The sequence below is a fragment of the Mesorhizobium sp. B2-8-9 genome (genome assembly GCF_006439475.1).
Classification (GTDB): domain Bacteria; phylum Pseudomonadota; class Alphaproteobacteria; order Rhizobiales; family Rhizobiaceae; genus Mesorhizobium.
Genome location: NZ_VFTQ01000023.1, coordinates 1 through 57,465 on the forward strand (window position 1 = coordinate 1; position 57,465 = coordinate 57,465).

Genomic DNA, 57,465 nt, shown 5'->3' on the forward strand with positions numbered 1-57,465 from the left:
GATTTCAGCGTCGTCACCAATGACGGCAAGGAGCTCGACGCCAAGCTGATCGGCACCGATCCGCGCACCGATCTCGCCGTGCTCAAGGTCGATGGCGGCGGCAACAAGTTCACCTATGTCGACTTCGCCGACGATTCCAAGGTCCGCATCGGCGACTGGGTGGTCGCCGTCGGCAATCCGTTCGGCCTGGGCGGCACTGTCACCGCGGGCATCGTCTCGGCCCGCGGCCGCGACATCGGCGCCGGCCCTTATGACGACTTCATCCAGATCGACGCTTCGGTCAACCGCGGCAATTCGGGCGGTCCGACCTTCAACCTCAACGGCCAGGTGATCGGCATCAACACCGCCATCTTCTCGCCGTCGGGCGGCAGCGTCGGCATTGCCTTCGATATCCCGGCCTCGACCGCCAAGCAGGTGGTCCAGGACCTGATGAAGAGCGGCTCGGTCCAGCGCGGCTGGCTCGGCGTCGAGATCCAGCCGGTCACCAAGGACATCGCCGAGTCGCTCGGCCTGAAGTCGGACAAGGGCGCGCTGGTGTCGAGCGCCCAGGATGGCGGGCCGGGCAAGAAGGCGGGCATCGTCGCCGGTGACGTCATCACCCAGGTCGACGGCAAGGATGTCGCCTCGCCGAAGGAGCTCGCCCGCATGATCGGTGCGTTCGCGCCGGGCAAATCGGTCGACGTCACCGTCTGGCGCAACGGCAAGGACGAGACGGTCAAGGTCGATCTCGGCACGCTGCCCGCCAGCGACAAGCAGGCCTCGAACGACGACAGCAACAAGCAGTCGGCGCCCGCCGCCAAGCCCGACAAGCTCGCCGATCTCGGCCTGACCGTCACGAAGTCCGACAACGGCAAGGGCCTCGTGGTCACCGACGTCGATCCCGACAGCGAGGCGGCCGACCGCGGCATCCAGCCCGGCGACGTCATCACCTCGATCAATTCGAACGAGGTGAACACCACCGACGACGTGTCCAAGGCGATGACCGATGCCGCCAAGGCCGGCCGCAAGGCCGTGCTGATGCAGATCACCCGCGACGACTCGAACCGCTTCGTGGCGCTGCCGGTCGGCAAGGGCTGAGGCATCAACGTTCAGATTTTCCCTGCGGCGGTATCAACACCCCCGAACCGCCGCCGGGAAAACGTAAGCCAGATGTGCTCTGTGCTCCCCCAAGTCGCCAGGGGCCTGCAAGATCTCTCAGGATTGCGGACAGATCTCTCGATTTGGTCAAAGCGGGAGCTAATTGGTAGCCTATCGGCTGCTGACAGTGCAAATACCTCATGCCGATGAGAACCGCCGGCATGACGACGCCGGCCAGCAGCTCTCCGCAGCGAGCCGCCCCGGTCCTGTCGAGGCTCATTCAGTGGAGCCTGGAAGGAACCGTCCCTCTGATGGAACTTTGCCACAGCGACCCAGTTTGGCTCTGCATGGCCCCTTCCCCCAAAACTTCGCAGCAGTCCACACGTTCGGCCCAACAGGTGTTTGAGGATCATCTCCGGCTGAGGCTGCAAGGTCGTCTCGAGGAGGATCTGGCGCGCAACTACGCCGCTGACGTTGTTCTCCTTACAGTCAACTCGAATGACTGTGGCCATGACGCGCTCCGGAACTCGGCAAGAAGGTTGAGAGATCAACTGCCCGGGGCGAAATTCGAGTTGATCAAGAAGCAAGTGCGTGAGCGCTTCGCGCTGCTTATCTGGCGTGCGAGTTCCGAGCGCTTCGACGCTGCGGACGGGGCCGATACCTTCTTCATTCAGGACGGTTTGATCCGTCTTCAAACGATCCACTATAGGCTCCTGTTGAGCGCGGACTATTAAGGCGTTGGAGGCGCGCGGAACTTCTTCTGAGTGGATTGGTTGCACGTTGGTAACGACGAAAGCAGTGGCAATGGCAGGTCCGAAGACGCGCGAAGCTCATCATGCCGGAGAGGTGGTCGATATAAATTCGGCGACCATTGACGAACTCATGGCGGCCGGAGGGCTCAACCTCGCGCAGGCAAGTGCAGTTATCGAGGCCAGGCCGCTCGCGAGTTGGCGGGAAGTTGCGCGGCTCCCCGGATTTGACCCAGAAACGATCAGTCGCCTGAGAGCAGGCAGACTAGAGATTCGAACGCTGTAGTTCCCGCTCGTCGAGGTGCCCGACAGCGCCGGTGAAGTCGGGTGGTGATCCTGAGCAGCAAGACCGTTACGCGCGCGGACGACCGCCCCCGACAGGCACTGCCGGTGAGGATCTGAGCGCGGAGCCGCGCCTTTTGGGGTACCTGTGTCGATTACGCGCTCATTCGCTGGGCAGCGCGTAGGCGATCACGGCGTCGCCGTTGCGCGTCCCCAACCCGCCATGACCACCAGCGGCAATCGCTATATATTCGCGACCGTCGCGGCCTTGATAGACCGCCGGCGTTGCCTGCCCGCCCGCCGGCAGCCGCGCCCGCCACACGACCTTGCCACTCCGCTCGTCGATCGCGCGGATGTAATCATCGGCATAGGCTCCCACGAAGATCAGCCCGCCTGCGGTAATGGACGAGCCGCCGATGTTGAAGATGCCGGTCGGCAACGGCAGGTCGTAGTGGGTCTTGAACAGCCCCATGTCGCGTGTGGTCCCGACGGGCCTCTCCCAAACAATCTGGCGGGTGGAGAGATCGATCGCGACCATTTTGCCCCAGGGCGGCCGCATGCACGGGGCGTCCAGCGCATTGAGCCAAGGCTTCACCGTGACTTCGTAAGGTGTTCCGTATTGCGGACCGTTGGCAAACTCGGGCGGTTGCGGATAAGGCTGTCCGCTCTCCCACCCGGCCCAAGGATAAATCAGTCCCTTCTTCACCGCCTCATCGTGCGGCGTAGCCCTGGAGGTGAAGGGGATATAGCTTGTGTTGGCGATGAACAGGTGGCGCGCGGGATCGATCGCTCCACCTTGCCAGTCGATCACGCCGTCGAAAGCCGGGTAGAGGATGGAGCCTTGCGTGGTCGGCGGGGTAAAGAGCCCATCGTTTCGGCTGCCGGCGAGCTTGATACGGCAGAGCATCTGGTCGATCGGGGTCACACCCCAAGTGTCTACACCGGTCAATCTGGCGGGCGTCAAGCTTGGCATTCCCACGGAATAGGGCTGGGTCGGGGAGAGCTTATCGCCGGGCAGACCGTTCTGCGGGACCGGCTTCTCATCAACGGCGGCGAGTGGGTGCCCGTCGCGCCGATCGAGCAGGAATAGCTGGCCATGCTTCGTGGTCTGCACCATCGCAGGCGTGCCGTCGGGCAGGTCGACGAGGCTGCCGGCGATCGGCAGGTCGAAATCCCACACGTCGTGATGGACAGTCTGGAAGTGCCAACGCTCACGCCCGCTGTCGATCTCGAGCGCCACAATGGCGGAGCTGTACTTCTCGTCGAACGGCCGTCGTTTGGCACCCCAGTAGTCAGGCGTGGCATTGCCCATAGGCACGAAGACCAACCCAAGCTTGTCGTCCGCCGTGTATGCGCCCCAGCCGTTCGGGGTACCGCGAGTGTAGATTTCCCCGGGCCTCAAGGGCGAAGTCGGATCGGCGCGACCCATGTCCCAGGCCCAGGCGAGCTTGCCGCTGCGGGCATCGAAGGCGCGGATCACGCCCGACGGCTCGCCCTCCGTCTGATTGTCATATACCCAGCCGGAAAGGATGATCTTGCCGCGGGCAATCATCGGCTGCGAGGTGATGAAGTGGAAACCGGGCGGCACCACACCCATGCCCTGTCTCAGGTCCACATAGCCGTTCTCGCCAAAATCCGGGCAGAGTTGGCCCGTTCGCGCATCCAACGCGAACAAGCGCGCGTCGGCTGTCGTCGAGATGATCCGCTCGTAGCAAGTGTCCCCTGTCGCGCCAACCGTCGCGTGCGCGACGCCTCTGCAGGCGAGATAGATATTGGACCTGGTGTCGTTCTGCGGGTGGAAACGCCAGCGCTGATCACCGGTAACGGGGTCGAGCGCCACGACGTCGCGGTGCGGCGTGCACAGATACATGGTGTCGCCGACCTTGATCGGGGTCGCTTCGAAATTGAACTCGTGGCCATGAGCGTTCTCCCCGGGGCGGGGCATGTCGCCTGTGTGGAAAGTCCATGCGACCTTAAGCTGGTTGACATTGACGGGGGTGATCTGCGTGAGAGGCGAGTATCGATGCCCTTCCGCAGTGCGGCCGTAATACACCCAGTCGCCAGGCGCGACCGCGAAGTCGGGATTGCTCACGGCGGAAGCCGATGCGATCTGACCGTTCTGCCGCCACCGTTGGGCGGTTGTCATCCAACCGGCGGCGAACACGAGCGCGATCAGCGCAACGCACGCGCCGGCGCCGATCCAACGGTATGCCGCGCGAAGGCCCAGCCGTCCGGCGACCCAGGGCATCGCTATCCACAGACCCAGGACTGCTGGCGCTACCAGCCGCGGCAGCAGCGCCCAACCGTCGAGCCGCACTTCGTAAAGGGACCAGACCAAGGTGAAAGCAAGGACGACGCCATAGAGCCAAAACCCAAGCGGTCGCTGCAGAAGGATCAAGGTGCCCGAGGCGATCAGGAGGAGTCCGGTCACAACGTAGTAGACGGTGCCGCCGAGCCACACAAGATCAGCACCGCCCACCGCAAGCACGGCGCCAATCAGAGCGACGAGGAGACCTGTGACCCCGGTAAGGCTCAGGATTCGAGCGCGCATCGTAACCTCCATCGTTTCGGGTTGGCGCGATTGCCTCCCCATGAACAGAACGCAGGGGTTGCGGGACCGCCAACCGTGGTGTCCCTGCTTTGCGGCTTTGCGGTTATCCCTGGCCCCCGCCGACCGCAGATGTTTCCAGTGCGAAGCAGCCACTGGACATAGGAAGGCCGACTCCGAAGGCTCGCCCGGGCTCGCGCGGTGGCAGCTATCGGGTTTACGTCCCTTCCGAGCTGCCTCCATGTGCTGGGGCACGTCAGATCGGGCCAGCCATGCCGTCGGAGCGAATGCCGCTGGATCCGAGTTGCTTCTTTTCGCAGCAGTGCCCCAAAACCGCGCCGACATCATTAGGTTCCTTGCTCTTGCCGGTGGCGAGCGAAACGCACCTCGCCAGATTCGCCAAAGACTCGAAAGAGAATGCCGGCCTCGGGCCGCCGCGAGCTCAAGCGCACGGGCGCCTTCCCGTGGGCGTGCACCCCGCACTCGCCCCGGATCGAGGCCGGCCAACCAAGGGAGCTTGTTGAAATTATTGGGGCGCACCCAGTAGCCGCTTTTACGCGCCGACATACTCAAGAGTGACAGCGCTGCGGCCAGTTCTGCCTGCCTTGTCACCAATCCGTGAACGCAGGGCAATTCTTTGGAACACCTGGGCGATTGCGAAGTTCCGGCAGCCGGAGAGCAATTCAGGTTCCGGAGGGATGCCGCAGGTTTTTGCCAAAAGCGCCGACGGCGTCGCGCGCCTCGTTCTATGGGGCACACTCCTGGCGTCCATGTCTTTGGCGTTTCTCGGGACGGCAATGCTGAGATCGCACTTTGTCACGGGAGTGGGGGAAGCGATGGCGCAGCCTGTGCCTTTCAGCCACAAGCATCACGTGGGGCAGCTGGGCATCGATTGCCGCTATTGCCACAACGGGGTCGAGACATCCGCCTCGGCTGGCCTTCCAGCCACGGAGGTTTGCATGACCTGCCACTCTCAGCTTTATACCAACGCCGCCATGCTTGCGCCGGTCCGGGCAAGCTTGGCCAGCGGCCAGCCTTTGCGCTGGCGGCGCGTCAACTCAGTGCCGGACTACGTCTACTTCAATCACTCGATCCACATCGCCAAAGGCGTTGCGTGCGAAACATGCCACGGCGAGGTCGATGAGATGCCGCTGATGGCGACGGCGCAGCCACTGTCCATGGAATGGTGTCTTGGCTGCCATAGAAATCCCGGCCCGAACCTTCGTCCCCCTCGCGATGTCTTTCTACTGCACTGGAGAGCGCCCGAGGACATCGATGCCATTCGCAAGCAGCTGATCAGCGCTCTTGGCATTCACCCCGACACCATGACGGATTGCTATGTCTGCCACCGGTAGCCAACTCATCGCCCGGCAAAACGAGCAGCTGTGGCGCAGCCTGGAGCAGCGGGCCGGAACGGCTGAGCTGGACAGCTATCTGCAGGCGGAATTCCCGTCGCTCGCCCGCCGGCTCCCGGTAGACGTCGACCGACGCACCCTGCTGCAGCTGATGGGTGCATCGCTGTCGATGGCGGGGCTGGCCGCCTGCAGTCCGGCACGGGAAATCGTGCCCTATGTCCGCCAGCCGGAAGTCGTGATCCCCGGCAAGCCGCTGTACTATGCGACCGCCCTGTCGAGCCAGGGCTACGGCATCGGTGCAGTGGTCGAGAGCCATGAGGGTCGCCCAACCAAGGTTGAAGGCAATCCCGATCATCCGAGCTCGCGCGGTGCTACCGACGCCGTCATGCAAGCCGCCGTCCTGGAACTGTTCGATCCTGAGCGATCGCGAACGCCGCTCAAAAATGGGGATCCGGCGTCGTACGGCGACTTCCTCCGCGACATGGCCGCTTTGGGCACGCACTTGGCAACAAGGCAGGGAGAAGGCTGCGCGATCCTGATCGGGGCGACAACCTCTCCCACGCTCAAAGCCCAGATCGAGCGGCTCCGCTCGCGTTACCCATCTTTGCGAATCTATGGTCACGATGCCTTGGCCACGCCCGGGGCCGAACAAGCGGGGCAGTCCCTGCTCGGCCGCGCCTGCGTTCCTGTCTATCATTTCGACAAGGCTGACGTGGTCCTCTCGCTGGACTCCGACTTCCTCGCGCAGGGTCCCGGTCGTCTCGCCTACGCATCGGATTTCGTCTCCCGGCGGCACCTACGCGCCCCCGGCGACTCGATGAGCCGGTTTTTCGCCCTCGCCACGACGCCGAGCATCACGGCTGCGGCTGCTGATCACCATTACGCCGTCCGGCCAAGCCGGGTGGAAGCGCTTTCACAAGCGCTTGCCGCCGCCATGGGCGTCGAACCGTCCAGCAACACGCCCGATGTGGAACGTCCACCATGGTTTGCCGATGCGACCGCCGAACTCCGGTCCGCCGGAGCGCGAGCACTCGTTGTCGCCGGCGAGCAGCAAAGCGGCTATGTCCACAGCGTCGCCCTGGCGATCAATGCTCGTCTTGGCGCGCTGGGTAACACCGTCCACCTGATCGATGCCCCCCATGCAATGCCGGTGACCGGTGACCTGGACGCGCTCTATCGGGACATCGAAGCCAGCTCGGTGAGCGCGCTTTTCGTGCTTGGCACCAATCCCATGGCAACGGCTCCGGCCGACATGGATATTGCGAAGGCCTTCAAACGCCTGACCCTGCTCGTCCACTGCGGTCTTTATCGCGACGCCACGGCCATGCTGTCCCACTGGCACATTCCGGCCGCTCACGACCTGGAGGCATGGAGCGACGCGCGAGCTCATGACGGCACCGCCTCGATCATGCAGCCGCTGATAGCCCCTCTGTTCGGTGGCAGGACGTTGCACGAAATGCTTGCCGCCCTGGAAGGCGATTTCAATCCCGACCCGCTGTCACTGGTCCGCGCGACGTGGGCGACATCGCTGGATGATGAAGCCTGGCGCAGGACGCTCCGCGACGGGGTGGTCGCGGGGACGGCGGCAGCGCCGATAGCCGCCGCAACTTTAGGCGCCCTTCCCCCGCTCGGCGGCAAGTCCCGCGATAACGGCCTGGAGGTCCGCATAGTCGCCGATCCGTATCTGGGCGACGGACGGCACGCCAACTGCGCCATGCTGCAGGAGTTGCCCCATCCGCTGACGAAGGTCGTCTGGAGCAACGTCGTCATGATCGCCCCGGCGAACGCCGATGAGCTTGGGGTTCGCAACGGGCAGACGATCAGGCTGGAACGCAACAGGCAATCGATCGAAGGGCCGGCATGGATCATGCCGGGTCACCCCAGCGATACGGTGACCCTTACGCTCGGCCGCGGGCAGCTCCCGTTGGGCGGCGTAGCGGCGATGGCGGGGGGCTATGACGCTTTTCGGTTCCGGACGGCCGGCGAACCCTGGTTTGCACAGGACGTTGCGATGACCGTGGGCCGACGGGTTGCTCCCATCGTGACGACGCAGGAGCATCAGACGATGGAGGGGCGCGCAATCGTGCGCTTTGCCTCGCTCGATCATTTCAAACAGGCACCGGATTTCGTGCGCGACGGCGTCCCGCCTCCACCGACGGAATCCGTCTACCCCGATTGGGGCTATCCTGAAGAGGCGTGGGCGATGTCGATCGATCTGTCGGCCTGCATCGGCTGCATGGCCTGTGTCGCAGCTTGCCAGACGGAGAACAACATCCCAACCGTCGGGCCCGAGCAATGTGCACTGGGCCACGAGATGCACTGGCTGCGCGTCGACCGTTACTATCACGGACCGCCGGAGGGACCGGAAACACTATTCCAGCCTGTACCCTGCATGCAGTGCGAGAAGGCGCCGTGCGAGGTCGTCTGCCCGGTCAACGCCACGGTCCATACCCATGACGGGCTGAATGCCCAAGTCTATAACCGCTGCATCGGCACCCGCTACTGCTCCCAGAACTGTCCCTACAAGGTGAGGCGCTTCAATTTCCTTGAGTTCCAGAACTTCGACAAGGAGACGGCCGGCCCGCGTCAGGCGGCATACAATCCCAACGTCACGGTGCGCTCGCGCGGCGTCATGGAAAAATGTACCTATTGCGTCCAGCGCATCAGCGCCAAGCGCATCGAGGCGCAGAAAGACAACCGGCCTGTCCAGGACGGAGAGGTGGTCACCGCCTGCCAGCAGGCCTGCCCGACGCGCGCCATCACCTTCGGCGACAAGAACCGCAAGCAGTCCCAGGTAAGCCGCGAGCGAACCGCACCTCATTCCTATGCTTTGCTGGAAGAACTGAATACCCGTCCTCGAACCACCTACCTTGGGCGCATCCGCAACAATGGCAGCAGGGACGATACGGTTTCGGGTCGTCAGGGGAAAGCAGATGGCTGAGGCTGCAGCGGACACCAACAAAACGCCGCCTCGCCCGCCCAATCTGTTGGGCCGGCACGACTTCCCCGAGATCAGCGGGCGTATCGCTTCGGTCGTGCTTCAGGGGCGGCTGCCGCGCTTCTTCTGGACAGCCTTCTTCCTGTTCTTCCTCCTTGTCCTGCTCTTCCTCTATTCGATCACCTATCTGATTGCGGTCGGCGTCGGCGCCTACGGCGTCAATATTCCCGTCGCGTGGGGCACCATGATCTCTTCCTTCGTCTGGTGGATCGGCATCGGGCACGCCGGCACGTTGATCTCGGCGGTGCTTTTGCTTCTGCGCCAGCCATGGCGCGCCTCCATAAACCGGTTCGCCGAAGCCATGACGCTCTTCGCCGTTGCCATGGCCGGTCTTTATCCAATCCTGCATCTTGGCCGGCCCTGGTTCTTCTATTGGCTGCTGCCGCTGCCCGACACGCATATGCGCTGGCCGCAATGGCGCAGTCCCTTGGTCTGGGATTTCGCCGCGATCGCCACCTATGCGACTGTCTCGCTGCTGTTCTGGTACATGGGCCTGCTGCCTGACCTCGCGATCCTGCGCGACCGGGCGCGCTGGCGCGCCGCTCAGGTCTTTTACGGCCTGCTTGCAATGGGATGGCGCGGCTCGGCCGATCACTGGGCACGCTTTGAAAGCGTCTATTACCTGATGGCGGCGCTTGCGACGCCGTTGGTTGTTTCGGTCCATTCCATCGTCTCGCTCGACTTCACCTTCGCGATCGTGCCCGGCTACCATTCGACGATCTTCCCGCCCTATTTCGTCGCCGGCGCGCTGCTCTCGGGCTTCGCCATGGTGCTGACCATCGCCATCCCGTTGCGGTGGGCCTTCTCGGTCGAAGACCTGATCACGCTCAAGCACATGGACAATGCCGCCAAGCTGATGATCGCGTCAGGCATGGTCGTCGCCTACGGCTACGTCTCCGAGGCCTTCTTCGCCTGGTACTCCGGCGAAGCCTACGAGCGCACCATGATGGTCGAGCGGGCCATCGGGCCCTATGCGTGGATGTTCTGGGTGATGCTGGTCTGCAATTGCGGCGTTCTTCAACTGCTGTGGTTTCGCGCGGTGCGGCGCAACATGCCGCTCCTGTTCATGGTCGCCGTGATCATCAATATCGGCATGTGGCTGGAGCGTTATGTGATCGTCGTCAGCGGTCCCAGCCGCGACTTCCTGCCTTCTGCGTGGGACGAGCAATCGCTGACCTGGCTCGACTACGGCATCTTGTTCGGCTCCCTGGGCACCTTCTTTGCCCTGGTGTTCCTGTTCATCCGCATCCTGCCGGCGATCACGATCTTCGAGGTTGAGGAACTGGCTGAAGAGGGCAAGGGCTCATGACGCTCTACGGCATCATCGCATCATTCCCAGATGCCGATCGCCTTGCCGATGCAGCCAAGGCCATGCGCAAACGCGGCTATTGCCGTATGGACGGCTTCTCCCTATATCCCGTCCCGGATCTCGCTGAGATCCTGGGCATGCCCAAGACCAGAATGCCGCTTGTGGTGCTTGCCGGCGCAGTGGTCGGGGCGGCCTTTGCTTACGGGCTGATCCTCTACTCAGTAGAGGTAGACTATCCGATCAATGTCGGCGGCAGACCGCTGCATTCGTGGCCGGCTTATATCGTCATCGCCTTCGAGGCCGCCATCCTTGGCGCCGCCGTTGCCGGATTCATCGGCATGTTTGTCGCCAACGGCCTGCCGCGCTACTACCATCCCGTCTTCAACGCGCCGATCTTCAGTTTTGCCGAAGGGGGCAACTTCTATCTTCTGGTGAGGGCCGACGATCCGAAATTCAGCAAGCCTGCGACCAGAGCCCAGCTCGAGCGGCTGGGTGCAGACCAAATTTCAGAGGTGGAGGCATGAGGGCGGCCCTCGCCCTGCTGTTCGGCATGGCGCCGTTGCTGGCCGCCTGCAACCAGCAAATGGCCGAGCAACCGCGCTACAATCCGCTGGATGCAAGCAACCAGTTTGCTGATGGCAGATCGGCGCGAATGCCGGTTGCCGGCACGATCGACCGCAGCGCAGACCTTGCCGCCGCATCACAGACGATCCCCTATCCGATAACGCTTGCCCTGCTCCAACATGGACGCGAGCGGTTCGAGATCTTCTGCGCACCCTGCCACGGACGCGCCGGCGATGGCCGCGGGGTCATCCCGAGGCACGGCTTTCCTTCGCCGCCAAGCTACCATCAGGACGCGCTGCGCCAGGCTTCGGACCGCCATTTCTATGATGTCATCACCAACGGATACGGAGTGATGTATTCCTACCGATCGCGCGTGCCGCCGGCGGATCGGTGGGCGATCGTCGCCTACATCCGTGCGCTGCAATATTCGCGCCACGCACCGGTGGCTGAACTGAGCGGCGATCTGAAGGCCAAGCTTCAGGGCGAGGCCGCACCATGATCCGGCTTCCCGACCACGGCCCGGCAAGGGCGGCATTGGCGGTAGGCGCAATCGGCCTCGTTGTCTGTGTTGCAGGCGCTTTCCTCAATCTGCGAGTGCTGCTTGCCGCCTGGATGACGGCCGCGATGCTCGCGGTTGGCTTTCCGCTTGGCGCCATGACGCTGCTGATGATTCATGGCCTCACGGGTGGCCGCTGGGGAGACGCGATGCGGCCCTGCTTGCGGGCAATAACCTGCACGCTGCCACTGGCGCTGGTCCTCCTCTTGCCTGTGGCGGCCCGCCCCGACCTCGTCTTTCCTTGGGCGCTCGGTGACACCGCGGCTTTGCCGGACGTCGTCCGCGAAAAACTGTCATACCTCAACGTCCCGTTCTTCCTCGTTCGGCTCGGGGTTTGTGCCGCGATCTGGCTGGTGCTGGCCGCCTTGATCCTGAACTCGACCGATGGCGACAAGGGTGCCCGTTCAAGCCGTGGCTTCGCGCTTGGTCTCGTGCTGCAAGCGGTAGCGGTGTCGGTTTTCGCAATAGACTGGATGCTGTCCCTCGACCCGGAATTGAGCTCGACAGTCTACGGCATGTTGGAGGCATCTGCCGAGGTCGTCGGCGCCGCGTCGTTGACCTTGCTGGTCCTTGCCGCGACGCGAGCCGTCGCGGCTTTGCCGGGCGGAGGCGAAAAGACCTCACTCGGCGAGGACGTGGCCAACATGCTGTTCGGCTTCATGCTTACCCTGGCCTACCTCGCCTACATGCAATGGCTGGTCATCTGGGCGGGTGACCTGCCAAACGACATTCACTGGTACGTGCTGCGCACGTCAGGCATCTGGCTGGTCGTGCTTTGGCTGGTCGTCCTGCTGCAGTTCATTGTGCCATTCGCCGGGTTTCTTGTGCGCGGCGTCAAACGCAGTCACCGGGGCCTGATGTCGTTGGCGCTGGCGATGCTTGCCGGGCATATATTCGAGACCGTGTGGCGCGTCCGCGCGCCTCTGGTCGCGCCGCAACTGTCCTCGATGTGGATCGAATTGGCCGCCTTTGCCGGTGCCGGCGGGCTGTGGCTCGCGGTGTTCCTGTTGCTGTTGCGAGAGCCCCGGCTTCAACTTTTCTGGCGTCGGGTGGGCATTCATGGCTGAGAATTCGCGCCGTCCCGAAACGCGAGACGTCTGGCCCGGAACCCTGCTTCTCTTCGCAGGAGGACTGGTCGTGTTTCTGCTCGTGGCGAGCGGGCTGCTCTATGCACTGTTCGTCCTGCCTCCGCGGTGGCCGCCGCCAGGTGCCGCATGGCGTTCAAACGATGCGACGCCGAAGCTCTCGACGACGCCGGGACAGGACCTCGCCTCGACCCGGAATGAGGAAAATGCCGAGCTGAACCAGCTTGGTTGGGTCGACCGCGCGGCAGGCATTGCTCGCATTCCGATCGACGACGCCATGAAGCTCGTCGTTCGAAACGGCTTGCCGGTTTGGGACAAAGCCGCGGCGGCAGCGGGAGAGTGCGCCCTGCTGAGCGGAGACGTGCCCCGGTCGAAGCAAGCGCAGCAATGCCGGGAGAGGACCATCAAAGGGACGGCCCAATGAAGTCGCTGCTGTTGGCCGCATTGCTTTTGCTTGGAAGCGCCGTGACAGTGCGCGCTGTCGAGCGACCGTCCTTCGATCCCAAGATCGGAGCGCAGTTCGACCTCGGCCGAAAGCTTCGCGACTCCTCTGGAGCCGAGCGATCCCTCGACGAGATTCTGTCAGGCAAGCCGGCGCTCGTCGTGTTCGGCTATGACAAATGTCCGAACCTGTGCGGCGTCACGCAGCAAGCGGTTGCCTCCGACCTGCAGAAGACTGGTCTTGATCCGGCGGACTACCGCGCCCTGTTTATCTCGATCGACAGGACCGAGACGCCAAAAGATGCCGCAAGTGCCAAGGAGATCGTTGCGCAGTCAACGACGCCCGCCGGGCTGAAGGCCTGGCACTTTCTGACCAGCGCGGATGGCGCCGGGGCATCACTGGCGGCTGAGGCCGGCATCCATTTCGAGGCGCGCCCGCGCGTGGATCAATTCGTCCATCCGATCGCCGTCCTGGCTGTGACACCCAAGGGGCGCATCTCTCGCGTTCTGCCCGCCCTGACCTTCGAGCCTCGCGACCTGAGGCTGGCGCTCGTCGAGGCATCCGCGAACAAGCTCGGCTCGATCGCGGATCATGTCTTTTTGCTGTGCGCCGGGTTCGACACCTCCAAGGGGCGGTATACCGCGCCTATCTGGGCCGCTCTCAAGATCGGGGGCATCGCGACGCTGCTTGTGCTTGCCAGCGGCATCGCTCTGCTTGCCCGGAGGCGAGCATGAGCTTCGGAATCCATTTCGCACCGCCGGAAGCCTCCTCGCTCGCAGGCAGGGTCGACGCCTTGTTTTATGGAGTGTTGGCGTTCTCGGCCGCCCTGACCCTGGTGCTGACAGGCCTTATCGTCTTCTATGCCGTGAAATACCGGGCAGGCACATCGGCGGATCGCACTGGCGCGCGCGGCCGCAGCCTGCCGCTGGAGATCGGCTGGACCGGCGCCAGTCTGGTTGTCGCGTTCATCATCTTCGCCTGGGGTGCTGAACTGTATATATACCGCGATCAGCCGCCTGCCGACGCGCTGGAAATAGCCGGACTCGGCAAGCAGTGGATGTGGACGTTCCGCCATGCCGGCGGGCAGCGCGAAATCAACGAGCTGCACGTGCCGGCCGGCAAGGCGGTGGTCGTGTCGCTTGCCTCGCAGGACGTCATACACTCGTTCTACGTTCCAGCGTTCCGCTTGAAGCAGGACGCCGTGCCGGGGCGAACCACGCATCTGTGGTTCATTGCCGACAAGCCGGGGCGCTATCATTTGTTCTGCGCCGAATATTGCGGCACCCAGCATTCGGAAATGGGCGGCTGGGTGACTGTCATGGCGCCTGAACAATTTGCGCAATGGCTCGCCGCGCAAGGCCAGGACGAATCCCTGGCCGAAGGTGGCGCGAGGCTCTTTCGGGCCTTGGGCTGCTCGGGCTGCCACGGACCCTCGAGCAAGGTGCGCGCGCCCGACCTCACAGGCGTCTACGGCAAGCCGGTCGCCTTGTCGGACAGGCAGACAGTGGTTGCGGACGAGGTCTATCTCAGGGACTCGATTCTGCAGCCGGCGAAACAGGTCGCCGCCGGCTATGATGCAATCATGCCGAGTTTCGACGGCCTGATCGATGAATCGGAATTGCAGATGCTGGTAGCCTATCTGAAGGCGCTGTCAGCCACTTCGCCCCCTCGCACCGAGACGAGCCAATGAGCAGCCAGAGCGCGCATATCGAGACCTATTTCCAGGAGGGTGCGGGCATACGGTCCTGGTTGCTGACCACCGACCACAAGCGCATCGCCTGGCTCTATCTTGTGTCGCTGACGGGCTTTTTCTTCCTGGGCGGTTCCTTCGCCGTTCTCATGCGCATCGAGCTTGCGACACCCGCGGGGAATCTGGTTTCCGACGCCGTCTACAACCGCCTTTTCTCCCTGCACGGCATCATCATGGTGTGGTTTTTCCTCGTGCCATCGATCCCCGCCAGCCTGGGGAATTTCCTGCTGCCACTGATGATCGGCGCCCGCGACCTCGCCTTTCCGCGTCTCAATCTCGCGAGCTGGTACGTCTTCATCATCGGCAGCGGGTTCGCGCTCGCTTCGGTCGTGGCTGGCGGCGTCGACACCGGTTGGACGTTCTACACGCCGCTTTCCAGCCTCTATTCCGACAGTTTCGTTTCCACAGCCGCGCTGGGCGTCTTCATCGTCGGCTTCTCCACCATCATGACCGGCATCAACTTCATCGTCACAGTTCACAAGCTCAGGGCTCCCGGCCTGACCTGGTTCCGGCTGCCGATCTTTGTGTGGACGTTGTATGCTACGAGCCTGGTGATGGTGCTGGCAACGCCGGTGCTTGCGGCTTCCCTGATCCTGATCGTGCTGGAGCGTGTTTTCGGGATCGGCATCTTCAACCCGGACCTCGGCGGCGATCCGCTGCTGTTCCAGCATCTGTTCTGGTTCTACTCGCATCCGGCCGTCTACATCATGATCCTGCCCGGAATGGGTGTCGTCTCGGAGGTGCTGCCCTGCTTCAGCCGGCGGCCGCTGTTCGGCTACACCTCGGTCGCGCTCGCCTCGATGGCCATAGCCGTTCTAGGCTTCCTGGTCTGGGGACATCACATGTTCGTCTCAGGACAGTCGACCTATGCAGGGGTGGTCTTTTCGTTCCTGTCGTTCTGCGTGGCAATTCCATCCGCCATCAAGGTCTTCAACTGGAGCCTGACGCTTCGCAAGGGCGAGATCACCTTCGAGGCACCGATGCTTTATTCGCTGTTCTTCCTGGCGCTGTTCACATTCGGCGGCCTGGCTGGCCTGGCGCTCGCCGCGCTGGGCTTCGACGTGCATGTGCACGACACCTATTTCGTCGTGGCGCATTTCCACTACATCATGGTCGGCGGCATGGTGATGGCGTTCATGGCCGGCATTCATTTCTGGTGGCCAAAGATGACCGGGCGGCTCTATGCGGAGATGTGGGGGCGTGTCGCTGCGGTGACGTCCCTGGTCGGGTTCAATCTAACCTTCTTTCCGCAGTTCGTGCTGGGCTATCTCGGCATGCCGCGCCGCTACCATACCTATCCACCGGAGTTCCAGTTCTGGCATGTGCTCTCTTCGGCCGGAGCGGTGGTGCTTGCAATAGGCTACCTCATGCCGCTCTTTTATCTTGGCTGGTCGCTGTTTCGCGGCGCCAAAGCCCCGGCCAACCCGTGGGGTGCGACCGGTCTCGAATGGCAGACGAGCTCGCCGCCGCCACCACACAATTTCGAAGTGACTCCGGTCGTCACGCGACCTGCCTATGATTACCCCATGAAGGGGTTGCAGCACGAACGCTTCAGCCCGCATCGGCGGGAGGATGCATGACCCGGGCACCCGAAAGCGTGGCCTTCGATACGGTGCGGCGCGAGGAAGCTGCCGACCGTTTCGGCATGTGGATTTTCTTAGGCTCGGAAGCGATGCTTTTCGGCGCCATCCTGCTGGTCTTCCTGGTGGCCCATATCCGCTATCTGCCCGCCTTCGCAGCTGCCTCAAAACATTTGTCCTTGCAGATGGGGACCCTCAACACGGCAGTGCTCATCACGTCGAGCTTCACCATGGCGTTTGCGCACGAGAGCGCGTCGGCACGCCGTTTGAACACCGCAGCCTGGATGCTGGGCATCACCGCTCTTTTGGGCGTCGCTTTCCTTTGCATAAAGGGGACCGAATACGCCAAGGAGTTCCAGGAAGGCATCGCGCCGGTTCTGGGTGCGCCTTTCTCCTATCAGGGGCCGGATCCTGTTCACGCGCAGTTCTTCTTCAGCCTCTATTTTGCGTTGACCGGCCTGCACGCAGTGCATCTGGCCAGCGGCATAGCGGTCGTTGCAGGCCTGCTTTTCTCCTGGCGGCGGACGGACGTCGACAGCCGCGTGCGCCGCACCCATGCGATCGGGCTTTACTGGCACTTCGTCGACATCGTGTGGATATTCCTGTTTCCCGTCCTCTATCTGGTGCACGCGTAGGACCATGGAGCACATCCGCAAGCTCGCCTTCGCTTATGCCGCATTGCTGGTCCTTCTTGGGCTGACGGTCGGATCATCCTTCCTCGATCTTCATGGTGCCAACACTGCCGTGAACCTTTTGATCGCGGCGATGAAGGCAGCTGTCGTCGCCGTGGTGTTCATGAAGCTGACCGGAGAGGAAACCCTGCCGCCGCTGGTCGCGGTGGCGGTCGCATTGTGGCTGGCTATTCTCTTCGGGCTGACCCTGATCGGCTGAAGAACCGGGCGCGGCTGACGCGCAGCTTTTCGGTGCTCATGCGCAAACAAGACGATCTACCGAACCGCCCAAACAGTGTTGCTGGAATCAGGCCGACCGCAACGGTGTTGTGATTAGCTGCAGCAACTTTGGCGCTGCGGACGGTCTGGCACGACTCTCCGCCACATCGCCGTGGTCCGCGCGTCCCTGACGAGTTGCTCCGTCTCACCTCGCTCGGCGTTCAATCGCGCTCCGAAAAGTGATCCGCGGAGGGAACATTTCCCCGATACCCCAGTTCGGCCGCGCACGTACTCGCAAATCATGGCCGCGTCGTGAAACCAAAAAAAGTCAGCCGCCGCCAATTCCTGGCGGCCAGCGCAACCGCCGCAGCGGCAGCCGGAACCGTTGGCACGGCACCCGCCTTTTCACGTGATGTTCATGGTGGCGACAAAGATCCGTGGCTGCCGCATCAGGCCGACGCTCCGCATCCGCTTCAGGCCGCTGACTACAAGTTTTTTAACCCCGACGAGGCGGCCTTTATCGAAGCCGCTACCGAAAGGCTCGTTCCAGACGACGCCATCGGCCCCGGAGCCAAGGCATGCGGGGTTGCGCTGTTCATCGATCATCAATTGGCCGGCGCCTACGGTCGGGCAGAGGGCTGGTACATGCAGGGCCCGTGGGCGAAGGGAGAGGACACGCAGGGCTATCAATCGCGCCTGACCCCTTCTGCGCTCTATCGTGCGGCCATCAAGGCTATAGAGGACCACGTCGCTTCCTCGCATTCTGCCACGCCTTTCGCCGGCATGGCACCAGACGAACAGGACGCCATCATAAGCGACCTCGAGAAAGGCAAGCTCGACCTTGGCGGGGTGGATGCCAAGACCTTTTTTAAGATGCTCTGGCTGAACACCAAGGAGGGCATGTTCAGCGATCCCATCTATGGCGGGAACAAGGATATGGCGGGATGGAAGATGCTTGGGTTTCCCGGCGCGCGGTACAATTATCTCGACTGGGTCGACCGGCACGGACAACGCTATGATCAACCGCCAGTCGGGATCCGCGGCCGTCCGGAATGGAACGGGGAAGGCTGACGCATGGTCAACAAGCTTCCGTCCGTCGACGTGGTTCTGGTCGGCTTCGGCTGGACCGGAGCGATCATGGCGCAGGAGCTTACCGAAGAAGGGCTCGAGGTGCTCGCGCTGGAGCGCGGCAGCTGGCGCGACACGGGAACCGATTTTGCGCCCAGCTTTATTCAGGATGAGCTGCGCTACCGCTATCACGGCCATCTGTTCGAAGAGACCGCTCAGGAGACCTTGACCTTCCGCAATGCCCCCGACCAGACGGCTCTTCCGATGCGGCGGCTCGGCTCTTTCCTGCCCGGCACCGGCGTCGGCGGGTCCATCCTCCACTGGAACGGTCAGGCCTGGCGCTTCCTTCCCTATGATTTCCAGATTCGCACCCAGACCGTCGCGCGATACGGAAATGCCGCGGTTTCGCAGGATATGATGCTGCAGGATTGGGGCATCACCTATGACGAGCTCGAGCCGTATTACATGCGCTGGGAGGAACTGTGCGGCATCGCTGGCCAGGCCGGCAACGTCAACGGACAAAAACAACCGGGCGGCAATCCGTTCGAAGGGCATCGCTCGAAGCCCTACCCCACCCCGCCGATGAAGCAGACTTACGGGCCGACGCTGTTCGGCCAAGCGGCAGCGTCCCTCGGGCTGCACCCGTTTCCGTGCCCTTCGGGCAACATGTCGCAAGCCTACACCAATCCGCTCGGTGTCACGCTGGCGCCCTGCACCTATTGCGGCTTCTGCGAGAAATTCGGCTGCGGCAACTATTCCAAGGCCAGTGCCCAGACGACCATCCTGCCCGTCCTGATGCGGAAGAAGAATTTCACTGTTCGCACCGAAAGTGAGGTCACGCGGATCAACGTCGACGCTTCCGGAAAGCACGCGACCGGCGTCACTTATGTCGATGCCCAGGGCAACGAGTTCGAGCAGCCGGCGGATCTCGTCATTGTATGCGCCTATGCCACGCATAACGTACATCTGCTGATGAGCTCCGGTATCGGCAAGATCTACGATCCAGGTAGCGGCCAAGGGACGCTCGGGAAGAACTACTGCTATCAGCTCACGCCTTCCGTCGACCTGTTCTTCGACGACAAGCTCCTCAACCCCTTCGTTGGCGCGGGCGCGCTCGGCGTCATCGTCGACGATTGGAACGGCGACAATTTCGACCACACCGGCCTCGGATTCATCCACGGCGGGTATATCGCCGGCTACATGACGACGGGACGCCCGATCGAAACGGAATTGTTGCCGGAGGGAACGCCGAAATGGGGCACCAAGTGGAAGAAGGCCTTTGTCGAGAATTATCTCAAGTCGATGTCCGTATCGCTAATGGGAGCGGTCATGCCGGACAAGTCGAACCATCTCGATCTCGATCCGACCTACCGCGATGTCTATGGCCGGCCGCTGATGCGCATGACATACGACTTCAAGCAGAACGAACTGAAGATGCAGGATTTCGCCATGGGCAAGATGGTGGAGATCGCGCACGCCATGAAGCCTCGCGAAATCAAGAAGTCGGCGCGCGGACCGCACTATGACATTGAGCCCTATCAGTCTACACACAACACCGGTGGCGCCATCATGGGCGCCAGCCCGGCCGACAGCGTGATCAACCGATATCTCCAGCACTGGGACGTGCCCAATCTGTTCGTGGTTGGCGCCAGCGCCTTCCCTCACAATAGCGGCTACAACCCGACCGGAACGGTAAGCGCTCTTGCGCTGTGGGCAGCGGATGCGATCCGCCGCCACTACCTCAAGCATCCCGGCCCACTGGTGCACGCATGATCACGCGCCGCGCAGTCGTTCTGGTGGCAGGTGCCGCAGCGGCCGGCGCAGTGCTGGTGACGCTGGGTCCCTTCGCATATGCTCAGATCGGTGATTTCGCCAAGCAGGAGCGTGGACGATATCTGGTGGCGGCGGGAGATTGTGCGGCTTGCCATACTGCCGATGACGGCAAGCCCTTCGCGGGCGACCGGCCAATCGAGACGCCCTTCGGCACGATCTACTCCGCCAACATAACCCCGGATCCCGAGACCGGCATCGGGGCGTGGACGGAAGAGCAGTTCTACCGCGCCATGCACGAGGGGCTGGCCGCCGATGGCCGGCGCCTTTACCCGGCCTTTCCTTATCCCTGGTTCACCAAGGTGAGGCGCGAGGACGTCGACGACATCCGCGCTTACCTGCGTACGCTCACGCCGGTGCGGGCCGAACCGCGCGACAACGAATTTATCTGGCCACTCAATCACGGGACAGCCATGGCCGCTTGGAACGGCCTGTTCTTCACGCCCGGCGAATTCCAGCCCGGCAAGGACCAGTCCGCCGAATGGAATCGCGGCGCCTACCTGGTTGAGGGGCTGGGCCATTGCGGCGCATGCCATACGCCCAAGAATATTCTCGGCTCGTCGAAGACGTCGGATGCCTTTCAAGGCGCGGAGGTGCAGAACTGGTTCGCGCCCAACCTGACGGGCGACAAACGCACCGGCCTGGGCTCCTGGAGCGAAGAGGACATCGTGGCCTTCCTCAAAACAGGCCACAATGCGCGCACGACCGCCTATGGTCCGATGGGCGCAGTGATCAAGGACTCGACATCGAAGCTCACGGACCAGGATCTGCAGACAATCGCCACCTTCCTCAAATCCTTGCCTGCCTTCACCCCCAATTCTGCTGGCAATGCCGATCAGAAGATGCTCAGCGCCGGAAAAGCAATTTACGGGGATGATTGCGCTGCGTGCCACCAGCTCGGCGGCGAAGGTGTCGAGGGTGTGTTCCCTTCGCTGAGGGGCGACGCGGTCGTGCAATCAGAACAACCGCTGTCGATGCTTCGCCTCATTCTGAACGGAGGCCATGCCGCAGCGACGCCGAAGAACCCCAACGACAAGACGATGCCTTCGTTCGGCTGGAAGTTGTCGGACGATCAGATTGCTGCGCTCGCCACTTATGTCCGCAACGCCTGGGGCAACCAGGCCGCTCCGGTGACTGCGGAAACGGTTCGAAACCTGCGCAGCTCCACCGACAGCGTCACGGGCGCATACTGACCTGGCGCACTGTTTCCGACGCCCCACTCTTTCGCGAGATAGCGTCGCCGATGCCGCAGATCAGAGCAGCCAGGGGCGCGCGACCTTACCCGGAGACGCACTCACCCTGGACGCCATGTCGCCATCGAAAGCGAGCTGTTCGTTCCAAAGCCTGATGCCCGCGAAAGTAATGGAACAACCGCCTGCTGTGACAGTTGGAGCGTGTCTCCGGGAGTTGCAGGGTGTCGGCAGAAGACCGCGTCAGCGCTCGGAGACCTGATCCGAGATTTCCACGCGCGTCTTGATGGACGCTCTGTCTCAAACCCGTGACCAACCGTTGTGCTTTTGCCCAGTAGATCTCAGTCACTGCGCCCGCTCTTCTGGTTGCCCGCAATATCGGCTCTGCCCGGCTGCGCGGGAGGCGTGCTCGATCCGCAGGGACCGATCGGGGTCGGCAACCGAACCATCCTTCTGAACTCGCTTGCCGTGATGCTGGTCATTGTCGTCCCGACATTGATCGCGCTGCTGGCCTTTGCCTGGATGTTTCGCGCCACCAACCGCAATGCGCGCTACGATCCGCATTTCACCTATTCCGGCAAGATCGAGCTGATCGTCTGGTCGATCCCGACGCTCACAATCCTCTTCCTTGGCGGGTTGATCTATTACGGATCCCATCACCTGGATCCGCGCCAGCCGATCGCGTCCGGCCAGCATCCCCTGGAAGTCCAGGTGGTGGCGCTCGACTGGAAATGGCTGTTCCTCTACCCGGACCAGGGTGTCGGAACTGTCAATCAGCTGGTCATTCCCGCTGGCACGCCGGTGCATTTCAGACTGACCTCGGCCAGCGTGATGAACACCTTCTTCGTGCCGCAGCTCGGCAGCATGGTCTATGTCATGAACGGCATGCAGACCGAGTTGCATCTGCAGGCCGACCGCGAAGGCGATTATTTCGGCCTGTCGGCGCATTTCAGCGGTGACGGATTTTCCGACATGAATTTCCGTGTACGGGCGGTCTCGGCGGACGCGTTCGCCAGTTGGGTTTCATCGCTGCATGGCAAAGGCGTTCTGGACGCCGACGCCTATCGCGCGCTTGCCCGCCAGAGCATCAACATGCCGCCTGCCGCGTTCGGCAGCGTCGAGCCTGGCCTGTTCGACGCGGTGCTGCGCCAGACCCTGCCGCCCGGACCGGGGCCGGCCGAAACCGCCGCCGGCGAACCGCAGGTGAGCCCGAAGGCCGAGCCGAAGGCAGGGGCGCCGGCCATGACGCACCAGCCCAAAGAAGGAGGATGACGATGCTCGGCAAACTCGACTGGTCGGCCATTCCCTTCGACCAGCCCATCCCGCTCGGCGCAGCCCTGGTCGTCTTCCTGGCGGCCGCCGCGGTGCTGGTCTGGATTACGGTGAAAGGCTACTGGCCCTATCTCTGGCGCGAATGGATAACCTCGGTCGATCACAAGCGCATCGGCGTCATGTACATCGTGCTGGCGGCGCTGATGCTTCTGCGCGGCTTCGTCGACGCCATCATGATGCGCAGCCAGCAGGCGCTCGCCATCCATGGGCCGGGCTATCTGCCGCCGGAGCATTACGACCAGATCTTTTCCGCCCACGGCACCATCATGATCTTCTTCGCGGCGATGCCGTTCATGATCGGACTGATGAACTTCGTCGTGCCGCTGCAGCTCGGCATCCGCGACGTCGCCTTCCCGACCTTGAATTCGGTGAGCTTCTGGCTCACTGCGACCGGCGCATTGCTCGTCAACATTTCGCTCGTCGTCGGCGAGTTCGCGCGCACCGGCTGGCTGCCCTACGCGCCCCTTTCCGAGATGACCTATTCGCCCGGCGTGGGGGTCGACTACTATCTCTGGGCGATCCAGATCTCCGGCGTCGGCACGCTGCTCACCGGCGTCAACCTGGTGACGACCATCCTCAAGATGCGCGCGCCGGGCATGGGTTATCTGCGCATGCCGATGTTCTGCTGGACCTCGCTCGCTTCCAACCTGCTGATCGTTGCGGCCTTCCCGATCCTGACCGCCACGCTCGCCATGCTGACGCTCGACCGCTATCTGGGCTTTCACTTCTTCACCAACGAAGCCGGCGGCAACCAGATGATGTTCGTCAACCTGATCTGGGCCTGGGGTCATCCGGAAGTCTACATCCTCGTGCTGCCCGCCTTCGGCGTCTATTCGGAGATCTTCTCGACCTTCTCGTCCAAGCCGCTTTTCGGATACCGCTCGATGGTGGCCGCGACACTGTTCATCTGCATCGTTTCCTTCATGGTGTGGCTGCATCATTTCTTCACCATGGGCGCCGGCGCCGACGTCAACGCAGCCTTCGGCATCGCAACCTCGGTCATCGCTGTCGGCACGGGGGTCAAGATCTACAACTGGCTCTTCACCATGTATGGCGGGCGCGTGCGCTTCGACACGCCAATGCTGTGGGCGCTGGGCTTTGTCACCACCTTCACCATCGGCGGCATGACGGGTGTGCTGCTCGCGGTCCCCCCGGCCGACTTCATGCTGCACAATTCGCTCTTCCTCGTGGCGCATTTCCACAACGTCATCATCTCGGGCGTGCTGTTCGGCGCCTTTGCCGGTTTCACCTACTGGTTCCCGAAGGCGTTCGGCTTCCGCTTGCACGAAGGCTGGGGCAAGGCGGCATTCTGGATCACGCTTGCCGGCTACCTCCTGGTCTTCGTGCCGCTCTATATCGTGGGGCTGCTCGGCATGACCCGCCGGCTCCAGCACATCGACATGGACCTCTGGACGCCATGGCTGATGGTCGCGGCCTTCGGCATCGCGGTGATGATCATCGGCGCAGGCTGCCAGATCACACAGTTGATCGTATCGATCAGGCACCGCGAGACCTTGCGCGATGAGACGGGCGATCCCTGGGATGGACGCTCGCTTGAATGGTCGACGCCCTCGCCGCCACCCGTGTTCAACTATGCGCGGCTGCCGCATGTCGAGAATGAGGAGCCCTATTGGACCATCAAGCAAAGGGCTGCCGACGAGCAGATGCCGGAGAGCAAGGGCGACTACGAACCGATCGAGATGCCGCGCAACAGCCCGACAGGTTTCGTCACCGCCTTCTTCAGCACGCTGATCGGCTTCGCGCTCATCTGGCACATCTGGTGGCTGGCCATAGTCGGCTTCATCGGCGCCTATATCACTTTCGTCGTGTTCGCATGGCGCGAGCATGGCGATTATGAGATTCCCGCCAGCGAGGTCGAACGCATCGATCGCGGCAGCCGGGCGGCGCAGCTTGCCTGGATGCGCAGTCGGGAGCGTCCGGCATGAGCGACATCACGGCTGGCAGCGCACCGCGCGATCCCTATCGGCTGGGCCGCAGCCACGGCGATGGCCTGTTCTCGGCGACCGGACATGGCGAAGGCGGGCCGGCGTCGAAGTTCGTCACCGTAGCCTATGGATTCTGGATCTTCCTCCTGTCCGACATCATCATGTTCTCGGGATTCTTTGCGGCTTACGCCGTCCTCTCCAAGGCGACGGCCGACGGACCGACAGGCAAGGACCTGTTCGAGCTCACGCGCGTCGCGGCGCAGACGGGTCTGCTGCTCACGTCGAGCTTTACCGGCGGCCTGGCAATGCTCGCGTCGCGTCGCCGGTCGATGGCCGCCGCGCAATTCTGGCTGCTTGTCACCGGGTTATTCGGCGCGGCCTTCCTGTTCCTGGAAGTGCAGGAATTCGCAACGATGGTGAACGAGCAGGCCGGCCCGTCGCGCAGCGCCTTCCTTTCCGCCTTCTTCGCGCTCGTCGGCTGCCACGGCACCCATGTGGGGCTCGGTCTGCTGTGGCTCGGCACAATGATGGCTCAGCTTTGGGTGAAGGGGTTCCGGCCGGAGATCTTGCGCCGGGTGCATTGCTTCAGTCTGTTCTGGCACGCGCTGGACATCATCTGGGTCGCCATTTTTACGCTGGTCTACCTTCTTGGAGCATCATCATGAGCGAAACGGACACTCGCGACGACCCGGCGCTCGATCGTCGCGACGCGGCACCGGGCGAAGAGCGCCCTGAGGAACATGAACTCGCGGGCGGCCTTACGGGTTACCTGCTCGGCTTCGGCCTGGCGATCCTGTTGACCGTCGCCTCCTTCCTCGCCGCGCAGACCGACGTGATCTACCAGCCGGCGGTGATTTCAGCCCTGACGGTGCTCGCCATCGCGCAGATGGGCGTGCACCTGGTCTTCTTCCTGCACATCACCACAGGACCCGACAACACCAACAATGTCCTCGCCCTCGCCTTCGGCGTGCTGATCGTTGCCCTCGTCGTGCTCGGTTCCGTATGGATCATGACCCATCTCAGCCAGAACATGGCTTCGATAAGCGCCCACCAGGCCCATATGATGCCCTGATCCGATGGGCGGCGGACTGTCAGACGGCGCGGAGGAGGATGTCGACGTGCGGAACAAACCAGTTTGTCTTCGGTTGGGAAATCGCAACGGAGACAAATCAATGAAAACGTTCGCTCTGACGGTCGCGGCGGCTATGCTTGCATTGCCGGCCTTCGCCCAATCGACTTCGACCACGGAAAAGACCGGCGTGAATTCGGTTCTGGGCGTTGCGCCGTCCACGCAGGATTTCGTTACCGAAGCAGCAACCAGCGACATGTTCGAGATCGAGTCCAGCAAGCTGGCGCTCGAACGGTCTGACGATGCGACGAAGGCCTTTGCCAAGCAGATGGTCGCCGACCACGAGAAGACCACCGCCGATCTGAAAGGCCTTGTGACCAGCGGAAAGGTGAAAGCCACGCTTCCGACGGCCATGACTGACAAGCAGCAGTCGACCCTCAACGATTTGAAGGCGCTGCAGGGCAATGACTTCACCAAGCAGTACCACTCCGATCAGGTCGATGCGCACAAGGATGCGGTCGACCTCTTCAAGCGCTACAGCGAAGGCGGCGACCAGGCCGATCTGAAGGCATGGGCAGCGGCCACATTGCCAACTCTGCAGCACCACCTGGACATGGCCAACGGACTTAACAAGTAAACCTGCCCGCGGCTTGGTGATGGCGTAGGCACATTCCCCATCGCGCGCCCCAGACCCTGGATTGCCCTCACCCGTTGGCACGTGGCGACATTTCAGGTTCGAGAAGCGCTGACCGATGTCGGCACCTTGAGGTTCCGGCCGGTGCTTTTTTGATTTTGGACGGCTGCACGTCTATCCTGGTCTGGCCTCGAGCGCAAATCGTCGCCGGACCATCGCGTCCCGGCCGGACGCCCGATCGGCGATCCCTCCCATGCGTCATGCAACGTAGCGAGGGAGGCCCCCCGAACACGCAGAATTAACGGCCCGTGCACCTCAGCAACGGCAGCGCCCATACATCTGTTGGCCGACACGTCGGCCGACGGGAAGCTGGCCATCAATCGAGGGCTGTTCGCGGTTTGCCGGCCCGCGGCTACATCTTTTCCTTGATGCCGGCCTCGAGCAGCCACCAGTTGACGGGATAGCTGGTCAAGAAACCAGCGATCATGGCGAATTGCATCATAAACCAGAACTCGACCGAGTCAGCTGTCAACGACATACCGAAAACCGGCCGAAAAACCACGAACTGTGCGAACGCCATGAAGCCGTACATCCCGACTTGCCATGCCGTGAGCGACAACGTGTCGGCCTTCAGCGCCTCAACAAGGCCATCCCTCACCGAGAGACCGCGCATCGGCCTGATGGTGAAATATTGAAAGGCGACGCCGAGGAGGAAGGCGAACAGGTAGTCCAAGATCCAGACCGCGAACATCTTCTCGTCAAACAAACTGCGCCATCCAAACCAGAGTGCCACGCTGGGAAAAAACGTTGCGAGCGATTCCGCCACGATGTCACCCAAGGTGCAACCGGCTCCGCAATGCAGCGCGCCTTTGCCGACCATCACAGAGAAGGGTGTGTCGGGCGTGCGCCGCCGAGACTTGGCCGCGCTGTCGCTAGCCGATCTTCCGAATTTCAAGTAGCCCCACAAAACCAGCACCGTTCCGAAAAGCGCGGCGACCGGCCAGACGATGTTCATGATCCACATCGGCTGCGGACGGCGCGTCTCATCCCAGCCAATCCAGCCTGCCACCAGAACGCCGCTGACCAGCGAAAGCACACCGAGCACATGCAGCCAGATGGGTACCATGTCGTTGCGGACCTTTCGCAAATCTTAGTCCCGGTGGCGTTCGCAAGCCGAATTCGGCTTGCTATCGCATCCCCCAGCGACCGCGTAGGCAATCAATCGCCCACCAGGCGGGAGAATCTCGTTGTCGCGGTGCAGCCGGGCGAACAGCAGATGCATCGCAGCGACCGGACCGTTTCGTTAACGAGTGCTCACGCGTTTTGGGAGCCAAGCGCCTAAAGGGCGGATTTGTTCCAAAGACGGTCACTCTCGAGCTGCCGTTTCCCCGCCATCGAACCGGAACCGCAATGGCGCTGTCCCATCAATCGCGGGCAAGCCTGGGGCAAATGTCGATCCTTAAGGGTGTAAGCGCTTCAGCATGCTCGGGCGAGAAGAAAAATCTCAAATAAACTTGAGCGCTCGAGCGGAACAAACGCAGTGCTCTCTGGTTCGCCCTCTATAGAACGCTACCGGGAGGAACTCATGTTAACTCGTTCTACAATCATCAGCGGCGCTGTCGCGTGCCTGCTCCTGGCACTGCCCGTCGGTTCAGCTGTCGCGGCGCCAGCCGTTATCTCGAGCGCGCCGATCCCTTCTTATGTGACGCAGGCGCGGTACCACCATGGCCGTCCGTTCATACTGCGGCGGAACCACGCATACTGGCATGGCCACAGAGGCTACCGGTATTATCGGCCGGGTTATCGCCGATACAATGGATGGTGGTTTCCACCAGCGGCATTCGCCTTGGGTGCCATTATCGGCGGGGCCCTCAGCCAGCATGGCCCCGTATCCAGCCGCCACGTCCAATGGTGCTATGACCATTACCGGTCCTACCGGGCATCGGACAATACATTCCAGCCCTATCACGGTCCTCGCCGGCAGTGCCGATCCCCTTATTGAATAGGCTTGTAGACCGCCAAGATCAGCTGGTGGCCCTCAGGCCAAGCAAGTGTGGAGCCGAGACGTGACTCGCGGAATAGCAATTGCCCTGATTGTTGTCGTCGTCCTGTTCGCCGGCTTTCTCCTGCTTCGGGGCGCGGGGTCTTCCGCGGGTGGATCGGGCGGAGAGACCCCGCACGCCCTCGATACGCGCCCATAGCGGCAGGTTCGCCGGCTAGCCTGGCGCACATTGCCCTTCGCCCCGCCGCGGGTCGGGGCCGATAAATCATTTCCAACAGGAGGCTGCCCGATGTATCGGCTTGTGCTTTCGGCAATCATCATATTGACAGGCGCTATCCTTGTCCTCGGAGGCCTCTGGTTGGCTGCCCTGGGCGGCAGCTGGTTTTACGTCGTGCTGGGCGCGATGCTCGCCGCATCCGGGGCCCTGATCGCGATGCGCAGACCGGCTGGCGCGGGCCTTTATGCAGTTACGATCCTGGTCACGCTAGGTTGGGCCTTGTGGGAAGTCGGCTTGAACTGGTGGGCCCTAGCACCGCGGGGCGGGCTGTTGCTCGTTCTCGGTATTCTCGTGCTCCTGCCGGCCATCGTAAACGCGTTCAATGGGCGCTATCGGATCACGGCCGGGTTTGACGCCAACAATGCAGCGCTGGCCGCAGTCATCGTGTTGGCGGCGGCTGTCGGCATCTATTCGATGTTTGAGGATCCAGACGACGTTTCCGGCACATTCAATCAGGAACGCATGGCGGCAGCGGCGGCGGCAACGGACGGGGGGATTCCGCCCGGGCAATGGGTTGCCTATGGCCGCACCTCGATGGGCCAGCGCTTTTCCCCGCTTGCTCAAATCACGCCGGCGAACGTCGACAAGCTAAAGGTTGCGTGGACCTACGAGACCGGACAGATCCGTGACCAGAATGATCCCCAGGAAACGACTTACGAGGTCACTCCGCTTATGGTCAACGGCACGGTGTACATCTGCACTCCGTTCAGCACGGTGATAGCCCTCGATCCTGAGACGGGCAAGGAGAAATGGCGGTTCGACCCGAAGCTGAAGCAGCCGCCTCGGGACACCACCCAGCATATGACCTGCCGAGGCGTGGCCTACCAGGAGGTCACACCGGCCGACCTGCCGCCGGAAGTCTCTCTCGCACCTGACTCGGCCGCGGCCGGCACCCAGGCTGCCGCCGATCTCCAGCAAAGCGTCGACGAAGTGACGACCCAGGCCGCTGGTGTACCGCAAAATGTGGTGACCGGACACGCGCAGGCCGGAGCTCCCAATCCGGTGGTCGACCGCGAGCAGCCCCCGGCGCACGTGACGCTGAGCGCCGAATGCACTAAGCGACTTTTCGTCCCCACGTCGGATGGCCGGCTGATCTCTATCAGCGCCGACACCGGCAAGCTTTGTCCCGGTTTCGGCGGTTCGGACGGCACGGTAAACCTATGGGCCAACATGCCCAACGTGACGCCCGGCTCGTTCTATTCGACGTCTCCTCCAGTTGTCGCCGGGAACCTGATTGTCGTAGCTGGAGCAGTCAACGACAACGTTGCGACGACCTCACCATCAGGCGTGATTCGGGCTTTCAACGCCTATACTGGGGCATTGGTTTGGAATTTCGACAGCAAGAACCCGGATGCGACCGCTCCAATTCCCAACGGCCAGAGCTATTCCCACAATGCACCCAATTCGTGGAGCGTCGCCAGCTACGACCCCAAGCTCGGGCTAATCTATTTTCCGATGGGCAACGAATCGCCCGATCAGTTCGGTGCCAACCGCGGGTCGAACACCGAGCGGTTTTCGTCCTCGATCCTGGCGCTGCATGCGGATACGGGACAGGTGGCGTGGGTCTTCCAGACTGTTCATCACGACCTGTGGGACTACGACGTGCCGGCTCAGCCGAGCCTGGTTGATCTGACGATCAACGGGCGAGAGGTCCCGGCCCTGGTGGCTCCCACGAAGCAGGGAGAGGTGTTCGTCCTGAACCGCCTTACCGGCGAACCGGTTTTGCCGGTCAAGGAAGAGCCTGCGCCGCAAGGCGCTGCCGGCGGGGACCATACAGCGCCAACGCAGCCACACTCCGCAGTATCGTTCAGGCCAAAACCACTTACCGGAGCCGACATGTGGGGCGCGACCCCCATAGACCAGCTTTACTGCCGCATTCGGTTCCATCAACTCCGTTACGACGGTGCGTTCACCCCGCCTTCGCTCGGCGGCAGCATTGTCTATCCGGGCAACTTCGGTGTCTTCAACTGGGGGGCGATTGCCGTCGATCCACAACGCGACATTGCCTTCGCCATGCCGGTCTATCTGGCTTTCACCTCGCAGCTGCTGCCCCGGCCAGACGACACAACCCGCGTCGTCAGCAAGAAGGGCGCGCCGGTCTTCAATGAAAACTTCGGCGCTCCGTTCGCCGCCAAGATGGGCCCGTTCTACTCCTTCCTCAATCTGCCGTGCCAGCGGCCACCGTGGGGGTATGTCGCTGGCGTGGATTTAAGAACGGGCGAGACGGTATACCGCCATGTCAACGGCACCGTTCGCGACCTTTCTCCTGTCCCGCTGCCGTTCAAGATGGGCGTGCCAGGCATTGGCGGCCCCATCGTCACCGCGGGCGGTGTCGCCTTCTTGAGCGGCACGATGGACAACTACGTTCGAGGCTATGACCTTCGCACAGGCCGCGAGATTTGGCGCGATCGCCTGCCGGCGGGCGGGCAGGCCACGCCGTCCACTTATCAAGCTGCGGATGGCCGCGAATATCTGGTCGTGGTAGCGGGGGGTCATGGGTCGACTGGCACAAAGGCAGGCGATTCGATCATCGCCTACGCGCTGCCTCGTTGACTGCTGTCCTTTCGGGCGTAAAGCGCGCTCCGGGCGACGTCCAGGTTCCGCGGTCGCCTGGGCGCATCCTCGGGCGCCGACTAACCGGAGCCTGACGAGCTCGCGATTTGAGCGTTGAACAAGGCTTCTTCGTGCGATCCACCGAATGCTACTTCGACCTCTCGCTCGACAACCCCGCCCCAATAGGAGGAATAGGCCTGGCGGCTGGGCGGCATCCGCTCCGAACCGAGCTCAGGCGCGTAGGCGCGCACTTGTTCCAGCAGCGCCTGCCAGGGCAGCCAGCCAACAATCCAAACCGGATTTGCATGAGGGCGGCTCAAGCAGAGGCAGGGAAACCGTCCCACCCCGCGAAATCGTCCCTCACGCACGTCATCTTGAAGGGCCGCCTTGGCGTCGCGCCCGGCGAATTCCTTCACGAAGCGGGCATGATCGAACTGGTCGGGGCGAGCTTTGGCAAGCCCACAGGCAAGCTCAACCAGCACTTCGTCGCGCGCTACATTGCGCGCTTCGAGCATCAGTGCTTGCCGGACCTGACGGAGATAAAGATCGCCGGCGGCGGGCGACTGCAGCCCTGCGGCCTTGACCGCAAGGCAGGCAGGCCATGACGAGGCGGGTGGATCTTTCACCCAGATCACCGGCTCGAGGGGCATTCCAGTCACAGCGCTGGCGTGGATCCATAGCGGGCCCATCTGGATCGGCCGATGGATGTCGTGCACCGGATCACAGAACCTGTCCCAGCCGCCAATCATGCCGCCCATCCGCAGGCGCAAGGCAACCTTGCCCCGAAACCCGTAACGCAGTCGCCGCAGCTGGGGCTCAAGGCCCCAGCTCCAGCAACACAGCGGATCGGTGAAATAGGAGATTTCAAGGACCGGTGTCTGCCCCGGCGACGCGGCTGCGCAGTCTGCCATTGCACTCACGCCGCGTTAGACCCGGGAAGTGTCGGGCTTCATTGGGCTCTCCAGTTTGTCCTGCGGGTATGAGGACCATTGCGTTGGGGCGGAAGCCGTCTTGGACTTAACCTCCTCACTGCGCTTTTTCGACATCTCCTTGTTTTTTGCGGCGACTTGCTCCTGCGTCGCTTTCACCCCTTTGGGTTCATGATTGATCTCGCCATCGGTATCGATGACGTGCTTGTGCGGCTCCTTGACGTAGTCCCAGCTTTCGCCCTCTTCCCATGGGCCCTGACCTTCGTTCCAAGGTCCTCGCGCATCAGCACCGTTCGAAAGATTGAAGTAAGTGTGCGTGTGCCGCGGGTCGCCCTGAAGAACCCCCATTGGGAAGTTCGGTTGAATGGTGTCCAAGGCTGCCCCGAACATCTGAAAATGCGCGATTTCCCGTGTCATCAGAAAGCGCAAGCTGTCATGCACCAGCGGATCGTCGGTGAACTTCATCAGATATTCGTAGGTTATCTTGGCGCGTGCCTCGGCGGCCATGTCCGAGCGCAAATCGACTGTCAAATCTCCGTTGGCATCGATGTAGCTTCCCGAGAACGGGACGCCTTGGCTGTTGGTCAAAGTGGGCCCGCCGCCAGACTGTATAAGGAACAGAGGATTGGTAAGTGCCTCATGCAGCACCTCCTCCTTACCCGCCTTGCCTTTGGTCAGCTTGTTAAGAGGGCAAGCCTCGGCGGCGTTCTTCAACTCGCCGTTCACCCCATCCAAGAGCATGGTGATCGTGGCGCCGACGATTTCAAGATGGCTGAATTCCTCAGTCGCGATGTCCATGAGCATGTCATACTTGTCAGGATAGGGTTTGCGCGTCGAAAATGCCTGCGTGAAGTAGCGCATGGCAGCGGCAAGCTCGCCATTCGCACCGCCAAACTGCTCAAGCAGAAGGGCGGCAAACTTCGGGTCCGACGCGGACACGCGTGCGTTAAACTGCAGTTCCTTGACGTGATAGAACATGATCGTCTCCGTGATTTTGGGGAAGTTGGATCGCTCCCGATGGGAAGGACAGCGAACCCGACGCTGGAGCGGATTCCCGGACCGAGCGACTGCAAGCCGAACTTGAGCGCGCCTGGGTTGTTCCACGGCCCGGGGTCACTTTGCCAGGTCGCAAGTAGCTTCCACTCGCCAGTCCCGTCGGTGTGCGGGCTTTGGGCGAAAATCGATGTGCGTAGAACGATATTCGCATCGTCGGACCGCACAGGTCCTGTGTTGCCTATCGCGATAGGATTCAACGCAGCACCCCACCTGATTCCTGCAGGCTAGACGCTTGCGATTGGGATGGGGGCTGCGCCGCCGCCCAGGCCATGCGAACTAACGTTGCTGCGATCCTTTAGGATCGCTCTGGTTGCCAAGGGCCACGTCAAGTTCTGCGCCGAGCAGAACCAGCATTGTTGACAGCCACAGCCATATCATGAAGGCGATGATAGTACTGAGGGATCCATAGGTGATCGACAGGGTCGCCACGTGAGCAAGCACGCGCGAGAACAGGGCGGAACAGGCGGTCAGAGCTGACGCCGCTGCGAAGGAACCGAATGTCACCAGCGAGCCCTGCTCACCCTCGCGATTTGGAGCAAAGCGGTAGAGCATTCCAATGCCGACAGTGGAGAGCGCCACCAAGGCGGGCCATCTCAAATAGGTCAACAACACCGGCCAGTTCTGCGAAATCCCACCAAGCGCAAGCACGGAAGGGCCGACCACAATCAGCGCGATGCCGATCACCGACAGAAAAAGAATGCCGCCAGTAAATGTTATCGTGATCATTGTAAGGCGCAGGAAGCCTCTGCTCTCCGTACGCTCAAAAATCGTATTGAGTGCGACCAGGACCGCCTTGACGCCGCTGCTTGCGCTCCAGATGGCCAGAGCAAGGGCGAAAAATGGACCAAGGAAGCCCGAAGAAGCCCCTCCGTCCGCGCTCTGCGCAAGTTGGTTATTCACGGCCATTCGGATGATTTCCTGCGTGCTCTGCGGCATCACCGAGGCAACGGTCATCACTGCAGCCCGCAATTCGTCTGGACTTATGAACTGGCTGCTTGCCCAGACCAGCACGGCAATGCCGGGGAAGATGGCCAGGGTAGCGCTGAACGCTACGCCCGACGCTACGTCAGAAAGCTTGTGCGTCTGGAATGCGATCGCGGCTTGACCGACGGCGCGCACCCAAGACCGCAGCTTGGCTGAGGTGAACCATGGCTCCGGCATGCTGCCTCCGACCCTGGGAACCATTCATCCAGCGCATCGTTCCAGAGCCTAGGGTGCCCGACCACGCTTAGTCGCTTCTTGGCTATGCCTTTGTCGGCAGTCTCCCGAAGTTCACCGGTTTCGACTGCACGAAGTAGCTTCTGGCGCTTCACGAGTGGCGTGACATGGAAGGCAATCCGCGCTGCGGTTGAACGAAGGGATGGTGCACACGTGCCAACTGGGGATCATCCAAAAGCACTCATCCGCTATGCGGTTTTATACGCGGGCTTTGCCGGCACGGTGCTCTTTCTTATTTGGCGCGTGAGTGAGGCGCTGCTGCTTCTCTTTGCCGGAGTTGTATTTGCGTCATTTCTCGACGCCCTCACGTACTTGCTCGGGAAGCTGGTGCATTGGCCGCGCGGCATCCGGCTGATGATCGTCTGTATGGCCCTGTTCGCCTTCGTGTTGGCCTGCGTTGCATGGGGCGGAGCCGCGATCGGAGTGCAAGGCAGCGAACTAGCTGCCACCGTGCGCGAGCAGATCAACAACGGCTTGGCTTGGCTGCAGCAACACGGCTTCAAATTCCCTCGGGACACCGCAGATGATTTGACGCAGCCGGTCCTGCGCGAGGCGACCCCGACATTGAAGTCTATGCTCCCTAACGTCGGCGGGTTGTTTGGGCCGGCCTGGACCGCCATTGCAACATTGGTAGCCGGGCTGGGCGACGGTATGATTATTGTTTTCCTCGGACTCTTCTTGGCCGCACAGCCTGTCGTCTATCGCGACGCCGTTCTCCTGCTTGCCCCGCCGGATCGCCAACACTGCTGGCGCGTGATGCTGGACGAATGCGGGCAAGCCCTGCGGCACTGGATTGTCGGCCAATTGATCACGATGACCTTGATCGGGCTGTTCGTCTGGCTTGGGTTGACATTCATTGGGGTCAGTCCGGCTGCTCTTCTCGGCCTGCAAGCGGCCCTGCTTGCCTTCGTACCCACGTTGGGCCCGCTCGTCGCTGGCGTTGTAGTCATCGTCGCCAGCTTGCCGTTCGGCATTTGGGCGGTGATCGGCGCGACCGTGACATATGTTTGCGCGCAGACGCTGGAGAGCTACATCTTGACGCCGGTGATCCAAAGGCGAGCCGTTTCCGTGCCTCCTGCATTGCTGTTTTCGGGCCAAATTGTGCTTGGGGTCATGTTTGGAATTTACGGGTTGGCCCTTGCGACACCCTTGGCTGCGGTCATCCGAATTCTCATGTTGCGGCTATACGTGGCACCCACGCGTTGCAGCGGTGATGTCTCGGCGTTGGCAACTTCCGATAGACAAGTGAAGCCTGGTGAAACGGGAGCTGGCTAGACTAGGACACCCTCGACCGGTCCTTCCCTCATTGTTGCCCATTCCGCTCGCCGCGCGCCGGCCGGCCCGATTGGCCTGGCAAACACTTCTGAGACCCTTTCCGGCGGTCGAGGCTGAGATCGGATCGTCGAGAAGACCGCAGGATCAAAGACAGCTCCCCCCGGCCCTGGGCAGCAATTGGCCTCCACATCATCTCGACCTGCTCAAATGCGCATCACCTTGGCGGCTCGCCCATCCGCGCCGGCCGGCGGGATGCGCTTCGATGCCATCCCCGGTCGGGAACCTGTCGCCCGGCGAACGGCCCGGTGCAACTTCGCGCGGAACTCTTGGGAAAACATCAAGACGAGCAGCTTCGACGAGGGAGGTGCCACGCCAAGTGATGGACGCGAACAGCGCATGGGTTGCTGCGCAGACCCAATCGACACCAGCAGCATCAGGCTGCCAGTCACCGATGAATTTGCCCCCGATTGCCGCTCGGAGTTTCTGGCCTGTGCAACAGGAGTCGCACAGCCACATGCAACAGCGGGAGCGCCGGATTGGCGCTGCCCGCCGGACTATCAGTCGAGCACTTTGACGATGGTGTGGGTTTCGGGGTCAACGACCACGGTCCGATTATCAATCACGGTGTATTCGTACTTTACGTTCGGCACTTTATGGAGTTCCACCTTTTCCGGCAGCGTGCTCCCGACCTTCAGCTCAACCCCCGGCAACTTGATGGAAGCCAGCGGTTCTTTCTTCACGTATTCGCGGATGGTCGTTTCCTGTTCCGGGGCCAGAACCACTGTATCCGCGATTGCGACGCTAATGCCCGACAAGAGCAACAGGCCGGCGACAGAGTTGGTGATCAACGTCTTCATTTTCGATTCTCCTTCGTATGTGCCCCTTCTTCAACGCTGACCGACGCAGCGGAACCGCCGACGGGCCTCTCGGCACTTCATGAATCAATGAGCTTGTCGCACCCGTGTTTCAGCACAAAAAAGTGAACGGGCTAATGCGCTTGCGCGTTGGACTTAGGTCCAAGCCTTAAGAGCCGGCCGCCGGCTCAAGACCGGCCGGACGGGCGCCCACACTCGCGCACCGCGACGGCGTTGGACTTTGCTTGTCCTGGGCAAAGCCCGGCTTTACTCACGCAATTCGGCGGTTCCCGCCCGGCCGTCATTGCTCTCTGGTTTGCCTCGTCTTCTTTGCCGAATCAGCTGCGTGAGGGGCATCGCAGACGTGCCGTGCACCGGCACGGATAAAAACACCGCCGTCAGATGGTACTTTCGGCCAGCCACAGCCGGTTCCGGACATGACCGCCGACCAGACCAAGCGCCAGCACGGTGCCTGCACCGAGTGCCAGCGCTCCACTAAGACTGCTCATCAGTTTGCCTGGTGATCTTGCAGGGTGTGCCGCACTGATCCTGCCGGACACAACGGATCGACAGCCGACGAAGAATGGAGCATACGGCGAGCAGCCGCGGCGCCTGTCCGGCAGATTCAAGCACGTGCGGCGGGGCCGTTCTATCCCGCATACGGATCGAAGCCGGTCCACCCCGCAGCCTCATATTGGCTGCGCCGTTCCGCCAGATTGACTGACCTGGCCCGCAGAATCTGTTCAGCGTCTGGGATCACTGGGTCCTTGACCCTTGCAACTACAAGCGTGCCGCCGCGGCGAATGCCTTCCGCGTAAACGCCGGCGTCCTCTTCAGCGAGGCCTGAACCGGTCAACGCGCTGGTGATGCCGCCGGCTGCGCCAACTGCCGCCGCGCCGGTTAGGGCTCCCGCTGTGGTCGCCGCGAGCCACCCGGCCGCCGCCAGCGGGCCCAGGCCTGGAATCGCGATCACGCCAAGGCCTGCCAGAAGTCCTACCGTACCACCGACCAGACCGCCGAGGCAGGCGCCGGCTACGGCGTCCTCTGCCACCTGCGACCGATGGTGCGCGAACCAACGGTTTGCCCCATGGGCAACAACGCTGATGTCGGACGGTGAAACGCCCGCCGCGCCCAATTCGCGAACGGCCTGGTCAGCATCATCGTAGGTATCAAACAGCCCAACTACCACTTTCATATGGGCCTTCCTGTCCTGCACCGTGCAATTGGCGGCTCGAAGCATCGCACCTCTTGTCCAGGACCGCTCAACCATCTGCAGCCTCCCGGACCAGATTTGGGTGCATTATTACGCAGCGATAGCGCCAAATGTCCTCCCGATGCGGAATGCCGTTGAAACGCGCCTTCACCCGAATTCATAACAACAAAATCGACGGCCCAGCGGTCAGGGTAGGACCAGGACAGCAACCGCTGGGCCGGACGGGAGCCTGCTCCTCCCGATGGCGAGATCTGAAAATTCCGCAGCTTCAGCGCTCGCCGCCGCTGCCTGTCTCCAAAGGTGCTCTCGCCACGTTGTGTTCACCCTCGTCGCACCATCTACTGAGCGCGGCCGGAAACTATTCCAGACAGGACGACCAATTTATTCGCGTTTGTCGGGCGGGTGCGGTGGCGGCAAGTCATCACTGCCCAGCGCATGTCACTCGGCGTCGGGAACTCACGTCGAAACAAGCTGATACATGTGCTTTTTCGTTTCTTTCAATCGCTGTCCGTATGGCGTGTGTTATGCGCCCGGCTCGTCCGACCACGGGCGAACGTGAACCAATCTCAGAGCGCTGATCTGTGGAACTGTGGCCCAAACATGCGTCAACGTTCTTGGGTGGCCACACGTGCTCTGCTCACCGTTGCGCTTTAGGAAATCGTTACGGCGGTTGAGCCACCTTGCATCCGCGCCCGGTTCGCTCAGGCCCTAGGTCGAAGCTCGCTGGCCAAATGAATATCAAACCGAGCGCAAACAGAAATCCAGCATTGCGGCAAGAGGTTCGGGGCTTTTCCGGAGGCGGCTGCGAAGCGCGGCCCCCTCCCAGCAATCCACCAGGAGATCCGCCATCCTTGCCGTGTCGACGTCGGCCGCGATGGCGCCCTCTTCCTTGGCCCCGTCGAGGCAGAGCTGGAGCCGTTGGGCAATCGAGGAGAAGCACCATTCGATCTTCTCCCTGAAGACGTCACTGATGCCTGAGAGCTCCTGTCCGAGTCCGCCCATGAGACAGCCGAGATATCCTTCCCGCCGATAGCTCTCTTCCACCTGCCGGAAGAAGGAGCGAATGCGCTCCAACGGCGGCAAGGCAACGTCGGCAATGCAGGCGTCAAGCGTGGCGTGAACGTCGGCGATGTAGGTGTCGACCACCTGGAGGGCGAAGTCCTCCTTGTCGGAGAAGTGGTGATAGAAGGACCCTTTCGGTACGCCTGCGGAATCGAGCAGCGCCTGCAGGCCGAGATTGTTGTAGCCCTGCCTAAGCAGCATGGGCAGGCCTTCACCAATGAGCCGTTGCTTCGTCGTGTGCATCGCTTGTCAGAATGATCGCGCCGGGACGGCGCGACCATTACACCCAACGAGAACGGATTTCCAATTCCGGCAATCGCCCACGCTACCGTTGGGTCTTTTTGACCATGTGCTCGATCACATGGCTGTGCTCGTGCTGTGGGCTGAACATGATAATGGCGGCATCCTCCTCGACGCGCACATTGTGTCCGGGAGGCCAGTAAAAGAGGTCGTCCTTGCGTACGGTCTCCTGCCGCCCCTGCGCATTCGTCGTGGTGATCTCGCCCTCGAGCACATAGCCCCAGTGCGGGCACTGGCAGCAGTCGTTGTCAAGGCCTTTGAACAGCGGCGTCGTGTCGACGCCCTTGGAGAGAGAGAAATGCTCGGCGCTGATCTGATCGTAACCGGCGACGCTGCCAAAACCCAGGCGCTGCCTTATGACTGCTCCCGGAAGCTGAAGGCGCACGTCGACGTCATCTTTTGCAACTTTCATGGCGTTCCTCCATTAGACCACTCAGTCTAGACTGACTGGTCTAATGTGCGCGGTCGGTTTAGTCAAACAAAAAAAGCATTCCCGAGGCGACCGCCCACGCGGCGTGCAGGACGCGCCAAGAGCTGACGCGCCCGTATCCATTGCGGCGGAAGCGCCGCCGATCATGAGGCCGTCTGACGGTTCATGCCTGTATCAGTGTGTGCATCATGCCATCGTGCTGAGCGCACAGCGTCATGCGGCTAGTGGTGGCGTTCAAGCAGAGGGATCGGGGCAAGATTGATCGGCTGGTACTGCGCCAGTGTTCCTAGTCCCGCGGAGTCGCTCAACACAATCAGCCGCGCGTTGCTGCTGATCAGCCGTTCGGCTCGCAGCTGCTGCATGACGCGGTTCAGATGCGGCACGCTCAGCCCGAGGGCGTCTGCCATGACTTGCTGGGAGAAGGGCAGATCAAAGCTCGTCTCCTGCGCCAGACCCACCTCGAAAAGACGCGCATGAACCTCAAGCAAAAGGTGAGCCAGCCGCTCTATCGGTGTGCGCCTGCCGAGATTGACGATGTGCTCTGCATAGCTCGCCGCCTCTTGTGCTGCCAGCCAGCTGAGCACCAGGCCAAATTGCGGCTGTTCGTAGCAGAGGCGGGTGTAGCGATCGATCCCACACACGGTGTACGTCAGATCCGTCAGCGCTTCGACGGCATAGGTTGACCGATCGAAAAAGCTCACCGGAAAGCCGATGACATCCCCGGGCAGGATGAGCTTGAGAATCTGGCGCTTGCCGCTCCGGAGCAGCCTGTAGCGTATGGCGTAGCCATCTTGGACAAAGCACAGGCTCCGAAACGGGGAACCTTGGATGATGAGTTCTTGCCGTTTCTTGACACAAACGTCGCGTTCGAAAATCGCTTCAAGCGCTGCGACGTCGGCCGCGTTCAGTTTCATGACGCGGGTCAGTCTGGTCTTGATCGCGCTACCGTTCAGCGGCATGCAGCGTCCGATGTCGAAGGTCGTTGCCCACCGCATCATGCGGCGACTTGTTAATCTAGATCATTAATCGAAATCATCCAACGAAAGTTGCATTGACCGGACCGCGAGCGCGGCTGCGAATGGCCTTTGGATCCGACCTGTTTCCTTGTCGGTTGGACGAAGCGGGGCTAGCAGGAAAGCCCCAGAGGCTTTTAGCCTAGGGAGGAAAATCCAATGCCATTCAACGATGACAAACGAGCCGGCCTGTCTCGCCGCACTTTGCTGCACGCCGGTGCTGGCCTTGCGGGCAGCATGATGCTGCCTGTCTCGCTCATCAGCCCGGCCTCTGCCGCCGGGGATCAGCCGGCGCTGGGCACATGGCCGGCAGGCTCGCAAGGCGATACGGTCTATATCGGTGCTACTGTGCCGCGCACCGGCGCCTACGCCGTGCAGGGCGAGGACGAGCTCAAGGGCATGCAACTGGCCGTCGAGCACATCAATGAAGGGAACGACCTGCTCAAGCAGATCGCGCCGAAGACCGACAAGGGCGTCCTCGGCAAGAAGGTGGCCCTGGTCGTTGCCGATTCGGCCGCCAAGCCGAACAATGCCGTGCAGTCGCAGCAGACCTTCATCAACGACAACAAGATCATCGCCATGACGGGATCTACCTCTTCGGCCGTGGCGGTTGCACTCAACAAGTTCGCTCAGCGCGAGAAGATCCTGTATCTGGTGGCCATCTCCGGCTCCAACGACACCACCGGCAAGGACTGCGCGCGCTATTCGTTCCGCCAGTGTGTCTATGGAGAGACCTGCGCCAATGCGATCGGCCCGGTGCTGGTCAAGAATTTCGGCAAGGGCAAGAAGGCGGCGTTCATGACGCCTGACTATACCTACGGCCACACCGTGACGAAGTCGGTCAATGACTATCTTACCTCCCAAGGCGGTTGGGAGATGGTCACCAACCAGATTTCGCCGCTCGGAACGCAGGACTTCAGCCAGTATCTCACCAACATCGCCAATTCCGGCGCTGAGTTCATCGTCAACGTCAACTGGGGCCGCGATGCCGTGCTTTCGGTGCAGCAGGCAAAGCAGTTCGGCCTGACGCCAACCATGAAGATGGTGATCCCCTACCAAATTCCGTTTTTGGCAAAGGAAGTCGGTCCGGACCTGACCGAGGGGGTCTTCGCCGCCACGGACTTCTGGTGGACGATGGAGGACAAATATCCGCTTGCAAAAGCCTTCGTCGACGCCTTCCAGAAGAAATACGATTACCGGCCCGAATGGGGTGCGGAGAACGCCTACATGCAATTCGCCATCTGGGCGCGGATGGTCTCCGAAGCCGGCACTTTCTATCCGCCGGACGTCATCAAGCAGTATGAAAAGGGCGAGACTTTCCCCTCGATGGTCGGAGACGTCAAATTTCGACCCGAGGACCACCAGCTCATCCGTCCCGTCGTGATTGTCCGCGGCAAGGCTGCCAAGGACATGAAGAACGCGGAAGACTTCTGGGATGTCGTGGAGATCGTGCCTGGCGAAGGGTTGATGCAGAAGCCGGATGCGTTTGGCTGCCAGCTCGGTGACTACACCTGACGCTCACGACAATCCTCTGCGCATCACCGGCGCCAACAAGAATTGGCTGCGTCGCCAGCTCAAAACTGCGCGAAGCAATTTCTTCGCGCATTGACTCTGGCCGAGCGACAGTCGGCGATGCGACAGGCAATTCGTCAACCTCACTTCGGGCGGCAGCGTGATCAATTGGGCTAATTTCCTATCGCAATGCTTCAACGGGCTGGTGCTTGGCGGGCTGCTGGCGCTGATTTCGTCCGGCCTGACGATCATCTACGGCACCCTCGGCGTCCTGAACCTGGCGCATGGTGCCATGTTCATGCTCGGCGGCTATGCCGGCTGGGTGGCCTATGACTACACAGGCTCTTTCATCGTCGCGCTGATCGCCGGCTCGCTGTTTGTCATGCTGGTCGGCGTGCTGATGGAGCGGCTGATCATTCGCTATTTCTACTCGCGCCCGCAGGAGGATCAGATCCTGGTTACCTTCGGTCTCGGCATCGTGTTCGTCGAGACGGTACGCTTCTTCTTCGGCAGCCTGTCGAAGACGGTGCCGCCGCCGGCGCTGTTCCAGGGCATCACCAATCTGGGTTTCATGGTTTATCCGACCTATCGCCTCGCCTCGCTCGGCATTGTCACGGTGGCGCTGCTGGCGCTCTATCTCGTCCTCTACCGCACCCGCCTCGGCATGATCGTGCGTGCCGGCATAGAGGACTCCGTCATGGTCGGATCGCTGGGGATCGACGTCTACAAGGTGTTCATGCTGGTGTTCGGCATTGGCGCCATGGCGGCTGGCTTCGCCGGCATCGTCAATGCGCCGGTGGTGTCGATCGCGCCGGACGTTGGCGAGGCAATCCTGGTACAGACCTTCGTCGTCGTCGTCATCGGCGGTGTCGGATCGTTCCCGGGTGCGGTGCTGGGCGGCATCATCGCCGGCGAGATCATCTCCATCACCTCGATGTTCAACCCTGGCTATGCGTATGTCATGCTTTTCGTGGCGATGACCCTCGTGCTGGTATGGCGTCCTTACGGATTGCTTGGTGCGGCAGGGCGCGAGTGAACGCGGTCCGCTCATGAACCAGAAGCATCCCTTTCTCGTCGAGGTGCTGACAGCGATCGCGTTGATCGCCGCACCCTTCATCCTGCCGCACCTCGGCTTCGCACCGACAACCATCAATCGCATCCTGATCTGGGGGCTGTTCGGGCTCGGGTTCGACATCCTTTTCGGCTACACTGGCCTGCTTTCCTTCGGTCAGTCCGCCTTCTTCGGTACCGGCGGCATGTTCGCTGCCTATCTGTTGACCGAGCTGGATTTTCCTTATGTCATGGGGGCGATCATCTTAGGCGCCATCGTCGCCGGCCTGGTCGGCTACCTTGTTGGGCTGGTCGCGCTCAGGCGGACAGGCATCTATTTCGCCATGATCACTGTGGCGATTTCGGAAGTTTTCTTTTTCGTCGAATTCAACCCGCTGTCTCGCTACACCGGAGGCGAGAACGGCCTGCCGGGCGTGCCGACGCCGAGCGTTTTTCTTGGGTTCACCACGCTGACGTTCCATTCCGACAGGGCCATGTATGTTTTCCTGGCGTTCTGGTATTTCGTCGGCCTGGTGGTAGCGCTTCGCATCGTGCGCTCGCCGGTTGGGGCGATCCTTTCTGCCATCCGCGACAATCCGCTGCGCGCGGCGGCACTCGGCCACAATATCCACGCCTATAAGCACACTGCCTTCGTGGCAGCCGCGATCTACGCCGGCTTCGCCGGCGGCCTGCTTGGCGTCATGCAGGGGTTCATGCCGCCGGACGCTTTCATGTTCGACACTTCCGGCCAACTCGTCATGCAAACTGCAATAGGCGGAGCCGGGTCGTTGTTCGGGCCGCTGATCGGCGCGACGGTGTGGCTTTTCCTCAGCGATTTTTTCCAGAACACACTCCACTTGGGCGCGACATGGAAGCTGGTTCTCGGCATCGTGTTCGTGCTGCTGGTCGTTTTTCTGAGGCGCGGCATCGTCGGCGCCATTGCGGATCTCTACCGCATGCCTAAAGGCGCACGGAAAGCGACGGAACCGGCCGAGAAGCCAATGGCCGCCCCGGTGATCACGCCGGTTGCCACCGAGGCGATGCTGCCGTCAGCCCGTCCGACGCACCGCGCTTCCAGCCCTATTCTTCGGGCTACGGGTTTAAGCAAGCGCTACGGTGGTCTGATGGCCAATAGCGATGTCGATTTCACGGTCAATCATGGGGAAATCCGCGGTATCATTGGCCCCAACGGCGCCGGTAAAAGCACGTTCTTCAAGATGCTTACCTGCGAGGTCCCGCCAAGCTCGGGCAAGATCATGTTCGAGGATCGTGACATTACCGGCATGAGCGTAACGGACGTCTGCCAGCTCGGACTGACCAAAAGCTATCAGATCAACCAGCTCTTCGATCGGCTGACGGTCGGTCAAAACCTCACGATTGCTGCACTCGGCGAAATCCGAGGCAAGTTCAGATTGGACCTTTTCCGCAACATCCACAAAATCCCTGGCCTTGCCGAGCAGGTGGAGCGCACGCTGGCTCTGGTGAACCTGATGCACCGCCTGGACACGCCGGTTTCGGATCTCGCCTATGGCGAGAAGCGGCGGCTGGAGATCGGGCTGGCGCTCGCGACCTCGCCGAGCCTGCTGTTGCTGGACGAGCCGCTTGCCGGCATGAGCCCGAGCGAACGCATCGAGACGGTGGCGCTGTTGAAGTCGATCGCGCGCGGTCGCACGATGATCATCATCGATCATGACGTAGATTCCCTGTTCGAACTGGTCGAAACGGTCACTGTTCTGCAAGAGGGTCGCGTGCTCGTTCATGGCACGCCGCAGGAGATCAAGTTCAATCCCCAGGTTCAGGAAGCCTATCTCGGCGGCGTCCACGGAGAGATGGCATGAGCCTTCTCGAAGTCAAAGGACTGAATAGCTATTATGGGGACAGCCATATTCTGTTCGACGTATCGCTACGCGTGGAGAAGAACGAGGTTGTCGCGCTTCTCGGCCGCAACGGCGCCGGCAAGTCCACGACCCTCAAGAGTCTGATGGGTATCGTCGCGCCGCGCTCAGGCAGCGTCACGCTCGGCGGCGAGGAACTGGCGGGCAAAACGGCGCACAGCATCGCCCGGCTCGGTATGCAGCTGGTGCCCGAGGAGCGGCGCATTTTCGGCAGCCTGAATGTCGAGGAGAACCTGATCCTCGCCGGACTGACAGCTGAGAACAGATGGCCCCTCGACAGGATTTACGAGATGTTTCCGCGTCTGAAAGAGCGGCGCGCCAGCCGCGGAACCGACCTCTCCGGCGGCGAACAGCAGATGCTGGCGATCGCCCGCGCACTCGTACGTGACCCCAAGATCATTCTGCTCGACGAGCCGTTCGAAGGGCTTGCGCCGGTCATCGTCCAGGATCTCGTGAAAGCCTGTCGAGAACTCGCCGAGGCCGGGCGGACCATGGTCCTGGTGGAACAGAATCTTGCCGCAACGCTGGCGCTTGCACAGCGCGTTTACATCATCAACAACGGGCACATCGCCCAGGAATGGACGGCAGCCGAGATCAAGGCCAGGCCCGAACTCCTGCAACGCTATCTCGGGGTTTGATGGGAGCTGTCCGCGCAAGTAGCGGCAAACTAATTCGCTCGCAGGTCGCGTAGCGCGAGTTTCCCAACCAGGCCCGAGCTTTTGCCGTGTTGTTCTTTGGAGAAGCAGGCCAGCTGTCTATCCACAGGCAAGGACCAATCCGATGAGAGCGGAAATTCTCCTTCCTGCTGTAATTCCATTCAATAGTCCCGAACGTCGACGAGACGGCTGCCTCGGACAGTAGCCACCACGAGCCGGCCGTTCGGATGGTATTTCGGTAATGCCGCCGCCTGATCTTCTATGGTTGCACCATCAATTCCGCATAACGCACCCCCGAGCAACCAATTCTGACCAATCCTGTCGCCCACAACGGCAATGTAGTCCCCGTCGGCCGGGTAACCCATCAAGCCTATCTGCTCATATTCTTCCAATTCGCGCATGTGCGTTTACATCTCTCCGAAGGACATCGATTTCAAATCTATGGCTGGCAAGATCCCGCGCCTGTCGTGGGCGACCCGGCACCACCCCAACAGGTGCCGGGCCGCAAGGAAGTGCCCGCGCGGTCGCACTTCCTCGAACACATACCTGGTGGATCATCGAGAGCTGCTCGACCGAGGCATCGACGACTCGTTGGCGCAAGCCACGAGCGCAAGTTGTCGCGTGGCTCCGGCTTGTTGCCGGGCTTGAGACAGCCATACGGCTCTATGCTCCTGAGCAAGACCTCTCATGGCGGAGCGCGCCGCGGGGGTGATTTCGTACGCGCCGCAAAAGGCGCATTGGAACTCTGCCTGCCGGTGCGCCAGATCGGCTTCCAGGGCGGCTCCCTCACAAATCGGGCAAGTTGATGGATAATATTTACGGCCTTTGTCAAACGGCAAAACGTTCATTCGCGGGCACCGCTTTTTTTTGGCATTAAGTTCTGTCGTACACTTGCGCACCCTCTAGCGGCCCAGCGGTTGCTTGGAGACAACAACCGCTGGGCTGACGGGAGCGTCGTTCCGAACGCAAAGCGCTCGCCGTCATGACTCGGTCCGTTACCCCCGGTACCTCCGCCGACAGGCATGCTGGGTTTGTCGGATAGGCCGAAGGTTCGCCCTTGCTGTTCGACTTACCAGGCAGGCGGGCGAACTATTCCCGGCCTGACGACATTTTCTTGAAAATCTTTTGCAAGGAGAGCGCCGGGCCTGATCGCAGACGCCGACGCCGACATGAAGGCCTGGACGGCTTCCGAGCCGCGAATAGCGAACGGTACCTTCCGGCACAGCGATGTTGCGGAGTCTCACATAATCGCGGCGGCATGGAATAGTTTCGGATCGAGCTCGGTATATGCAGCAACGAGGTGAAGTTTGTCCGTGCTCGCCACTTTGTGCAATTTTCAGGTGCTCAAGCAGAGCGTTTCTGGCGCTGAAATGCGGGGGACTAGCGCGCGAGGATCTAGGCGCTCGAGTCCGAAAGTTCTGCCGCTCGGTCCCACCATCCCCCTGCCCCGCCTCGTGATCTGGATCGCCCCCGCCGACAAAACCTCACTATGCCGGTCGATCGACCGATCGCCACATGACCAGCGTCCACCAGGGCGGTGGAAAGCAACCTGAAACACAGGCATCTCAAAGGGAGGAAACTATGGAACAACCGCTTTCACAACGCTTCGACGCTTACCGACCGTCCAAGACCCTGTGGTTCTGGACGGTCGTATGTGCCGTTGTGCTGACGATGATCGTCGGCTTCACGGCCGGAGGCTGGACGACGGCTGGAACGGCAGCCGAGATGGCCAAGACATCCGCCCTCAAGGCAAAGGCCGAGCTGGCAGCTAATCTCTGCGTCCAGAAATTCATTACAGCCTCCGATGCCAGCGACAACCTCGCCAAGCTGAAGGAAACCTCTTCTTATCAGCGAGACAGCTTCATCAGCGACGGCGGATGGGTGAAACTGGCCGGGATAAAGAGCGATGTGCCGGGTGCGGCGGATCTGTGTGCCGATAAACTGTCAGCGATGGACACGATCCCGACGAACGGCGTGGCTCAGGAGAACACCAAGAGCTGATTGCTTTGATTTCGCCCGGCGGACGGTGTGTCGCCGGGCGCAACTCGCGACGGAGGCGCAGCCATGTATGAAGCGTGGTTTTCAAGGCCCGTGCCAGTGGCCACCGGCGTGTCCGGCGAGATCAACAACCTTTCCAATGCCAGGCAGGCGGTCGACCTCCTTTCCAAGCACTGGCGAAGTGCGGGAAGCCCGAAGCATATGGCGGCGCTCAGGGCCTGCCGGCAAGCGATGAACGGTGGTATCGCGGCTGACGTCGCCAGGGACGCTTTGGTCGACGCAGCTCGAGAGGCCCATATGCTCGTCGAGTAAGTTGCGCGTCGCGATGGCAAAACGCGGAGCTCCGTCCGGCTTCCTGCCGGCCAGACGGCAAATTAGACCTCGCGGGCGGCTTGGTTTCGTCCGTGTCACCCTTGCTATTCTGTTGGTCGCAGCGTCGGCCAACACCACGGGGGGCCGAGCAGAAGCTGGCTCGTTTCCCCTGCCTCGTTTTGTCTCGCTAAAGGCTTCGTCCGCCAATCTGCGTGTTGGGCCAGGTGTGGGCTATAGCATCGAATGGGTCTTCAAACGACGTGGCATCCCCCTGGAGATCTATCAGGAGTACGGCAATTGGCGCCGGGTGAGAGATTGGGACGGAAGCTCCGGCTGGATCCATCACTCGCTCCTGTCAGGGCGCAGAACTGGCATCGTCGCTCCCTGGTCAAAAGATCGCCTCGCTTTGTATGCGAAGCCGGCGGCGGACAGCGCCATCGTTGCTTGGCTCGAGCCTCGCGTTGAGCTCAGGCTGAGCTGGTGCGACGGACAGTGGTGCGCGGTCGCGGCCGGTCCCTCAATGGGCTTTATCAAACAAGTCGGGCTGTGGGGCGTCTACCCCGGTGAAGTGCTCTAGATTGGTGACTCTACGTGGCGGACCGCACGGTATTGATTTCTGGAGGAGGAATTGCGGGGCCGACGGTAGCTTTTTGGCTTGCAGCCGCCGGATTCCGGCCGACGCTGATCGAACAGGCGCCCCAACTGCGCACAGGGGGCTATGTCATTGATTTTTGGGGTCTTGGCTACGACATCGCCTCGTGGATGGGCCTTGAGGCAGAGATCAATCGGGTAGGATATCACGTGCGCGAAATGCGCATCGTGGGTGAGAACGGCAAGCGTGTCGCAGGCTTTGGCACAGACGTCTTCAGCGAGCTGACAAACGGCCGCTACGTGACCCTCGCACGCAGCGATCTCTCGCGATTGCTCTTCGAAAAGATCAAAGACACCACCGAAGTCATTTTCGACAATGAGATCGTCGGGCTTGAGGAAAAATCGGGCAGTGTCCGGGTGCAACTGAAACGTGGAGGCGAACGCAACTACGCTTTGGTAATCGGCGCCGATGGCTTGCATTCAGGCGTTCGGCGGGTCGCGTTCGGGTCCCAGCAACGGTTTGAGAAGAAACTCGGCTACGCCGTCGCAGCGTTCGAGGTCGAGGGCTACCGGCCACGCGATGAAGACGTGTATTTGATGTACGGCTTACCGGGGCGAATGCTCGGCCGTTTCACGCTGCATGGCAACCGCACCCTTTTCCTGTTCGTCTTCACCGTTGAGGAGAGTCCTCTGCCAACGGCGCTGGACCTGCAAAAGGAAATGCTGCGCAAGAAGTATGCCGATGGCGGATGGGAATGCCCCCGCATCCTGGAGGAACTGGGCCATACCGATGAACTCTACTTCGACAGCGTCAGCCAGATCAGGATGAGCAGATGGTCCAAAGGTCGCGTAGTGTTGACCGGCGATGCCGCGTTTTGCGTTTCCCTGTTAGCTGGACAGGGTTCAGCCCTGGCCATGATTTCCGCATATGTCCTGGCAGGGGAGCTCTTAAAGGCCGACGGCCGACATGAAGAGGCTTTCAGTAGCTACGAAGCGCTTCTGCGGAACTATATACGAGCCAAGCAGCAGGGCGCAGCGCGATTCGCCAGCGCCTTGGCGCCCAGGACGCAGCTGGGACTTGTGTTCCGCAATTTGGTGACAAATGCATTTGCCCTACCCGGCCTGGCGCGTCTGGTGATCGGAAAAGAAATTACTGACGCGGTGCAACTCCCCGACTATCACTGGCGTTAGCCGGTCCTAGCTCCGCCAGCACCGAACGTCTCTCTTTGGAAAGCGACTCCCAAAGCCGCTGCCTGGCGGTAGATCGGTCTGCAAGCCTCCACTTCTCGGAAGGCAGGTTGCCGCTGCTCTGGTCGGTGCCCAGCATGGGTAACTCATGCGGACGACTGCCTCCATGAGCCCAGCTGCTGAGACGGCCATCTGATCCTCATTTCATTGTCTAGTCCGCTAGATCGGCTCGGCGGATTTGATCAGCGCCATGCCTGTGTTAGGGCAGGTTTCCCACGAGGACAGGCATGGCAGGCATCTCACGGAAATACCCCATGCTGCGGCGCTCGCAGGCAATGTGGACTTCGCGTCGCATCTGGCAACCGCGCCTTGTCTTCTGGGCTGGAGCCGTCTCGATCGGATTGATCAGCGTGCTGTTCGCGGCACTCGCGGATCAGGCACAGGAGCTGTTTCATGTTCTTGTCGGCAGGGACACCGGCTGGCGCTCTTACCTGCCGCTGGTGATGACGCCGCTCGGCTTCGTGCTGTGCGCCTGGTTGGCGCATGTATTCTTCCCGGGTTCGCAAGGCAGTGGCATCCCGCAGGCGATCGCCGCCCGGCACTTGCGCGACGAAAACGATCGAAGCCGGATCCTGTCGCTGCGGCTGGCAGCCGGCAAGATCGCGCTTACGGTGATAGGTCTGTTCTGCGGGGCCTCGATCGGACGAGAGGGGCCGACGGTACAGGTTGGCGCCTCGCTGATGCTGCAAGCTGCGCGCTGGGGTGGCATGGCACAGGCACGCGGCCTGATCCTTGCCGGATCGGCCGCCGGCATTGCCGCGGCCTTCAATACACCACTTGCCGGCATCGTGTTTGCCATCGAGGAGATGGGGCGGACCTACGAGGCGCGTACCAACGGACTGGTGCTTACCGCGGTGATACTCGCCGGCCTTGCCTCACTCGGCCTCGTTGGCAACTACACCTATTTCGGCGTCGCCAAGGACACGGTGGCATTCGGCGCCGACTGGCCGTTGGTGATCGCCTGCGGTGTCATAGGCGGCGGCTTCGGCTCGCTGTTTTCCCTGCTTGCTTTGACGGTCACACGCCGCATCCGGCGCTGGAATGCGCTGCAGCCTCTCTGGCGAACACTGGTCGTGGCAGGTGTGTGCGGGCTTGCTGTGGCGGTGATAGGAATCGCATCGGGCGGACTCACCTTCGGTACCGGCTATACGCAGGCTCGCGTGGCTATCGAGGGAACCCCTTTGCCTGCCTTCTTCTTCCTGGAGAAATTCGCAGCCGGCGTCCTGTCGATGGTGTCTGGTATTCCGGGAGGCATCTTCGCGCCGTCGCTTGCGGTCGGCGCAGGGATCGGCAGCACACTCGGAGTGGTCCTGGGTACCAGCACGAGCATCGCTGCCCTGCTCGGCATGGCTGGCTATTTCGCCGGCGTGGTGCAGGCGCCAATGACGGCTTTCGTCATCATCCTCGAAATGACCGGCAATCACGACAACGTCATTGCCCTGATGTGCGCGGCGATGCTGGGCTTCGGCACGGCTCGCCTTGTCTCGCGCGAGCCGCTCTATCACGCGCTATCGCGCGTGTTCGTGGCCGAGGGGATCCGGAAGCGCAGGCTGGATGGTGCTGACGATGCAGTCAAAGCTTAGCCGCCACAGCAAAATACTTGCGCCCGACCGATCAGAAATGGCCTTTCCAATCGGGTTTCGAGGAACGGCGCCGATGAGCCGAAGGCTATTAGCGCGGCGGGCAACAACAGCGTGATTTTCTACCAGCCAGCGCCGAGCGTCTGAGTTCCAAATCAAATGACGCAACGCCTCATAGCACCCATCGGAACGCCCGCCTCAGCTCAGCAGTGCCGTCTTTGTCATACCATCGGCCATGCGAGAGGATGACACGCTCCGGATGCCAGGCGAGCATCTCTTGCACTGCCGTGCGCAGCGCCCTGCGGCGTCGGAAGAAGCTCAGCCGCATGTCGATGGGTGCCTTGCCGTCGGGGTCGGCGGCGCCTGCGAGTCTTACGAGCAGTTTCAAGAACCAGCTGTGTACCCGCTTTGGCTCGAAGTTCTCGATCAGGTCGGTGAGGATCAGGGTTCGCGTGGCGCGGTGGAACAAAACAGCTTCGGTCAGCACATCGCCGCGAACCACCAAAAGGTCGACTTCGCCGGGCCATGGCGAGTGCCGCCCCACCAGAAGCCGGTCCACCGCGATCGGACGCTTGGCGCGCTTCTGCAAACCGCGCACGGCCAGGACTTCGGCGTTGGGAATGGCGGCCTTCCAGTCGGGCACCCACCAGTAGTGCAGCGAGTTCGGAGCAATCAGAAATCGGACCGGTCCGAGCACATCGACTGCCGATCGCAGAGCCGGCGTGAGAGCTACCGGCGAGTGGAGCGCCAGGTCGCCATTGCGGAGCCGCAGAACCGTCATACGGGTGCTGAAGGGAAATTTCATCAGCCTGAGGTCATACTCTATCGGCGGTCCATCCACGATCCACACGTCCGAAGCGACCGGCTTGAGAACATTAATCGGCTCGTACAAGGTCAATGCTGAGCGACCGTTCAGAGATTCCTCACGCCTCGGCATCAGCTCTCAATCCTTCGGACTGGCTCGGCGTGGGTCAGCAGCCACTTCCGCGCTGGCGCGCCGTCAGCCATTCACGAACAGCTAGGCGGACGATCTCCGATTTTGCGACCCTCATTTCAGCGGCGGCTGCGACCAACGCCGCTTCGACGCCGGCGTCGAACGACATCGACCCGGATTCTCGCAGCATTGCCGCGGCGCGGATCTCGGAAGGCGCATCATCAAGGGCGAGCGCATCTCGGACGTCTGATCCGGTCGTCATGACGGCAACTCCGGGCGCTCGTTGGCCTGAGTGTCATCGTAACTCCGGATGGCGACAACCCAGTCCTTCCTGATCGTGGCGAGCACGACCCGGCAGCCTTGCGGATAATAGCGTGGCAGCGCCGCCGCTGTTCGGCAATAACAGCACCGTTCAAGCCGCAAAGCTCGCCTCCGAGCAGCCAATCTTCACGGGCCTTGGCCCCGACCACCGCGATGTAGTCTCCATCGCAGGGATAGCCGATGAGCCCAACTTCCTCGTAGTCTTCAAGCTTGCGGATCGCGTTTGCTGCACTCAAGCCAGATACCTCTCGGTAGTTCAAGATCGGATACAGGCACATCTGGAACGGCCCGGCACCACCCCAACTCGATGCCGGGCCGCAAGGAAGTGTCCGCGCGGGGCGCACTTCCTGACTGCCGTGACGCGGATTCACGATCCACCCCGCGACAGCGTCTCGTTTGCACAGGCAAGGACCGGGATAGTCGAATTCTGTTGCCGAGCCTGCGACAGCCACATCCTTCGGTCCTCCTCGGAGAGCCCCTTGATTGCGGTGCGCGCTGCCGAAGTGATTTCAAAGGGGCCGCAAGAAGCGCATTGGAACTCGACCTTGCGCAGCGCGATATCTGCCTCCAAGGCGGCTCCAGCGCAGATCGGACATTTTGAGGGATAATCTCTTCTCTCAAACGACAAAACGTTCATCACACGAGCCTTCTTTCGGATCTTGTCGAGAGCGACGCACCGAGACTGAGGCAGCGGCGGCAGCCGATTCGTAGGATGGGAACGCGGGCCAATGTTAGGCGACGATCAACCTCTTGTCTTGGGAGCAACATTCCTGCGCGTGGCGACTTCAATCTGCTTTGCTTCCACTTCGAGCCGGTCCGGCGCAGCGGATCCCATCAAGGCATAGCCGGTGCCTCCAGATTGCCAGTAGACCGTTGGCACGCGGCCGTCCGTCGCCGGGGTGGGAGGCACTGCGTCCTCGCCATTCATCGGGGCTGCCACCAGCGTGATGCGACCAACGCTTGGCGTATCGGCTGTGACGACGAGGCTTTGTTTCCCGTTCCACGGCTGCACCTGAACGTCCCTCACCACCCACACCGACGGCAGGGTGGGCATGCTGACGTTGACGGCGCCGACCAGTCGTTCGATCTTGTCCTGCTTCGGCTCGACACCTCTGTCCGGGCCTGCATTCATTTGCGCGACCCGCAACGCGTCTCGCGCGGCCAAGATGAAGGTCTCATCAGCCGTCTTGCCGCCCTGGCGGAGCGGCACTGTCAACGAGTTCGCGCCCCAGCCTATCGCGACCAGCGCGACGGCGGCGACTTGGAGCCTCAACAGGGCCAACATCTTTCCGCGGCGAAAGGCACTCTCCAGCTGCTTCGCCTTCTCCACACTCGCGCCAGGCGGAAACAGCCGCTGTGGCTGTGAGGCGCGCAGCGCCTCCATGCGTTGTGCATGAGCAAAGACCTCCGCGGCCAGCTCAGGCTCACGTGCGAGGCGGGCTTGCAGCTCGGATCTCTGCGACGCGGAAAGCTCACCATCCAGCAGGCGACCGATATCCTCTTCGGAAATCCCATCAGTAGGCCGCATCGCGCCCTCCCACGATCTTGAGACGGGAAGACCCGCCATCTTTGTCTTCCAGGTTGTGCTTCAGCGCCGCTCGGGCGCGGCTGAGGCGCGACATCACAGTCCCTGCCGGCACACCCAGAAGATTGGCGGTCTCTGAATATGTGAAACCCAGCACCGCGACCAGATGCAGTATCTCGGCTTGCTCGGCCGGCATTCGCGTCAACGCCCTTTGCACCTTCGCGAGTTCAGCCGAATGCTCCTGCGAGGGCGGCAAGGCCGACTCCGCTACATCTGCAAACGACGCCATGCGCTGCCGGGTGGCAACGGCCCGGCTGGCATTCGTGAGGAACGTGTTGCGGACGATGGTGATGAGCCAGGGCAGCAAGGGACGTGAGGTGTCGTAGCTGGCGGCCATCGTCAGTGCGCGGGCAAGCGCCTCCTGAACCAAGTCGTCCGCGTCAGAATCGTTGCCGGTGAGGACGCGACCGTAACGCCAAAGATCCTCGAGGTGCGGTATGACGTCCAACCTGGTTTTCATATCACCAAAAATATACCCTTTTGCGTCACTTCAGGATCTCCATTTTGCATCTGGCTGACGAGTAGACGGCCCAGCGGGCAGGGACAGCTACCGCTGGGCCGATTGGGAGCGTGCTCCTCCCGATTCCAAGATCTGGGTGCCATGTATCCTCAGATGCTTGCGCCGCTCCCGTGTCCGATATGGGCCTCGACAGGCTCGTGCTCACCCTCCTTGCACCATTTACCAAGGCCGGCCGGGAACTATTCCAAGCAACAGCGAAAATATTTGGGAGGCGGGCCGACGCTCGTCGGTGTAGCAAGCTGGAATAGAAACCGCTGCTCGACGGTATCAACGTGGAGCCGGCTCGTCGACAACCCCGGCTGGAGCAAGAGTGAGGCGGGTCGCGATGCGGCTGGGCGAGATCATTGCAAACACGTTCGCCGCTATCTTGGTGCTATGTGGCCTCGCCCTGATTTTCCTGGTTGCCGGCAGGCCGCTCTTCCCGAGGCGCCAAGCACGAATGGTCGTCCTCCTGCCAGCCGATCCGGACAAGACAGCTTCGATCCGCGACAAGCGCCAGCAACTGCCAGGTTACTTCAACCTTGCGCTCGCACCAAGAAAACCAACGGCATTGCGATAGACCGTCTGCCGCGGCAGGCGAGCTTTGGCTGCAGGCACGCAGGACGGCCCACCTCCACTGCCCGCGCGCAGGCAACCGGCGGCGGCACTTGCCGTCGTGGAGGCGCCGTGGGTGCGCAGGCACCGGTACCCGGCGGCTTTGACCGGTTTCGATGTCGCGTCATCAGACGGCATGTTAATCCGTCCTCGAAGGCAAAATCGGCCGAGACCTTCCTGGCCTGTCCAGAGTTGTCGCCGTCCATGACCGCGCTTGTTGGTGGCAACGGCTTTTGCTTGCCGAATCCCATCCCACCTAGCCATAATCCGGAATGGACGAACTCTCCATTCCCACGCTCGGGCTCATACTCCTGACGGCTTCGCTCGTCGCGATGATCTCGAGACGGCTGCGCCTTCCCTACAGCGTCGGTCTGGTCGCTGCCGGCATAGCGCTCGGCTTTGTCCCGGGTGGAAGCGAGCTGCCACTCAGCCGGGACCTGATCTTCACGGTATTTCTGCCGCCGCTAATTTTCCAGGCGGCACTTGAAATCGAATGGCGTCATTTCCGCGTCAACCTGCCGGTGACTGCTTTGCTTGCCTTTCCGGGGGTGGCGATCGCTGCGGCTGTTGTAGCACTCGGCATGCATTGGCTGCTCGGATGGAGCTGGACTGGCGCAGGCCTCTTCGGCGTGCTGATCGCGGCGACGGATCCGGTTTCGGTGTTGGCTGCCTTCAAGGAGATGAAGGTGCAGCCGCGGCTTGGGCTTCTGGTCGAGTCCGAAAGCCTGCTCAACGATGGCGCCGCGGCCGTCGGTTTCGCCATCCTGGTAGCGGTGGCGTCAGGCGCAAGCGCCACGCCCCTGGCCATCGCCTCTTCCTTCGTCTGGATTGTCGCGGGCGGCATCGCGATCGGCGCGGCCGTCGCAGCGGTGCTTCTTCTCATCGCGGGGCGGACGGAGGACCATCTGGTGGAAATCACGCTAACGACGATCGCAGCCTACGGGTCATTCCTAGTCGCCGAGAAATTCGGCATGTCAGGCGTTCTTGCGACGCTCACCTCCGGCCTTCTGGTTGGCAATGTGGGCTGGAAAGGCGCGATATCCGCCAACGCGCGAAGCCACGTGCTGGCATTCTGGGCCTATGCCGCCTTCCTCGCCAACTCGATCGTGTTCATCCTGATTGGCGGCCATGAGGCGCACCAGCCGCTCGGGATTTTTGCGGGTAGCTCGGCGGTCGCCGTAGCACTCGTACTGCTCGGCCGGGTACTGGCCATCTATCCGCTCTGCGCGCTGCTCAAGCCGACTTCGCTGAAGGTGGATCTCAAGTACCAGCATGTCCTGGTTTGGGGCGGCCTGCGCGGCTCGCTCGCGCTTGCCCTGTCCCTTGCCCTGCCGCAAGACATAGCTGAGCGTGGCGCGATCATCGTCACTGCGTTTGCCGCAGTGGCGTTCTCGATCTTTGTCCAAGGCCTGACAATGCCAAGGTTTATCAAGAAGCTGGGATTGACAGCCGAGCAAGAAGCATGAAGGCGCGCCGGCTGCCGCGAAGGGGGACTTCATGCTTCCGCAGCCGGCACTGCACGGGCCACGCGGGACGGCCGTCCCGCCCGTAGCGGAGAGGATGAGCGTGAATCGCTTTTCCATCAAGCTCTCCCCTCGCCTAATCATAGCTGCTTTGCCTCAGGTTGAAGAGCGACCACTTGCCTATTTCGTGCCCGTGAACTCGAAAAACGGCGACGCTGGCATGAGGCAGCGTTTGCTGTCGGCGAAACGGCGGCCTTCGGAGCGGCAGTTGAATACCGGCCCTCCCTCGGTCCGGGGGCGGAAAGCCGAGCGTCATTGACGCGAGCTCGATTGCATCGCCGCCACCCGCGTGATTGGCGCCGGATCGTTGAGGCGAATGTCGTCGGCGTGGGGAAGATCGAATTCAGTCTGATGAGCTGGAATCTGCAAGGCTACCGAGGCCATCATCCGGCAGTATTCGGCCCAGGCGACGTGCTGCTCCTGTTTTTCACGGTGAGAGATGCGGCCGCTACGCTGATTTTCGTGCCGGCTTCGCCTTTGGCCGGTCCTTGATGCCTTCCTTGGCCAGGCCGTAATAGGGCTTTTCAAGATATCGTGTGTCGATCTCGTCGATCGCGACGAAGCCGTCGACCTCCAGCGTATGGTGCGACGTCAGCTTGAGCTTCTTGATCTCGTCTGGCTCGATCTCGAGGAAGTCACCGCTATCGAGCTCATAGCCCTTGATCTGATCCTCCGCCGGAACAACATCGCCGGTTCCTTCGTCGATGTAG

The 57,465-nt window shown here is 61.8% G+C and carries 51 protein-coding genes and 1 pseudogene (1 of these 52 only partly in view); 36 read left to right on the forward strand and 16 right to left on the reverse strand.

The features are described 5' to 3' along the window. Together FJ423_RS23715 and FJ423_RS23720 are read left to right on the forward strand one after the other, a co-directional pair. Window positions 1–1,077, forward strand: a 1,077-nt coding sequence (locus tag FJ423_RS23715; protein ID WP_140845470.1) for a PDZ domain-containing protein, incomplete at its 5' end; no start/stop codon positions are given. 221 nt (window positions 1,078–1,298) lie between these two features. Then, a complete protein-coding gene (locus FJ423_RS23720; protein ID WP_140845471.1) occupies window positions 1,299–1,811 on the forward strand; it encodes a hypothetical protein in 513 nt (170 codons plus the stop codon). Window positions 1,812–2,271: 460 nt separating this feature from the next. On the opposite strand, the gene FJ423_RS23730 is transcribed toward FJ423_RS23720, so the two are convergent. Next, window positions 2,272–4,659, reverse strand: a complete 2,388-nt coding sequence (locus FJ423_RS23730) for a membrane-bound PQQ-dependent dehydrogenase, glucose/quinate/shikimate family (RefSeq protein WP_140845473.1) — start codon at window positions 4,657–4,659, stop codon at window positions 2,272–2,274. Between the two features lie 695 nt (window positions 4,660–5,354). Between FJ423_RS23730 and FJ423_RS23735 the strand changes: the two genes are divergently transcribed. From FJ423_RS23735 to FJ423_RS23830, 20 genes are all read left to right on the forward strand, one after another. Continuing rightward, entirely contained in the window at window positions 5,355–6,011 is a 657-nt protein-coding gene (locus FJ423_RS23735) for a cytochrome c3 family protein (RefSeq protein WP_140845474.1), read from the forward strand. Then, a complete protein-coding gene (locus FJ423_RS23740) occupies window positions 5,995–8,952 on the forward strand; it encodes a TAT-variant-translocated molybdopterin oxidoreductase (protein ID WP_140845475.1) in 2,958 nt (985 codons plus the stop codon). Before FJ423_RS23735 ends, FJ423_RS23740 begins: the two co-directional genes overlap by 17 nt. Then, window positions 8,945–10,318: an NrfD/PsrC family molybdoenzyme membrane anchor subunit gene (gene nrfD / locus FJ423_RS23745; protein WP_140845476.1), complete on the forward strand. Its 1,374-nt coding sequence runs from the start codon at window positions 8,945–8,947 to the stop codon at window positions 10,316–10,318. The genes FJ423_RS23740 and nrfD overlap by 8 nt, the downstream gene beginning before the upstream one ends. Continuing rightward, window positions 10,315–10,842 carry a DUF3341 domain-containing protein gene (locus FJ423_RS23750; protein ID WP_140845477.1) on the forward strand — a complete coding sequence of 176 codons (528 nt, stop codon included), beginning with the start codon at window positions 10,315–10,317 and terminating at the stop codon, window positions 10,840–10,842. The genes nrfD and FJ423_RS23750 overlap by 4 nt, the downstream gene beginning before the upstream one ends. After that, the gene (locus FJ423_RS23755) at window positions 10,839–11,381 is read left to right on the forward strand and encodes a cytochrome c (RefSeq protein WP_210239574.1); all 543 of its coding nucleotides are present in this window, start codon (window positions 10,839–10,841) and stop codon (window positions 11,379–11,381) included. Before FJ423_RS23750 ends, FJ423_RS23755 begins: the two co-directional genes overlap by 4 nt. Window positions 11,382–11,476: 95 nt before the next feature. Then, window positions 11,477–12,505: a hypothetical protein gene (locus tag FJ423_RS23760; RefSeq protein WP_140845478.1), complete on the forward strand. Its 1,029-nt coding sequence runs from the start codon at window positions 11,477–11,479 to the stop codon at window positions 12,503–12,505. Beyond that, window positions 12,498–12,947 carry a hypothetical protein gene (locus FJ423_RS23765; protein ID WP_140845479.1) on the forward strand — a complete coding sequence of 150 codons (450 nt, stop codon included), beginning with the start codon at window positions 12,498–12,500 and terminating at the stop codon, window positions 12,945–12,947. The genes FJ423_RS23760 and FJ423_RS23765 overlap by 8 nt, the downstream gene beginning before the upstream one ends. Further along, window positions 12,944–13,699, forward strand: coding sequence for an SCO family protein (locus FJ423_RS23770; RefSeq protein ID WP_181174880.1), 756 nt, complete (start codon window positions 12,944–12,946; stop codon window positions 13,697–13,699). The genes FJ423_RS23765 and FJ423_RS23770 overlap by 4 nt, the downstream gene beginning before the upstream one ends. Continuing rightward, window positions 13,696–14,655, forward strand: coding sequence for a cytochrome c oxidase subunit II (gene coxB / locus FJ423_RS23775; RefSeq protein WP_140845481.1), 960 nt, complete (start codon window positions 13,696–13,698; stop codon window positions 14,653–14,655). The genes FJ423_RS23770 and coxB overlap by 4 nt, the downstream gene beginning before the upstream one ends. Then, window positions 14,652–16,295, forward strand: a complete 1,644-nt coding sequence (ctaD, locus tag FJ423_RS23780) for a cytochrome c oxidase subunit I (RefSeq protein ID WP_140845482.1) — start codon at window positions 14,652–14,654, stop codon at window positions 16,293–16,295. Before coxB ends, ctaD begins: the two co-directional genes overlap by 4 nt. Continuing rightward, window positions 16,292–16,930: a cytochrome c oxidase subunit 3 gene (locus tag FJ423_RS23785; RefSeq protein ID WP_140845483.1), complete on the forward strand. Its 639-nt coding sequence runs from the start codon at window positions 16,292–16,294 to the stop codon at window positions 16,928–16,930. Before ctaD ends, FJ423_RS23785 begins: the two co-directional genes overlap by 4 nt. A gap of 4 nt (window positions 16,931–16,934) precedes the next feature. Next, window positions 16,935–17,186, forward strand: coding sequence for a cytochrome C oxidase subunit IV family protein (locus tag FJ423_RS23790; RefSeq protein WP_181174881.1), 252 nt, complete (start codon window positions 16,935–16,937; stop codon window positions 17,184–17,186). Window positions 17,187–17,497: 311 nt separating this feature from the next. Further along, the gene (locus FJ423_RS23795; RefSeq protein WP_140845485.1) at window positions 17,498–18,256 is read left to right on the forward strand and encodes a gluconate 2-dehydrogenase subunit 3 family protein; all 759 of its coding nucleotides are present in this window, start codon (window positions 17,498–17,500) and stop codon (window positions 18,254–18,256) included. Between the two features lie 3 nt (window positions 18,257–18,259). After that, window positions 18,260–20,026: a GMC family oxidoreductase gene (locus FJ423_RS23800; protein WP_140845486.1), complete on the forward strand. Its 1,767-nt coding sequence runs from the start codon at window positions 18,260–18,262 to the stop codon at window positions 20,024–20,026. After that, window positions 20,023–21,276 (forward strand): c-type cytochrome, encoded by a 1,254-nt coding sequence (locus FJ423_RS23805; protein ID WP_140845487.1) that lies wholly within the window; start codon window positions 20,023–20,025, stop codon window positions 21,274–21,276. The genes FJ423_RS23800 and FJ423_RS23805 overlap by 4 nt, the downstream gene beginning before the upstream one ends. 318 nt (window positions 21,277–21,594) lie before the next feature. Further along, entirely contained in the window at window positions 21,595–22,545 is a 951-nt protein-coding gene (cyoA, locus tag FJ423_RS23810; RefSeq protein WP_140845488.1) for a ubiquinol oxidase subunit II, read from the forward strand. Between the two features lie 2 nt (window positions 22,546–22,547). Next, entirely contained in the window at window positions 22,548–24,551 is a 2,004-nt protein-coding gene (gene cyoB / locus FJ423_RS23815; RefSeq protein ID WP_181174882.1) for a cytochrome o ubiquinol oxidase subunit I, read from the forward strand. Then, complete coding sequence (locus tag FJ423_RS23820) at window positions 24,548–25,216, forward strand: cytochrome (ubi)quinol oxidase subunit III (RefSeq protein WP_140845490.1); 669 nt, start codon at window positions 24,548–24,550, stop codon at window positions 25,214–25,216. The genes cyoB and FJ423_RS23820 overlap by 4 nt, the downstream gene beginning before the upstream one ends. Continuing rightward, window positions 25,213–25,623 (forward strand): cytochrome o ubiquinol oxidase subunit IV, encoded by a 411-nt coding sequence (gene cyoD, locus FJ423_RS23825; RefSeq protein WP_140845491.1) that lies wholly within the window; start codon window positions 25,213–25,215, stop codon window positions 25,621–25,623. The genes FJ423_RS23820 and cyoD overlap by 4 nt, the downstream gene beginning before the upstream one ends. A 100-nt stretch (window positions 25,624–25,723) precedes the next feature. Next, a complete protein-coding gene (locus FJ423_RS23830) occupies window positions 25,724–26,257 on the forward strand; it encodes a DUF4142 domain-containing protein (protein ID WP_140845560.1) in 534 nt (177 codons plus the stop codon). A gap of 409 nt (window positions 26,258–26,666) precedes the next feature. Here the strand turns inward: FJ423_RS23830 and FJ423_RS23835 are convergent, their stop codons facing one another. Next, on the reverse strand, window positions 26,667–27,380 hold the full coding sequence (locus FJ423_RS23835) for a DUF4396 domain-containing protein (RefSeq protein ID WP_140845492.1): 714 nt from the start codon (window positions 27,378–27,380) through the stop codon (window positions 26,667–26,669). 633 nt (window positions 27,381–28,013) lie between these two features. Between FJ423_RS23835 and FJ423_RS34285 the strand changes: the two are divergent. Both FJ423_RS34285 and FJ423_RS23845 read left to right on the forward strand, forming a co-directional pair. Further along, a pseudogene (locus FJ423_RS34285) lies at window positions 28,014–28,256 on the forward strand (BA14K family protein); the annotation flags it as partial. Between the two features lie 289 nt (window positions 28,257–28,545). Beyond that, window positions 28,546–31,086 carry a membrane-bound PQQ-dependent dehydrogenase, glucose/quinate/shikimate family gene (locus tag FJ423_RS23845; protein ID WP_140845494.1) on the forward strand — a complete coding sequence of 847 codons (2,541 nt, stop codon included), beginning with the start codon at window positions 28,546–28,548 and terminating at the stop codon, window positions 31,084–31,086. 80 nt (window positions 31,087–31,166) lie between these two features. On the opposite strand, the gene FJ423_RS23850 is transcribed toward FJ423_RS23845, so the two are convergent. From FJ423_RS23850 to FJ423_RS23860, 3 genes are all read right to left on the reverse strand, one after another. Beyond that, window positions 31,167–31,997, reverse strand: coding sequence for a DsbA family protein (locus FJ423_RS23850; RefSeq protein ID WP_140845495.1), 831 nt, complete (start codon window positions 31,995–31,997; stop codon window positions 31,167–31,169). A gap of 15 nt (window positions 31,998–32,012) precedes the next feature. Beyond that, window positions 32,013–32,993, reverse strand: a complete 981-nt coding sequence (locus FJ423_RS23855) for a manganese catalase family protein (RefSeq protein ID WP_140845496.1) — start codon at window positions 32,991–32,993, stop codon at window positions 32,013–32,015. A 354-nt stretch (window positions 32,994–33,347) separates the two neighbouring features. After that, window positions 33,348–34,232 (reverse strand): YihY/virulence factor BrkB family protein, encoded by an 885-nt coding sequence (locus FJ423_RS23860; RefSeq protein ID WP_181174883.1) that lies wholly within the window; start codon window positions 34,230–34,232, stop codon window positions 33,348–33,350. Window positions 34,233–34,442: 210 nt separating this feature from the next. Between FJ423_RS23860 and FJ423_RS23865 the strand changes: the two genes are divergently transcribed. Further along, window positions 34,443–35,564: an AI-2E family transporter gene (locus FJ423_RS23865; protein WP_181174884.1), complete on the forward strand. Its 1,122-nt coding sequence runs from the start codon at window positions 34,443–34,445 to the stop codon at window positions 35,562–35,564. A 557-nt stretch (window positions 35,565–36,121) separates the two neighbouring features. On the opposite strand, the gene FJ423_RS23870 is transcribed toward FJ423_RS23865, so the two are convergent. The 5 genes from FJ423_RS23870 to FJ423_RS23890 all read right to left on the reverse strand — a co-directional run bounded on the left by FJ423_RS23870 (window position 36,122) and on the right by FJ423_RS23890 (window position 40,421). Beyond that, window positions 36,122–36,421, reverse strand: coding sequence for a DUF1236 domain-containing protein (locus tag FJ423_RS23870; protein ID WP_140845499.1), 300 nt, complete (start codon window positions 36,419–36,421; stop codon window positions 36,122–36,124). A 646-nt stretch (window positions 36,422–37,067) separates the two neighbouring features. Next, window positions 37,068–37,613 carry a general stress protein gene (locus FJ423_RS23875; protein WP_140845500.1) on the reverse strand — a complete coding sequence of 182 codons (546 nt, stop codon included), beginning with the start codon at window positions 37,611–37,613 and terminating at the stop codon, window positions 37,068–37,070. Between the two features lie 756 nt (window positions 37,614–38,369). Next, window positions 38,370–38,894, reverse strand: coding sequence for a TetR/AcrR family transcriptional regulator (locus tag FJ423_RS23880; protein WP_140845501.1), 525 nt, complete (start codon window positions 38,892–38,894; stop codon window positions 38,370–38,372). 124 nt (window positions 38,895–39,018) lie between these two features. Beyond that, on the reverse strand, window positions 39,019–39,405 hold the full coding sequence (locus FJ423_RS23885) for a cupin domain-containing protein (RefSeq protein ID WP_140845502.1): 387 nt from the start codon (window positions 39,403–39,405) through the stop codon (window positions 39,019–39,021). Between the two features lie 239 nt (window positions 39,406–39,644). After that, window positions 39,645–40,421 carry a Crp/Fnr family transcriptional regulator gene (locus FJ423_RS23890; protein ID WP_140845503.1) on the reverse strand — a complete coding sequence of 259 codons (777 nt, stop codon included), beginning with the start codon at window positions 40,419–40,421 and terminating at the stop codon, window positions 39,645–39,647. A gap of 174 nt (window positions 40,422–40,595) precedes the next feature. Between FJ423_RS23890 and FJ423_RS23895 the strand changes: the two genes are divergently transcribed. The 4 genes from FJ423_RS23895 (at window position 40,596) to FJ423_RS23910 (ending at window position 45,531) form a co-directional block, all read left to right on the forward strand. Further along, window positions 40,596–41,951 (forward strand): substrate-binding protein, encoded by a 1,356-nt coding sequence (locus FJ423_RS23895; RefSeq protein ID WP_140845504.1) that lies wholly within the window; start codon window positions 40,596–40,598, stop codon window positions 41,949–41,951. A gap of 157 nt (window positions 41,952–42,108) precedes the next feature. Then, window positions 42,109–42,984 (forward strand): branched-chain amino acid ABC transporter permease, encoded by an 876-nt coding sequence (locus FJ423_RS23900; RefSeq protein WP_140845505.1) that lies wholly within the window; start codon window positions 42,109–42,111, stop codon window positions 42,982–42,984. A 13-nt stretch (window positions 42,985–42,997) separates the two neighbouring features. Then, window positions 42,998–44,836, forward strand: a complete 1,839-nt coding sequence (locus FJ423_RS23905) for a branched-chain amino acid ABC transporter ATP-binding protein/permease (protein ID WP_140845506.1) — start codon at window positions 42,998–43,000, stop codon at window positions 44,834–44,836. Next, window positions 44,833–45,531: an ABC transporter ATP-binding protein gene (locus FJ423_RS23910; protein ID WP_140845507.1), complete on the forward strand. Its 699-nt coding sequence runs from the start codon at window positions 44,833–44,835 to the stop codon at window positions 45,529–45,531. The genes FJ423_RS23905 and FJ423_RS23910 overlap by 4 nt, the downstream gene beginning before the upstream one ends. 179 nt (window positions 45,532–45,710) lie before the next feature. On the opposite strand, the gene FJ423_RS23915 is transcribed toward FJ423_RS23910, so the two are convergent. Then, entirely contained in the window at window positions 45,711–45,950 is a 240-nt protein-coding gene (locus FJ423_RS23915) for a hypothetical protein (protein WP_140845508.1), read from the reverse strand. A gap of 1,180 nt (window positions 45,951–47,130) precedes the next feature. Between FJ423_RS23915 and FJ423_RS23920 the strand changes: the two genes are divergently transcribed. The 5 genes from FJ423_RS23920 (at window position 47,131) to FJ423_RS23940 (ending at window position 51,281) form a co-directional block, all read left to right on the forward strand. Beyond that, on the forward strand, window positions 47,131–47,550 hold the full coding sequence (locus FJ423_RS23920) for a hypothetical protein (RefSeq protein WP_140845509.1): 420 nt from the start codon (window positions 47,131–47,133) through the stop codon (window positions 47,548–47,550). 63 nt (window positions 47,551–47,613) lie between these two features. Then, on the forward strand, window positions 47,614–47,859 hold the full coding sequence (locus FJ423_RS23925; RefSeq protein ID WP_140845510.1) for a DUF982 domain-containing protein: 246 nt from the start codon (window positions 47,614–47,616) through the stop codon (window positions 47,857–47,859). 13 nt (window positions 47,860–47,872) lie between these two features. Continuing rightward, window positions 47,873–48,436: an SH3 domain-containing protein gene (locus tag FJ423_RS23930; protein ID WP_140845511.1), complete on the forward strand. Its 564-nt coding sequence runs from the start codon at window positions 47,873–47,875 to the stop codon at window positions 48,434–48,436. Between the two features lie 14 nt (window positions 48,437–48,450). Further along, window positions 48,451–49,641, forward strand: a complete 1,191-nt coding sequence (locus FJ423_RS23935) for an FAD-binding domain (protein ID WP_246680255.1) — start codon at window positions 48,451–48,453, stop codon at window positions 49,639–49,641. 284 nt (window positions 49,642–49,925) lie between these two features. Then, window positions 49,926–51,281: a chloride channel protein gene (locus tag FJ423_RS23940; protein WP_140845512.1), complete on the forward strand. Its 1,356-nt coding sequence runs from the start codon at window positions 49,926–49,928 to the stop codon at window positions 51,279–51,281. A 169-nt stretch (window positions 51,282–51,450) separates the two neighbouring features. Here the strand turns inward: FJ423_RS23940 and FJ423_RS23945 are convergent, their stop codons facing one another. From FJ423_RS23945 to FJ423_RS23960, 4 genes are all read right to left on the reverse strand, one after another. Further along, window positions 51,451–52,215, reverse strand: a complete 765-nt coding sequence (locus FJ423_RS23945) for a DUF4336 domain-containing protein (protein WP_140845513.1) — start codon at window positions 52,213–52,215, stop codon at window positions 51,451–51,453. 34 nt (window positions 52,216–52,249) lie between these two features. After that, window positions 52,250–52,474 carry a hypothetical protein gene (locus FJ423_RS23950; protein WP_140845514.1) on the reverse strand — a complete coding sequence of 75 codons (225 nt, stop codon included), beginning with the start codon at window positions 52,472–52,474 and terminating at the stop codon, window positions 52,250–52,252. A gap of 801 nt (window positions 52,475–53,275) precedes the next feature. Then, window positions 53,276–54,061 carry a hypothetical protein gene (locus FJ423_RS23955; protein ID WP_140845515.1) on the reverse strand — a complete coding sequence of 262 codons (786 nt, stop codon included), beginning with the start codon at window positions 54,059–54,061 and terminating at the stop codon, window positions 53,276–53,278. Then, entirely contained in the window at window positions 54,048–54,566 is a 519-nt protein-coding gene (locus FJ423_RS23960; RefSeq protein WP_246680257.1) for a sigma-70 family RNA polymerase sigma factor, read from the reverse strand. The genes FJ423_RS23955 and FJ423_RS23960 overlap by 14 nt, the downstream gene beginning before the upstream one ends. A gap of 397 nt (window positions 54,567–54,963) precedes the next feature. Here FJ423_RS23960 and FJ423_RS23965 point away from each other — a divergent pair, with 397 nt between their 5' ends. Beyond that, complete coding sequence (locus FJ423_RS23965; protein ID WP_140845517.1) at window positions 54,964–55,197, forward strand: polymerase; 234 nt, start codon at window positions 54,964–54,966, stop codon at window positions 55,195–55,197. A 307-nt stretch (window positions 55,198–55,504) separates the two neighbouring features. Then, complete coding sequence (locus FJ423_RS23970; protein ID WP_140845518.1) at window positions 55,505–56,698, forward strand: cation:proton antiporter; 1,194 nt, start codon at window positions 55,505–55,507, stop codon at window positions 56,696–56,698. A 505-nt stretch (window positions 56,699–57,203) separates the two neighbouring features. Here FJ423_RS23970 and FJ423_RS23980 read toward each other — a convergent pair. Continuing rightward, window positions 57,204–57,465, reverse strand: the 3' portion of a protein-coding gene (locus FJ423_RS23980) for a Ku protein (RefSeq protein WP_140845519.1). 146 nt of this gene lie beyond the right edge of the window; 262 of the gene's 408 nt are visible here — the last part of the coding sequence; the start codon falls outside the window, past its right edge — the gene reads right to left on this strand; the stop codon is at window positions 57,204–57,206.

Excerpts from the sequence above, each read along its gene's own strand:
- FJ423_RS23720 (WP_140845471.1), top strand. The coding sequence starts at position 1,299 with ATGACGACGCCGGCCAGCAGCTCTCCGCAGCGAGCCGCCCCGGTCCTG.
- FJ423_RS23730 (WP_140845473.1), bottom strand. The coding sequence starts at position 4,659 with ATGCGCGCTCGAATCCTGAGCCTTACCGGGGTCACAGGTCTCCTCGTC.
- FJ423_RS23735 (WP_140845474.1), top strand. The coding sequence starts at position 5,355 with ATGCCGCAGGTTTTTGCCAAAAGCGCCGACGGCGTCGCGCGCCTCGTT.
- FJ423_RS23740 (WP_140845475.1), top strand. The coding sequence starts at position 5,995 with ATGTCTGCCACCGGTAGCCAACTCATCGCCCGGCAAAACGAGCAGCTG.
- nrfD (WP_140845476.1), top strand. The coding sequence starts at position 8,945 with ATGGCTGAGGCTGCAGCGGACACCAACAAAACGCCGCCTCGCCCGCCC.
- FJ423_RS23750 (WP_140845477.1), top strand. The coding sequence starts at position 10,315 with ATGACGCTCTACGGCATCATCGCATCATTCCCAGATGCCGATCGCCTT.
- FJ423_RS23755 (WP_210239574.1), top strand. The coding sequence starts at position 10,839 with ATGAGGGCGGCCCTCGCCCTGCTGTTCGGCATGGCGCCGTTGCTGGCC.
- FJ423_RS23765 (WP_140845479.1), top strand. The coding sequence starts at position 12,498 with ATGGCTGAGAATTCGCGCCGTCCCGAAACGCGAGACGTCTGGCCCGGA.
- FJ423_RS23770 (WP_181174880.1), top strand. The coding sequence starts at position 12,944 with ATGAAGTCGCTGCTGTTGGCCGCATTGCTTTTGCTTGGAAGCGCCGTG.
- coxB (WP_140845481.1), top strand. The coding sequence starts at position 13,696 with ATGAGCTTCGGAATCCATTTCGCACCGCCGGAAGCCTCCTCGCTCGCA.
- ctaD (WP_140845482.1), top strand. The coding sequence starts at position 14,652 with ATGAGCAGCCAGAGCGCGCATATCGAGACCTATTTCCAGGAGGGTGCG.
- FJ423_RS23785 (WP_140845483.1), top strand. The coding sequence starts at position 16,292 with ATGACCCGGGCACCCGAAAGCGTGGCCTTCGATACGGTGCGGCGCGAG.
- FJ423_RS23790 (WP_181174881.1), top strand. The coding sequence starts at position 16,935 with ATGGAGCACATCCGCAAGCTCGCCTTCGCTTATGCCGCATTGCTGGTC.
- FJ423_RS23800 (WP_140845486.1), top strand. The coding sequence starts at position 18,260 with ATGGTCAACAAGCTTCCGTCCGTCGACGTGGTTCTGGTCGGCTTCGGC.
- FJ423_RS23805 (WP_140845487.1), top strand. The coding sequence starts at position 20,023 with ATGATCACGCGCCGCGCAGTCGTTCTGGTGGCAGGTGCCGCAGCGGCC.
- cyoB (WP_181174882.1), top strand. The coding sequence starts at position 22,548 with ATGCTCGGCAAACTCGACTGGTCGGCCATTCCCTTCGACCAGCCCATC.
- FJ423_RS23820 (WP_140845490.1), top strand. The coding sequence starts at position 24,548 with ATGAGCGACATCACGGCTGGCAGCGCACCGCGCGATCCCTATCGGCTG.
- cyoD (WP_140845491.1), top strand. The coding sequence starts at position 25,213 with ATGAGCGAAACGGACACTCGCGACGACCCGGCGCTCGATCGTCGCGAC.
- FJ423_RS23830 (WP_140845560.1), top strand. The coding sequence starts at position 25,724 with ATGAAAACGTTCGCTCTGACGGTCGCGGCGGCTATGCTTGCATTGCCG.
- FJ423_RS23835 (WP_140845492.1), bottom strand. The coding sequence starts at position 27,380 with ATGGTACCCATCTGGCTGCATGTGCTCGGTGTGCTTTCGCTGGTCAGC.
- FJ423_RS23845 (WP_140845494.1), top strand. The coding sequence starts at position 28,546 with ATGTATCGGCTTGTGCTTTCGGCAATCATCATATTGACAGGCGCTATC.
- FJ423_RS23850 (WP_140845495.1), bottom strand. The coding sequence starts at position 31,997 with ATGGCAGACTGCGCAGCCGCGTCGCCGGGGCAGACACCGGTCCTTGAA.
- FJ423_RS23855 (WP_140845496.1), bottom strand. The coding sequence starts at position 32,993 with ATGTTCTATCACGTCAAGGAACTGCAGTTTAACGCACGCGTGTCCGCG.
- FJ423_RS23860 (WP_181174883.1), bottom strand. The coding sequence starts at position 34,232 with ATGCCGGAGCCATGGTTCACCTCAGCCAAGCTGCGGTCTTGGGTGCGC.
- FJ423_RS23870 (WP_140845499.1), bottom strand. The coding sequence starts at position 36,421 with ATGAAGACGTTGATCACCAACTCTGTCGCCGGCCTGTTGCTCTTGTCG.
- FJ423_RS23875 (WP_140845500.1), bottom strand. The coding sequence starts at position 37,613 with ATGAAAGTGGTAGTTGGGCTGTTTGATACCTACGATGATGCTGACCAG.
- FJ423_RS23880 (WP_140845501.1), bottom strand. The coding sequence starts at position 38,894 with ATGCTGCTTAGGCAGGGCTACAACAATCTCGGCCTGCAGGCGCTGCTC.
- FJ423_RS23885 (WP_140845502.1), bottom strand. The coding sequence starts at position 39,405 with ATGAAAGTTGCAAAAGATGACGTCGACGTGCGCCTTCAGCTTCCGGGA.
- FJ423_RS23890 (WP_140845503.1), bottom strand. The coding sequence starts at position 40,421 with ATGATGCGGTGGGCAACGACCTTCGACATCGGACGCTGCATGCCGCTG.
- FJ423_RS23895 (WP_140845504.1), top strand. The coding sequence starts at position 40,596 with ATGCCATTCAACGATGACAAACGAGCCGGCCTGTCTCGCCGCACTTTG.
- FJ423_RS23905 (WP_140845506.1), top strand. The coding sequence starts at position 42,998 with ATGAACCAGAAGCATCCCTTTCTCGTCGAGGTGCTGACAGCGATCGCG.
- FJ423_RS23910 (WP_140845507.1), top strand. The coding sequence starts at position 44,833 with ATGAGCCTTCTCGAAGTCAAAGGACTGAATAGCTATTATGGGGACAGC.
- FJ423_RS23915 (WP_140845508.1), bottom strand. The coding sequence starts at position 45,950 with ATGCGCGAATTGGAAGAATATGAGCAGATAGGCTTGATGGGTTACCCG.
- FJ423_RS23920 (WP_140845509.1), top strand. The coding sequence starts at position 47,131 with ATGGAACAACCGCTTTCACAACGCTTCGACGCTTACCGACCGTCCAAG.
- FJ423_RS23925 (WP_140845510.1), top strand. The coding sequence starts at position 47,614 with ATGTATGAAGCGTGGTTTTCAAGGCCCGTGCCAGTGGCCACCGGCGTG.
- FJ423_RS23930 (WP_140845511.1), top strand. The coding sequence starts at position 47,873 with ATGGCAAAACGCGGAGCTCCGTCCGGCTTCCTGCCGGCCAGACGGCAA.
- FJ423_RS23940 (WP_140845512.1), top strand. The coding sequence starts at position 49,926 with ATGGCAGGCATCTCACGGAAATACCCCATGCTGCGGCGCTCGCAGGCA.
- FJ423_RS23945 (WP_140845513.1), bottom strand. The coding sequence starts at position 52,215 with ATGCCGAGGCGTGAGGAATCTCTGAACGGTCGCTCAGCATTGACCTTG.
- FJ423_RS23950 (WP_140845514.1), bottom strand. The coding sequence starts at position 52,474 with ATGACGACCGGATCAGACGTCCGAGATGCGCTCGCCCTTGATGATGCG.
- FJ423_RS23955 (WP_140845515.1), bottom strand. The coding sequence starts at position 54,061 with ATGCGGCCTACTGATGGGATTTCCGAAGAGGATATCGGTCGCCTGCTG.
- FJ423_RS23965 (WP_140845517.1), top strand. The coding sequence starts at position 54,964 with ATGCGGCTGGGCGAGATCATTGCAAACACGTTCGCCGCTATCTTGGTG.
- FJ423_RS23970 (WP_140845518.1), top strand. The coding sequence starts at position 55,505 with ATGGACGAACTCTCCATTCCCACGCTCGGGCTCATACTCCTGACGGCT.